The 45,643-nt window shown below is 39.5% G+C and carries 41 protein-coding genes and 1 tRNA gene; 20 read left to right on the top strand and 22 right to left on the bottom strand.

The window, feature by feature from the left end:
* Positions 1-268 (bottom strand): 50S ribosomal protein L21 (rplU, locus tag Q1R07_RS05550; RefSeq protein ID WP_300486954.1); only part of this gene is annotated, 268 nt, incomplete at its 3' end.
* A gap of 201 nt (positions 269-469) precedes the next feature.
* On the opposite strand from rplU, the gene Q1R07_RS05545 reads away from it, so the two are divergent.
* Positions 470-1,795: a pitrilysin family protein gene (locus tag Q1R07_RS05545; protein WP_300486951.1), complete on the top strand. Its 1,326-nt coding sequence runs from the start codon at positions 470-472 to the stop codon at positions 1,793-1,795.
* A 13-nt stretch (positions 1,796-1,808) separates the two neighbouring features.
* Positions 1,809-3,851 carry a pitrilysin family protein gene (locus Q1R07_RS05540; protein WP_300486948.1) on the top strand — a complete coding sequence of 681 codons (2,043 nt, stop codon included), beginning with the start codon at positions 1,809-1,811 and terminating at the stop codon, positions 3,849-3,851.
* A gap of 46 nt (positions 3,852-3,897) precedes the next feature.
* Here Q1R07_RS05540 and Q1R07_RS05535 read toward each other — a convergent pair whose 3' ends face one another.
* Positions 3,898-4,761, bottom strand: a complete 864-nt coding sequence (locus Q1R07_RS05535) for an EamA family transporter (protein WP_300486945.1) — start codon at positions 4,759-4,761, stop codon at positions 3,898-3,900.
* 111 nt (positions 4,762-4,872) lie between these two features.
* On the opposite strand from Q1R07_RS05535, the gene Q1R07_RS05530 reads away from it, so the two are divergent.
* On the top strand, positions 4,873-5,250 hold the full coding sequence (locus Q1R07_RS05530) for a heavy metal-associated domain-containing protein (protein WP_300486942.1): 378 nt from the start codon (positions 4,873-4,875) through the stop codon (positions 5,248-5,250).
* Positions 5,251-5,297: 47 nt separating this feature from the next.
* Here Q1R07_RS05530 and gldD read toward each other — a convergent pair whose 3' ends face one another.
* From gldD to mutY, 4 genes are read right to left on the bottom strand one after another with little or no spacing between them, the layout of a single operon-like run.
* Complete coding sequence (gene gldD, locus Q1R07_RS05525) at positions 5,298-5,867, bottom strand: gliding motility lipoprotein GldD (protein ID WP_300486939.1); 570 nt, start codon at positions 5,865-5,867, stop codon at positions 5,298-5,300.
* Positions 5,860-7,158, bottom strand: a complete 1,299-nt coding sequence (gene gldE, locus Q1R07_RS05520; RefSeq protein WP_300486936.1) for a gliding motility-associated protein GldE — start codon at positions 7,156-7,158, stop codon at positions 5,860-5,862. The genes gldD and gldE overlap by 8 nt, the downstream gene beginning before the upstream one ends.
* Before the next feature lie 23 nt (positions 7,159-7,181).
* Positions 7,182-7,625 carry a single-stranded DNA-binding protein gene (ssb, locus tag Q1R07_RS05515; RefSeq protein WP_136403770.1) on the bottom strand — a complete coding sequence of 148 codons (444 nt, stop codon included), beginning with the start codon at positions 7,623-7,625 and terminating at the stop codon, positions 7,182-7,184.
* A 36-nt stretch (positions 7,626-7,661) separates the two neighbouring features.
* Positions 7,662-8,714 (bottom strand): A/G-specific adenine glycosylase, encoded by a 1,053-nt coding sequence (mutY, locus tag Q1R07_RS05510; protein ID WP_300486932.1) that lies wholly within the window; start codon positions 8,712-8,714, stop codon positions 7,662-7,664.
* A 132-nt stretch (positions 8,715-8,846) separates the two neighbouring features.
* Here mutY and Q1R07_RS05505 point away from each other — a divergent pair, with 132 nt between their 5' ends.
* On the top strand, positions 8,847-9,143 hold the full coding sequence (locus Q1R07_RS05505) for an HU family DNA-binding protein (protein ID WP_136403768.1): 297 nt from the start codon (positions 8,847-8,849) through the stop codon (positions 9,141-9,143).
* 344 nt (positions 9,144-9,487) lie between these two features.
* Positions 9,488-11,041 carry a ribonuclease E/G gene (locus Q1R07_RS05500; protein ID WP_300486929.1) on the top strand — a complete coding sequence of 518 codons (1,554 nt, stop codon included), beginning with the start codon at positions 9,488-9,490 and terminating at the stop codon, positions 11,039-11,041.
* A 47-nt stretch (positions 11,042-11,088) separates the two neighbouring features.
* On the opposite strand, the gene Q1R07_RS05495 is transcribed toward Q1R07_RS05500, so the two are convergent.
* A complete protein-coding gene (locus Q1R07_RS05495; protein WP_300486926.1) occupies positions 11,089-11,529 on the bottom strand; it encodes a nucleoside deaminase in 441 nt (146 codons plus the stop codon).
* Between the two features lie 38 nt (positions 11,530-11,567).
* On the opposite strand from Q1R07_RS05495, the gene Q1R07_RS05490 reads away from it, so the two are divergent.
* Complete coding sequence (locus Q1R07_RS05490; protein ID WP_300486923.1) at positions 11,568-13,337, top strand: 1-deoxy-D-xylulose-5-phosphate synthase; 1,770 nt, start codon at positions 11,568-11,570, stop codon at positions 13,335-13,337.
* A 48-nt stretch (positions 13,338-13,385) separates the two neighbouring features.
* Positions 13,386-14,336: a DUF3078 domain-containing protein gene (locus Q1R07_RS05485; RefSeq protein ID WP_300486920.1), complete on the top strand. Its 951-nt coding sequence runs from the start codon at positions 13,386-13,388 to the stop codon at positions 14,334-14,336.
* A gap of 43 nt (positions 14,337-14,379) precedes the next feature.
* On the opposite strand, the gene Q1R07_RS05480 is transcribed toward Q1R07_RS05485, so the two are convergent.
* The 6 genes from Q1R07_RS05480 to Q1R07_RS05455 form a co-directional block, all read right to left on the bottom strand.
* On the bottom strand, positions 14,380-17,028 hold the full coding sequence (locus Q1R07_RS05480) for a T9SS-dependent M36 family metallopeptidase (RefSeq protein ID WP_300486917.1): 2,649 nt from the start codon (positions 17,026-17,028) through the stop codon (positions 14,380-14,382).
* A 97-nt stretch (positions 17,029-17,125) separates the two neighbouring features.
* Positions 17,126-18,457: a dGTP triphosphohydrolase gene (gene dgt / locus Q1R07_RS05475; RefSeq protein WP_300486960.1), complete on the bottom strand. Its 1,332-nt coding sequence runs from the start codon at positions 18,455-18,457 to the stop codon at positions 17,126-17,128.
* 33 nt (positions 18,458-18,490) lie between these two features.
* Positions 18,491-19,201, bottom strand: coding sequence for an ATP-binding protein (locus Q1R07_RS05470; protein ID WP_300486914.1), 711 nt, complete (start codon positions 19,199-19,201; stop codon positions 18,491-18,493).
* 107 nt (positions 19,202-19,308) lie between these two features.
* Positions 19,309-21,690, bottom strand: a complete 2,382-nt coding sequence (locus tag Q1R07_RS05465; RefSeq protein ID WP_300486911.1) for a ribonucleoside-diphosphate reductase subunit alpha — start codon at positions 21,688-21,690, stop codon at positions 19,309-19,311.
* 94 nt (positions 21,691-21,784) lie between these two features.
* Positions 21,785-22,762: a ribonucleotide-diphosphate reductase subunit beta gene (locus Q1R07_RS05460; protein WP_300486909.1), complete on the bottom strand. Its 978-nt coding sequence runs from the start codon at positions 22,760-22,762 to the stop codon at positions 21,785-21,787.
* A gap of 276 nt (positions 22,763-23,038) precedes the next feature.
* Positions 23,039-23,605, bottom strand: coding sequence for a DUF3109 family protein (locus Q1R07_RS05455; RefSeq protein ID WP_300486906.1), 567 nt, complete (start codon positions 23,603-23,605; stop codon positions 23,039-23,041).
* 205 nt (positions 23,606-23,810) lie between these two features.
* Between Q1R07_RS05455 and Q1R07_RS05450 the strand changes: the two genes are divergently transcribed.
* The 3 genes from Q1R07_RS05450 (at position 23,811) to Q1R07_RS05440 (ending at position 25,260) form a co-directional block, all read left to right on the top strand.
* Positions 23,811-24,386 carry a MarC family protein gene (locus tag Q1R07_RS05450; protein ID WP_256552257.1) on the top strand — a complete coding sequence of 192 codons (576 nt, stop codon included), beginning with the start codon at positions 23,811-23,813 and terminating at the stop codon, positions 24,384-24,386.
* Between the two features lie 61 nt (positions 24,387-24,447).
* Complete coding sequence (locus tag Q1R07_RS05445) at positions 24,448-24,648, top strand: hypothetical protein (RefSeq protein WP_256552256.1); 201 nt, start codon at positions 24,448-24,450, stop codon at positions 24,646-24,648.
* A 3-nt stretch (positions 24,649-24,651) separates the two neighbouring features.
* Positions 24,652-25,260 carry an FAD-dependent oxidoreductase gene (locus tag Q1R07_RS05440; protein ID WP_300486899.1) on the top strand — a complete coding sequence of 203 codons (609 nt, stop codon included), beginning with the start codon at positions 24,652-24,654 and terminating at the stop codon, positions 25,258-25,260.
* A gap of 31 nt (positions 25,261-25,291) precedes the next feature.
* Here Q1R07_RS05440 and Q1R07_RS05435 read toward each other — a convergent pair whose 3' ends face one another.
* From Q1R07_RS05435 to Q1R07_RS05425, 3 genes are all read right to left on the bottom strand, one after another.
* Entirely contained in the window at positions 25,292-26,872 is a 1,581-nt protein-coding gene (locus tag Q1R07_RS05435; RefSeq protein ID WP_300486896.1) for a S41 family peptidase, read from the bottom strand.
* 1 nt (position 26,873) lies between these two features.
* Positions 26,874-27,302 (bottom strand): dCMP deaminase family protein, encoded by a 429-nt coding sequence (locus tag Q1R07_RS05430; RefSeq protein ID WP_300486894.1) that lies wholly within the window; start codon positions 27,300-27,302, stop codon positions 26,874-26,876.
* Positions 27,303-27,472: 170 nt separating this feature from the next.
* Positions 27,473-28,066, bottom strand: a complete 594-nt coding sequence (locus Q1R07_RS05425; RefSeq protein ID WP_136403753.1) for a HupE/UreJ family protein — start codon at positions 28,064-28,066, stop codon at positions 27,473-27,475.
* A 149-nt stretch (positions 28,067-28,215) separates the two neighbouring features.
* On the opposite strand from Q1R07_RS05425, the gene Q1R07_RS05420 reads away from it, so the two are divergent.
* Positions 28,216-28,647, top strand: coding sequence for a TerB family tellurite resistance protein (locus tag Q1R07_RS05420; protein WP_300486889.1), 432 nt, complete (start codon positions 28,216-28,218; stop codon positions 28,645-28,647).
* A gap of 93 nt (positions 28,648-28,740) precedes the next feature.
* Here Q1R07_RS05420 and fbp read toward each other — a convergent pair whose 3' ends face one another.
* A complete protein-coding gene (gene fbp / locus Q1R07_RS05415) occupies positions 28,741-29,751 on the bottom strand; it encodes a class 1 fructose-bisphosphatase (protein ID WP_300486886.1) in 1,011 nt (336 codons plus the stop codon).
* Between the two features lie 105 nt (positions 29,752-29,856).
* Here fbp and Q1R07_RS05410 point away from each other — a divergent pair, with 105 nt between their 5' ends.
* The 4 genes from Q1R07_RS05410 to Q1R07_RS05395 all read left to right on the top strand — a co-directional run bounded on the left by Q1R07_RS05410 (position 29,857) and on the right by Q1R07_RS05395 (position 36,820).
* On the top strand, positions 29,857-30,339 hold the full coding sequence (locus Q1R07_RS05410) for a GNAT family N-acetyltransferase (protein WP_300486883.1): 483 nt from the start codon (positions 29,857-29,859) through the stop codon (positions 30,337-30,339).
* Between the two features lie 43 nt (positions 30,340-30,382).
* On the top strand, positions 30,383-31,636 hold the full coding sequence (locus Q1R07_RS05405; RefSeq protein ID WP_300486880.1) for an aspartate kinase: 1,254 nt from the start codon (positions 30,383-30,385) through the stop codon (positions 31,634-31,636).
* A 132-nt stretch (positions 31,637-31,768) separates the two neighbouring features.
* Positions 31,769-35,191 carry a hypothetical protein gene (locus Q1R07_RS05400; RefSeq protein ID WP_300486957.1) on the top strand — a complete coding sequence of 1,141 codons (3,423 nt, stop codon included), beginning with the start codon at positions 31,769-31,771 and terminating at the stop codon, positions 35,189-35,191.
* 222 nt (positions 35,192-35,413) lie between these two features.
* A complete protein-coding gene (locus Q1R07_RS05395) occupies positions 35,414-36,820 on the top strand; it encodes a hypothetical protein (protein WP_300486877.1) in 1,407 nt (468 codons plus the stop codon).
* 119 nt (positions 36,821-36,939) lie between these two features.
* Here Q1R07_RS05395 and Q1R07_RS05390 read toward each other — a convergent pair.
* Positions 36,940-37,013 (bottom strand) — tRNA-Ala (locus Q1R07_RS05390).
* 91 nt (positions 37,014-37,104) lie between these two features.
* On the opposite strand from Q1R07_RS05390, the gene Q1R07_RS05385 reads away from it, so the two are divergent.
* Together Q1R07_RS05385 and Q1R07_RS05380 are read left to right on the top strand one after the other, a co-directional pair.
* A complete protein-coding gene (locus tag Q1R07_RS05385; RefSeq protein WP_300486874.1) occupies positions 37,105-37,875 on the top strand; it encodes an enoyl-CoA hydratase/isomerase family protein in 771 nt (256 codons plus the stop codon).
* A 1-nt stretch (position 37,876) separates the two neighbouring features.
* Positions 37,877-38,053: a hypothetical protein gene (locus Q1R07_RS05380; RefSeq protein ID WP_300486872.1), complete on the top strand. Its 177-nt coding sequence runs from the start codon at positions 37,877-37,879 to the stop codon at positions 38,051-38,053.
* 57 nt (positions 38,054-38,110) lie between these two features.
* On the opposite strand, the gene Q1R07_RS05375 is transcribed toward Q1R07_RS05380, so the two are convergent.
* A complete protein-coding gene (locus Q1R07_RS05375; protein WP_300486870.1) occupies positions 38,111-38,734 on the bottom strand; it encodes a 2OG-Fe(II) oxygenase in 624 nt (207 codons plus the stop codon).
* Between the two features lie 91 nt (positions 38,735-38,825).
* On the opposite strand from Q1R07_RS05375, the gene Q1R07_RS05370 reads away from it, so the two are divergent.
* A complete protein-coding gene (locus Q1R07_RS05370; RefSeq protein ID WP_300486867.1) occupies positions 38,826-39,278 on the top strand; it encodes a 6-carboxytetrahydropterin synthase in 453 nt (150 codons plus the stop codon).
* Between the two features lie 4 nt (positions 39,279-39,282).
* Complete coding sequence (locus Q1R07_RS05365; RefSeq protein WP_300486865.1) at positions 39,283-40,044, top strand: UDP-2,3-diacylglucosamine diphosphatase; 762 nt, start codon at positions 39,283-39,285, stop codon at positions 40,042-40,044.
* Here the strand turns inward: Q1R07_RS05365 and Q1R07_RS05360 are convergent.
* The 3 genes from Q1R07_RS05360 to Q1R07_RS05350 all read right to left on the bottom strand — a co-directional run bounded on the left by Q1R07_RS05360 (position 40,038) and on the right by Q1R07_RS05350 (position 43,703).
* Positions 40,038-40,493, bottom strand: a complete 456-nt coding sequence (locus Q1R07_RS05360; protein ID WP_300486862.1) for a hypothetical protein — start codon at positions 40,491-40,493, stop codon at positions 40,038-40,040. The genes Q1R07_RS05365 and Q1R07_RS05360 overlap by 7 nt on opposite strands.
* A gap of 127 nt (positions 40,494-40,620) precedes the next feature.
* A complete protein-coding gene (locus Q1R07_RS05355; protein ID WP_300486859.1) occupies positions 40,621-41,565 on the bottom strand; it encodes a bifunctional riboflavin kinase/FAD synthetase in 945 nt (314 codons plus the stop codon).
* Between the two features lie 101 nt (positions 41,566-41,666).
* The gene (locus Q1R07_RS05350; RefSeq protein WP_300486856.1) at positions 41,667-43,703 is read right to left on the bottom strand and encodes a M43 family zinc metalloprotease; all 2,037 of its coding nucleotides are present in this window, start codon (positions 43,701-43,703) and stop codon (positions 41,667-41,669) included.
* A 982-nt stretch (positions 43,704-44,685) separates the two neighbouring features.
* Between Q1R07_RS05350 and Q1R07_RS05345 the strand changes: the two genes are divergently transcribed.
* On the top strand, positions 44,686-45,643 hold a 958-nt coding region (locus Q1R07_RS05345), incomplete at its 3' end, for a reprolysin-like metallopeptidase (RefSeq protein ID WP_300486853.1).

Genomic DNA, 45,643 nt, shown 5'->3' with positions numbered 1-45,643 from the left:
TGTGACCGTTTTTCTTTTTGTAACCTTTTCTTCTTTTCTTTTTGAAAACGATTACTTTATCACCTTTTAAGTGTTTTAACACTTGGGCTTCTACTGAAGCACCTTCTACAGCTGGGGCGCCTAAAGTTACGTTTCCGTTGTCATCTAATAAAAGAACTTTGTCAAAAGTAACTTTAGTTCCTTCTTCAGAAGCCAAACGGTGAACATAAACCTTTTGGTCTTTGCTTACTTTAAATTGTTGCCCTGCTATCTCTACGATTGCGTACATAACAATAATGTTTGATTAATTTTTAAGTCTGCAAATATACAACTAATTCTTTATGAAACAACCATATACCTGTAATTTTGGTGCACACACAAATATTAATCAAAAAAAGGTACATATTTTCCACAAAACAAAACGATTACCTGTAACTTTTTACCGAAATTGCACACCTATATCGTTATCAAAAATAAATTACTAATTTTTATGAAAAAATCTTTAATGGCTTTGAGTTCACTTCTGATGCTTGGCGGCGTAGCTTCAGCGCAGAAAGTAGCGTTTGAAGAATACAATTTAGACAACGGACTTCATGTGATTTTACACAAGGATCCATCGGCACCGGTAGTAGTTACATCGGTAATGTACCATGTGGGTGCCAAAGACGAAAACCCAAGCAGAACGGGATTCGCACACTTTTTCGAACACCTTTTGTTTGAAGGAACCAAAAACATCGCCCGTGGCGAATGGTTTAAAATCGTAACCGCCAACGGTGGAAACAACAATGCCAACACGTCGGACGACAGAACGTATTACTACGAAGTTTTCCCGTCGAACAATTTGGAACTGGCTTTATGGATGGAATCCGAAAGACTAATGCACCCGGTTATCAACCAGATCGGTGTGGACACTCAAAACGAAGTTGTTAAAGAAGAAAAAAGATTACGTGTAGACAATCAGCCTTACGGTAATTTATTTACTGAAGTTAAAAAGAACATCTTTACCAAACACCCGTACCGTTGGGCACCAATCGGCTCAATGGAACACCTGGATGCAGCGACATTACAGGAATTCCAGGCTTTCAACAAAAAATTCTACATTCCTAACAATGCAGTATTAGTTGTTGCCGGAGATTTTGATTCGGCTCAGGCGAAAGAATGGGTACAAAAATATTTCGGACCAATCCAGAAAGGAACTCCGATTACCCGTGAAAAATTCGAAGAGGCTCCAATCACACAAACAATCCACGCGACTTACGAAGATCCGAACATTCAGATTCCAATGGCCGTTACTGCTTACAGAACGCCATCGATGAAAACACGTGACGCAAGAGTATTAGACATGATCTCTTCTATCTTATCTGACGGAAAAAGCTCAAGACTATACAAAAAGATGGTTGACGAGAAAAAAATGGCTTTACAAATCGGAGCTTTCAACTACAGTCAGGAAGACTATGGTGTGTATTTTATCTACGGTTTACCATTAAGCCCAAACACTCCTGCTGACTTAATTAAAGGAATGGACGAGGAGATCGCAAAACTACAAACGGAGTTAATTTCTGAAAAAGATTTCCAAAAATTACAAAACCAGTATGAAAACCAAAACGTAAACAGTAATTCCAATCTGGAAGGTGTTGCCGAAAATCTGGCATCTTACTATTTACTATATGGTGATGTAAACCTAATCAATAATGAAATTGATATTTACCGTTCTATTACGCGTGAAGAAATCAGAGACGTGGCGAAGAAATACTTAAACCCGAACCAACGTTTGATTTTAGATTATACTCCAGCAAAAGACAAAGCACAAAACTAAGCAGCCATTCATCATGAAAAAATTTATATATATAGCAGCGAGCTTGTTTTTATCGATTACTATGCAAGCACAAGACAGACCTCAACCGAAACCGGGACCAGCACCAACTATCAATGTTAAAAAACCGGAAACCTTTACTCTAAAAAACGGTTTAAAAGTAATGGTTGTTGAAAACCATAAATTACCACGCGTTTCTTACACCCTTACTTTAGACAACCCTCCGTATGCGGAAGGTGATAAAAAAGGTGTTGCCGATTTAACGAGCAGCATGATCGGAAAAGGAAGCAAAAAAATATCAAAAGACGCTTTTAACGAAGAAACCGACTTTTTAGGAGCCAACATCAGCTTTTCTTCTAACGGAGCAAATGCGAGTGGTTTATCCAAATATGCCGGTAGAATCCTTGAATTAATGGCCGAAGGTGCTTTACACCCGGTATTCACTCAGGAAGAATTCGACAAAGAAAAAGCCAAATTACTGGAAGGAATCAAATCTCAGGAGAAAAGCGTTACTGCTGTAGCTTCTCGTGTTGAAAACGTTTTAGCTTTTGGAAAAACACACCCTAACGGGGAATATTTAAGTGAAGAAAGCATCAACAAAGTAACCTTAAACGATGTGGTTTTAAACTACAACACCTATTTCGTTCCGGGGAATGCTTACCTTGTTGTAATTGGTGATGTAAACTTAAAAGAAACCAAAAAAACCGTTGAAAAACTTTTCGGTTCCTGGAAAAAAGCCATCGCGCCACAGTTAACCTATTCTGATCCTAAAAACGTTCAGTATTCTCAAATCAACCTTGTAGATATGCCAAACGCAGTACAATCGGAAATTGCCTTGGTAAACACGGTGAACTTAAAAATGACCGACAAAGATTACTTTGCTACTTTATTAGCAAACCAAATCTTAGGTGGTGGTGGTGAAGGACGTTTATTCCTAAACCTACGTGAAAAACACGGATGGACTTACGGTGCGTACTCTTCAATCGGATCCGGAAAATATGTAACTAAATTCCGTTCTTCCGCTTCTGTTAGAAACGCTGTTACCGACAGTGCTGTTGTAGAATTCTTTAACGAATTAAAACGTATCAAAACAGAATTGGTTTCTGCAGAAGATCTTAAAAATGCAAAAGCCAAATACATCGGAAACTTCGTAATGCAAATTGAGAAACCGGCTACTATTGCCCGTTATGCTTTAAACACAGCTACTCAAAACTTACCGGAAGATTTCTACGAAAACTATATTAAAAACATCAGTGCCGTTACACCGGAAGATATCCGTAACGCCGCTAACAAATATTTCCTTTCTGACAACACCCGTATTGTAGTAGTTGGAAAAGCAGCTGATGTATTACCAGGATTGGAGTCGTTAAAAACACCTATTTTCTATTTTGACAAATACGGAAACCCAACTGAAAAACCAGTGGTAAACAAACCAATTCCTGCCGGAGTTACTGCAAAAACAGTATTCGACAATTACATCAAAGCTATTGGTGGTGAAAAAGCTGTAGCCGGAGTAAAATCAATTGCTACCGTTTCAACAGCTTCTATTCAAGGACAGGCATTGGAATTGATCAGCAAACACACTTCCGATAACAAATCGTTAATGGAAATGAAAGTAGCAGGTATGTCAATGTCAAAACAAGTTGTGAGCGACAAAGCGGCTTATGCGGTACAACAAGGACAACGCAAAGACTTTACTGCTGAAGAATTCAAAGAGAAAAAAGAAAACGCTGCGGCTTTCCCGGAATTAGCTTACGCTAAAAGAGCCGACCTTAAAATCAAAGGAATCGAAACGATCAACGGAGCAGATGCTTATGCTATCGAAAATGGCAAATCGACTTTATACTATGATGTAAAAACAGGTTTAAAAGTTGGAGAAGCAAAAACGATGGAAAGAGCCGGTCAGAAAATGACACAAATGGTTTCTTACAGCGACTATAAAGAAGTAAAAGGTATCAAAGTTCCTTACAAAACAATCATGAATGTAGGTATGGATCTTGATTTCACTACATCGGATGTAAAAATAAACGAAGGTGTTACTGCTGCTGACTTTCAGTAATCAATAACCCGATTCAAAATAAAAGGCCGCTTTCGAGCGGCCTTTTTTATTTTCGTGCGGAAAAATAAACGCCAATCAGAATGATCAACGCTCCAACAATCTGAAACACTTCCATTTTTTCATTATCCAATATCCCCCAGACAAAAGCAACCACCGGAATCAAATAAGTCACAGAAGACGCAAAAATCGGCGATGACATCTGGATCAGTCTAAAGAAAATAATATTCGCGATACCGGTTCCCAATATCCCCAGAATGGCAATATATAGTACTGATTCCTGCACTTGCGCCTGACCTGCTACCTGGAAAAAATCGGTACAGGATAATACGATAATCGCCGGAATCATCAACACTACAAAATTTCCGGTCGTAATACTCAATGAATTCACATCCGATAAGTATTTCTTGATCAGGTTTACATTCATCGCATAACAAACCGCCGCAATCACCACCAAAATCGCATAATAATAATTCTGATTGGGATTACTTTTCGCTCCGGAATAAATCAACACCACGCATCCTATAAGCCCTATAATAACCCCGAAAAACTGTCGGCGCTGAAATTCTAATCCAAATAGAAAAGCGCCCAATAACAATGTATTTAAAGGTGTTAACGAATTTAGGATCGCACTGGTTGCACTACTGATTTCCGTTTGCGCAAAAGAAAACAGAAACACCGGCATAAACGTCCCGACAAAAGCCGTTAAGGCGATGTACTTCCATTTATCCGAAGGAATCTTAGTAAGACTTCGAAATCCTACAATCAATAAAAAAGCGGCCGCAAACAACATCCGTAAAGCACCCAGCTGAAAAGGTGTTAATCCCACAAGACCTCTTTTAATCAGGATAAAAGAACTTCCCCAGATTAAAGAAAGTCCAATCAGTAATATCCATTTGATCTGTTTTGTCATTTTAGTATTTTTTTAAGACGTAAAAGTCTAACAATAAAACGGGAAAACGGTCCTTTTTTTATAATTTTGTAACGCGCTCCAAAAGAGCTTTTTAATCTTAAAATAGTCCTTATGAATATCACAAAAAAAATAGCCGTATTTGCATTTGCCGCATTTGCATTGGTTAGCTGTAAAAAAGAAGAGAAAAATACTACCGAAGGAACGGTAGCTACCGAGAACACTAAAGATGTCGCCGCCAAAATGGAAACAGCAAGCTTTAACATAGAAGGAATGACTTGTGCAATGGGTTGTGCCGCTACGATCGAAAACAAATTAGGCCGTTTGGATGGTGTAACTTCTGCAAAAGTTGACTTCGAAACCAAAACAGCTACCGTTGAATTCGACGCCAACAAACAATCGGCTTCGTCACTAACACAAACGGTTGAAGGCGTTGCCGACGGAAAGACCTATAAAGTGTCGAAAATGAAAGAAGAATTGAAAAAAGCCTAATCAAAAGTTTTCCGACATAAAAAAAGCGCCTCTTCCGGGCGCTTTTTTTATTTCCATCGCAGGCTTTCCATGATCCTGCGCATATCGTTTTTAATATAACTTGCCGCCGGCATTATCGAGTCGAAATTGGGTTTGGTATAAAAATACACCGATCCTACTATAAAATGTCGGGTACTGTCGGTCACATAAAACTGAGCATTAGTTGCCGCATTACCACCAACCTGATAAAACATTCCGTATACTTTCTCTCTTCCGTTAATAAAAGGCTGTTCCTGTATATCATCGGCTTTGATCACGTGTTCATAGGTCAGTTTTTGCGCATCCCGTAACAAGACATCAATATTATTATTAACCGGCTTATAATCGATATAAATCGTTCCTTTCATATTCGGATAATTAATATCGAATCCGCACACTCCTTTTTTATTGATCTTAGTCCGGCTATTCACATCAAAAGTAAACGCACATCCATCGTTAAAAGGTGTATATTCCGGTTTTGGATATTCCAGACTAAGATATGCTTTTGGCTTTGGCACGGTGTCGCCTTTACAAGCCGTAAACAACGATCCTGTAGCCACCAACAATGCAAAAGCAGTATTTTTAAGTATTCTATTCATCGAGCAAGGTCACTTTAATTTGTTTGACTCGGCGTTTGTCTACCGATTCGACGGTAAATATACAATCTGCAAAATTTATTTTCTGATGCTTTTTGGGAAAATTTCCCGAAATCTCCAAAATAAATCCGGCCAGTGTTTCCGATTCTCCTTTACTGGTTTCGAAAACCTCTTCGTTTACCGGTACAATCCGATAGAAATCCTTAAGGCTGATTTTACCTTCAAACAAAAAGTTTTTGGTATCGATCTGCGAAAAGACAATATTCTCATCGTCGAATTCATCACTGATATCCCCAACAATTTCTTCCAGAATATCTTCCAATGAAATCACTCCGGAAGTTCCGCCATATTCATCAACAACAATCGCCAGGTGATTTTTCATACCCTGAAATTCCTTTAAAAGGTTATCCAGTTTTTTATTTTCAGGCACAAAAAACGGTTCCCGAAGCAACTTTTGCCATTCAAAATCGGTTTTATCGATATGAGGAAGTAGGTCTTTTACGAACAAAACACCCTCAATATGGTCAATGTCTTCTTTAAAAACCGGAATACGGGAATACCCTTTTTCTACGATCTGCGCTACAATTTCCGAAAAGGAATCTTCCATATCCAGTGCAAATACATCAATTCTCGGACTCATTACCTGTCGGGCTTCGGTATTTCCAAAGTTCACAATTCCTTCCAGTATCTTTTGTTCTTCTTTGGTGGTATCGCCATAATCGGTCATCTCCAACGCCTGTGATAACTGATCCACTGAAAAACTTTCTTTTTCTCTTCCGATTTTTTTATGCAGATAGATAATGATTTTTCGCAACGGAATACTTACCGGCGTAAGCAATTTGTCTAAAAAAACCACTAAACGGCTAACACCCTGAGCAAATTTGACATTATTTCGGGTCGCATACATTTTAGGCAGTACCTCTCCAAAGAAAAGAATCAATACCGCTACCAATGCGATTTCCAGTAGAATTTTAGTCCCGATCGCCATCAATTCGGAAAAAACCCGATCGCCCAGATAGGAAAACAAAACCACGATGGTAATATTGGCAAAGTTATTCGCCACCAAAAAAGTCATCGACAATTTTTTAGGCGCTTCCAGTAAGCGCCCGATTTGTTTTCCCCGGACAGCGTCGATCGCTATCAGGCTTTCGATTTCTTTTTTAGTAAGTGAGAAAAGTGCGGTTTCGGCACCGGATATCAGTGCAGAGCAGAACAACAGGAATAGTATTCCTGTAATTAGAAATATAAGGTTAAAATCTATAGTACTTAATAAACTGACGGGGCCTGGGTCCAAATCAAACAGAATTAGTTAAACAATTAAAACGGCATATCATCATTTTGCATCGGTGTACCCGGTGAATCAAATGATGGTTTTGAAGTATCGCCCGAAGTCGGGAAACCCGGTTTATTGTTTTCGATTTCCTTTTTCGTTGTTAAAAAGGTAAATTCGGTTACTTGGATTTCGGTAGTGTACTTTGTCGTACCGTCTTCGGCTTGCCATTGTCTGGATTTGATACGGCCTTCCACATAAATCTTATCACCTTTTGAAAGATATTTTTCGCATATCTCAGCCGCCTTATTGCGCACCACAAGATTATGCCATTCTGTAGAAGTGATTCTTTCGTTTGTCGTTTTGTTAATATACACCTCATTGGTTGCAAGAGGAAAACGTCCAATACAATTACCTCCTTCGAAATAATGCATTTTTACATCATCTCCCAAATGTCCAATTAACATGACTTTATTTACCGTTCCGTTCATGGCTCGTACCTATTTATTAACTCAAATATACTAAATCTATTTATTTATTACGTACTCTGTGATAAAATTATATATCACAATAGGAAATGGAAGCTTCTCAACATCATCCCATGACAAACTGCCTGATATTGTATCGGTTGTCTTTAACTCCCAAAAATAAATATGCAAATGTTGGTGCGAAAGCTTATGAAGAATTTGTTTTTCGTTTAAAAGACGTAACTCCTGCAAACGACCTCCCTCCGGAATTGTGACACTTTTTATAAGTTGCTCCGGCATAACATCGCGATGTATATCAGCTGTTGTTTCGACCAACGGAAATTCGTACAATCCGAACCAGATACCTTTATCCTGTCGTTTTTGGACAACCGTTTTCCCGGATGGATCGACAAACAGAATATAATTCAGATAGCGATTGGTAACTTTTGTTTTCTTTAATTTTACCGGAAGGCGATCCACTTTCTTCTTTTGCAAGGCCGCACAACTGTCATTAAACACACACGAAGTACAATCCGGATTTTTAGGCACACATTGTAAAGCACCAAATTCCATCATCGCCTGATTAAACAGCGATGCTTTATCTACCGGCAACAATTCGGCAGCCAAGGCTTTAAATTCTTTTTTTGCCGCCGGAGAAGCAATATCCGTTTCCACATCAAAATACCGCGCCAATACACGAAACACATTCCCATCGACCACCGGAACCGGCTCTCCATAAGAAATAGATGCGATTGCCGCTGCGGTATATTCCCCTACTCCTTTTAACTTTAAAAGCCCTTCGTAATTTTCGGGAAACACCCCATTTCGTTCAAAGGCGATATATTGTGCCGTAGCATGTAGATTTCGCGCCCTCGAATAGTAGCCCAAACCCTGCCAGAGTTTTAGCACTTTTTCTTCATCGGCAGTTGCCAGATCAAAAACAGTTGGAAAGGCTTCAACAAACGCTAAAAAATACGGCAAACCTTGCGCAACTCGCGTTTGTTGTAACATGATTTCAGACAGCCATATACGATAGGGATCCGCCGTTTTTCGCCATGGCAAATCGCGCTTAGACCGCAAATACCACTGGATTAACGAGTTAGAAAAATCCATTATAAAAAATTAGGATACAAAAATAAAACTTTATGTAATTAAATTTTAATCGATTAAGGTTGAAATATTGTATTTTTAATTCCTATATTTGCAAACTCAAAAAATTACACATCAATATAAATACGAAAGAAAATGACGAAAGCAGACATCGTAGCGAAAATTTCCGAGAAATTGGGTCTAGAAAAAGGAGATGTACAAGCAACAGTTGAGTCTTTTATGGACGAAGTAAAAAACTCATTAGAAACTGGTGACAACGTATACTTAAGAGGTTTTGGTAGCTTTATCATCAAAACAAGAGCTGAGAAAACCGGTAGAAACATCTCTAAAAATACTACAATTAAGATTCCTGCCCACAACATCCCGGCTTTCAAACCAGCAAAAGTTTTTGTTGATGGCGTGAAAACGAATACTGAAGTAAAAGTTAACTAATTTATTAATCACTCTAAACACTACAATTTATGCCAAGTGGTAAAAAAAGAAAAAGACATAAGGTAGCAACTCACAAACGTAAAAAGAGAGCGAGAGCTAACCGTCATAAGAAGAAAAAGTAGTTTAAAACTACTTTTTTCTTTTTAAAGTTTAAAGTTCATTGAAATTGAAATCATAAAAAACGGAGTAAATCAGTAAGTTTTTAACTACAAACCAATCGTTTCTAGCCATCACACTTATTATTCCAATTATGGTTTCCCGGGTAAAACCTGTAAATTTAATGTTTAATCCATCTGTACGCTGGTAGCACTATTTTGATAGTTGCTATTATTGTATGGATAAAAATGTACCATGTGAACAAGGAATTAATTATCCGATCCAGTTCAGAAGCGGTAGATTTTGCCTTATTAAAAGATGGAAAACTAATTGAATTACACAGAGAAGAGGGCGAAAAAAACGGCTTTCAGGTAGGTGATATTTTTATTGCCAAAATCCGAAAACCCGTAGCAGGATTGAATGCAGCCTTTGTAAATGTAGGTTTCGAAAAAGATGCCTTTTTACATTATCATGATTTGGGTCCGAACCTATCTTCTCTAATGAAATTCATCAAACTTGTAAGCGCAGGTAAAATAAAAGATTTCTCCCTAAAAAACTTTCCTTTTGAACCTGAGATCGACAAGGATGGTGCTATATCCGACGTGTTAAGCGCCAATCAGTCAATTTTAGTTCAAGTAGTTAAAGAACCCATATCTACCAAAGGGCCACGAATAAGTTCTGAACTTTCACTGGCCGGGCGATATGTTGTTTTAGTTCCTTTTTCGGATCGTATCTCGATTTCTCAAAAAATCGAATCGAAAGAAGAAAAAGATCGATTAAAACGTTTGGTTCAATCTATCAAACCAAAAGGATTTGGTGTTATTGTCAGAACAGTAGCAGAAGGCAAAAAAGTAGCTGAACTCGACAAAGACTTACAGAATTTGTTGGACAAATGGACCACAATGTGTAAGCGAATCCCTACAGCTCATCATCCTTCAAAAGTATTAGGCGAACTCAACAGAGCGTCCTCAATACTACGCGATGTCTTTAATGATACCTTTACCGGTATCCATATCGATGATGAGGATCTGTATTATCAAACGAAGGAGTATTTGCAAGAAATAGCTCCTGCTAAAGTATCTATTGTTAAGCATTATCAATCGAAAGAGTTACCTCTTTTTGAGAAATACAATATAGAGCGACAAATTAAGACGTCTTTTGGAAGAACGGTCTCTATGAGCAAAGGAGCTTATTTAATCATAGAACACACCGAAGCTTTACACGTAATTGACGTCAACAGCGGTAACCGCTCCAACAAAGCGCAAAACCAGGAAGACACTGCCTTAGAAGTAAATCTGATTGCTGCGGCCGAAATAGCCCGACAATTGCGATTGCGCGACATGGGTGGTATCATTGTAATCGATTTTATCGATATGTCAAATCCTGATAACCGTAAAGTTCTTTATGATTTCTTACGAGAGGAAATGAGCGATGACAAAGCGAAACATAAAATCTTGCCTCCTAGCAAATTTGGATTAATTCAAATTACTAGACAAAGAGTCAGACCCGAAGTTAATATCAAAACAAGAGAAGAAAACCCGAATAATGAAAACGGGGAAATTGAAGCTCCTATCCTGATTATTGATAAAATATCGGCTGATCTAGAACGAATTTTTAAGGATCACAAAAAAGTGGTTCTAAATGCGCATCCCTTTGTGGCTGCCTATATAACTAAAGGTTTTCCATCATTACGTTCAAAATGGTTTTTTGAACATAAAAAATGGGTGAAAGTTATACCTCGTGACGCTTACACGTACTTAGAATATCACTTCTTCGACAAAGATGGAAGTGAAATTAAATAAATCCAAACCGCTCGTTGTGAAACGGAGCGGTTTTTTTATGTCTATAATTAGCGTCTTTTCTGAAAGAAAGCCTTCATTAAAGCCCCGCACTCCTGTTCCATAACACCGGTTACCACAGTTGTTTTCGGATGCAGTTGCGCTCCCATCTTGCGATAGCCACGGTGCTCGTCGTATGCACCGTAAACCACTTTTGAAATCTGACTCCAATACAATGCTCCGGCGCACATCTGACACGGTTCCAGTGTTACGTAAAGCGTACAGTCTTTCAGGTATTTCCCGCCCAAAAAATTGGCCGCCGCTGTAATCGATTGCATTTCGGCATGTGCCGTAACATCGTTTAACAACTCCGTCAGGTTATGACTTCTGGCAATTACCCGATTGTCGACAACCACAATAGCTCCGACCGGAATTTCTCCTTTTTCGAAAGCAATCTCCGCTTCCTGGAGTGCCTTTTTCATAAAATAATCGTCCGTGAAAATGTTTTCCATAAAAACAAAAATACAATTTCAAATTGTACCTTTGCACCATGGCAGCAAAACTCTTATCAAACATACTATCTCCCACCGATTTACGCAAGCTCCCTATTGCGGAACTTCCGGTTCTGGCACAGGAACTGCGTGAGTTTATCATCGACATTGTATCGACAAAGGAAGGTCATTTGGGTGCGAGTTTAGGAGTTGTAGAACTGACCATAGCCCTACATTATGTTTTTAACACTCCGGACGACCAACTGGTATGGGATGTTGGACATCAGGCCTACGGTCATAAAATCCTGACCGAGCGTGCCGCGGTATTCCACACCAACCGGCAATTGGGCGGTATTTCAGGTTTCCCGAATCGCAGCGAAAGTATTTACGATACTTTTGGCGTTGGACATTCCTCCACGGCTATTTCGGCTGCTTTGGGAATGGCCATTGCTTCCCAACTAAAAGGCAAAACCGAAAAACAACATATCGCTGTTGTGGGCGATGCTTCAATTGCCTCGGGAATGGCCTTTGAAGGCCTCAACCACGCTGGTGTGACCGATGCCAATTTACTCGTAATTCTAAACGATAACGCCATTGGGATCGATCCAAGTGTAGGCGCTTTAAAAGAATATCTGACATCCGTAAAAGATGGAAGCAATCCAAGGGACAACAACATGATCCGTTCGTTAAACTTTGATTATTCCGGACCAATCGACGGTCATGATATTCCATTATTGATTAAAGAACTGATCCGATTAAAAGATAAAAAAGGACCAAAATTCCTGCATATTACCACCACAAAAGGAAAAGGACTCGAACAGGCCGAAAAAGACCAGGTTCGTTATCACGCTCCGGGTAAATTCGACAAAACAACCGGGGAGATTCTCCCTCGTTTGGAGGAAAACCTGCCGCCAAAATTCCAGGATGTATTCGGATTGACGTTAGTCGAACTGGCCCGTCAAAACGAACGTATTATCGGGATTACCCCGGCTATGCCCACTGGTTCGTCGCTTAAATTTATGATGGACGAAATTCCGGATCGCGCCTTCGATGTGGGTATCGCCGAACAACATGCCGTGACATTGGCTGCCGGAATGACCACCCAGGGAATGGTTGTCTTTTGTAATATCTATTCCACTTTCCTGCAACGCGCCTACGATCAGGTCATTCACGATGTGGCCTTACAGAATTTACCCGTTATATTTTGTCTGGACCGAGCCGGCCTGGTTGGTGAAGATGGCGCTACGCATCAGGGCGTATTCGATATTGCTTACCTGAATTGTGTTCCCAATCTGATTTTATTTGCCCCTATAAATGAAATCGAACTCCGAAACGGTATGTATACCGCACAATTAGGACTGGATCATCCGATAGCAATACGTTATCCGAGAGGAAGAGGTTATGTTCAAAACTGGCAACTTCCATTCGAAAAAATTGAAATCGGTAAATCCCGAAGACTTTCGAAAGGTAGCAAAATTGCCATTTTATCCACCGGAACCATAGGAAACAATGTATTACAGGCTTTGGAACAAACAGAAAATCGCGATTTGTTTTCCCATTATCATTTTCCGTTTATAAAACCACTGGACATTGCAACCCTGGAAGCAATCTGTAACAGCCACGAACAACTGATTACGATAGAAGACGGATCCGTATTAGGCGGTTTCGGAAGTACTATTGCGGCATATGTAAGTGCTCATTATACCGGGCTAAGTGTTAAAATACTGGGCATTCCAGACGAGTTTATTGAGCACGGCACAGTTATTGAGCAGCAAAAAAAATGCAAAATTGATGTTAACAGTCTGATAACGCTATTTTCAAGTTATTGATTTTAACCTCATTTGCCAAACTAAAGAAAATTAAAAACTAAATTTACCATGAAGATTACTCCGTATCTAATCGGATTACTTTTTATTTTAGCCATTCAGAAAAGTAATGCACAAGACGTAGTAAGAACTACAATTCCCGACACCACCTCCTATTGGCACAAAAAAAACAGTGTCGGACTTGATTTTAGCCAAATCGCTTTTATCAACTGGAGCGTTGGAGGAAACAACTCCATTTCAGGCCTTTTAAAGGGCGCTTTTTTACGAAACTATGTCAAAGGTAATGTGAAGTGGAAAAATGAACTCATCGTACGCTATGGCGTTAACAAGCAGGAAGAGCGTGAACTTCGGAAGACCGATGACGCGATTCAGTTCAATTCGACCTTTGGTTACCGTCACGATAGTATTTCAAACTGGTACCACAGTGCGAAACTAAATTTCAATACACAGTTCACCAGTGGATATGCCTATCCGAATACCGATCTGGCGATTTCCAAAGCCTTTGCGCCGGCCTATTTATTTCTGGGTGTCGGAGCCGAGTATTCCAATAAGGAACAAAAGCTAAATGCTTATTTTTCACCTTTAACTCAGAAAACTACATTGGTATTGGATCAGCGTTTGGCCGATCAGGGTGCTTTTGGGGTTGACAAAGCGATCTACGACGAAGCCGGAAATCTGATTACCCACGGTAAAAGATCACGAACGGAAGTCGGTATTTTAGTTACCAACCAATGGAAAACCGAAGTCTACAAAAACATATTCCTCGACCATCGTTTAAGCCTTTATACCGATTATATGAATAATTTTGGCAATATTGATGTCGACTGGCAGTTACAACTGGATCTGGTCGTTAACGAATATGTAAAGGCCAATATCGGTACGAATCTTGTTTATGACGATGATATCAAATCGAAAAAAGAGATCGACGGTGTACAGGTTACTCAGGGACCTAAAATCCAGTTTAAACAACTATTAGGAATCGGTTTGAGTTACACATTTTAAGATATAAAAAAAGGTTCCTTTCGGAACCTTTTTTATTTTAGAATTAATTCAATATAACCTTTTGGGTATGATTTAAATTATCACCTTCAACTTTAAGAATATACATTCCTGATTGTAATCCTTTCAGGTTGATTGTTTTTTCAACATTGAAGTCTTCCACTTTCTGACTGTATACATTTCTTCCGTTTATATCAAACACCTGTAATGATACTTTACCGGTATAGTTTCCGATAAACACATTAAACGTTCCGTTAGATGGGTTTGGATATACCTTGATCATATCTTTATTTTCAAAATAATCTACAGCCATCGTACAGTTTGGTCCTTGCGGAGGCGTTGTAAAATCTTCCACCTGGTCGTTGATTGCAGCCACACCGCTATTCATACCTGCTGATGCATGTACTCCTAAACCTCTTCTGGCGAAAACGTCCCAAATCATACAGTAATTCTGCCCACCGGTTGTCGCCTGATCAGCTGCGATAATCGCGTCTCTTCCGGAAACAAACGAAGGATTACACGGTTGTAATTTTAACGCATCGATGATCAAACGTAAAACTTTATTATTACCACCAGTTCCGGTATAGATATTCGGATCATAGCCATATTTGTTGATATAGGCCCATGTTAAATCCCATAACATAGTAGCCCAAACGGTTCCTACCGCGTGCACATCAACTCGTAACGTACCATTCTGATCAGTATAGGATAAACCGTTGGTATCGCCATATGTAAGTGGATTGATTCCAAAATCGGTTGAATATTTATATTGACGGATTCCTACTCCATTCGTAGGCTGATTGGCAAGGAAAGTTGCAATTCCTTTTCCGGTAACCGGAGAATCACCCGCTTTGATTTGTAATAAATACGCGAAGAAATCCGACCAACCTTCACCCATTTGCTCTGTACTGGTCAAACAGTTTGCAGCAGCAGGTCCACCCGTTAAACGGGAAGAAATACCATGACCATATTCGTGTGAAATCACCCCATTATCAAAATCACCATCCGAATTCAAGAAGTTAACCGTTTCATAAGATAAGGTCGTATTAACCGCTCCGGATTGCATACCGGCAATTATCGCATTTCCTACCGACTGACTTACCAAAATAGCCGGGATCGTGATGCCTGCATTTGCACCACCCATAACCATATATTCATCCAGATTATTCACGACGATAACCGCCAATGCACCGGCATTTTGAGCAAACATTACTTTATTTACGAAATCACAAGATCCTCTTCGAACCAAAACGATTTTACCCGCTAACTGCGCTCCGTTGATGGCTGCGGTACAAGCATCGGCATTATCCGGAACACCATCGTCAAAAAGAGCTAAATCGGCTGTAATTCCTGCTGGTGCCGCTGGCACTGCTACGTGACCGCTTGTAAAGTTATTATCTACTGCAAAATAGGCTCCAGCCAAAGACGCTGGTGAATTTATACGGAAAAAGTTAGGTCGTGGCCCTACATTCCACAAATACATTTGCATACGTGGCGACTGACCATCAACCGGAGTGGAGAAGTTTGCGTTGTTTGTACCACTACCATCCTGAGAATCTGCTAAAACAGGATCTCCGTTAAAAGTCACGGTTCCACCGCGACCATAGTTATTTTGCTGGAAGTTACCATTAGCCTCGTTAAACCCGTACTGATACATAATATCGTGCATGATATTATTCATATAGAACAGATTCGTGGTAGCCGCACTGGTATAGGTCGATGCCGCTACACCGGTTCCGCCGTAAGGGAAGTCAAAAGTCAAACTTAAACCACCGTTCGGGCTCACTCCAGTAGTCGCGTTATTTCCAGCAATATCTTCTTTTGCCCAAACATTATTACCTCTTGTAGTGGTAAACTCCGGACCGGCAACACCATTGGTATCATGCCATTCGTAAGGAGAAGCCAAGGCGTTATGCGGTGACGCTAATAATTCGCGGTTTCCGTGGTTCGGACTTTCCACATTATACGGATAAACGCGATACGATCCACCCTGTACCTGAGCCAATGCACTTGCATCTTTAAATGCTTTGCTGCTGAAGTTGATGGTATGGTTGTGCTCTTTATGATTCGCATTACCGAAGTTACAGCTCAATACCAAATCAAAATTTTCCAGCATCGCACCGTTTACCGCATCAATCCGAACACTCCACAAATGTTTATAATCGGACGTATAGAACGTATAATCCCAGGCCAGTCGCAGGGAAGCGTCTTCCATTTGCTGGAAAACAAGCTCTGCACTAACCGGATCATCCGTTAACGTTCCGTTGGTTAATTTATATTCTTTATCACTGATTTTAGTAGCAATCTGCGAACTGAAAGCAGGCACTTTTAAATGGGTTTGCGCCTTTAACAATCCGTCTGTTACCGATAGCACCGGTGTCTGGGTATTGATTTTTGCTGCTACATCTGCTATAAAACGGTTTCCGACATTAACTACTTCTCCGTTTTTAACTGAAAAGTTGGTTACCGCATTAAAAATCTCAATTCCCTTATAGCGCTGTTTTACGTAGTAGTTATTGATATTCGTTGTTGAAGAACTCGCTTCACTTTCCACAAACCAATCCGCGACATCTTGTCGGGATAAGCCTAACTTTTGATGGTTATTGGTTAGATAGCGTTGGATTTGCTCATTTTGAGATTGTGCAAACCCTGCGCTACTAGCCAATAGCAGCATCATTAGGGTAGTTTTTTTCATAATTTTTTTTAGTTAGCTTTTTAATTCAAGTTTCACAAAATTATAATTTTATTCAACTTAACAAAAAAATATTGCTAACTTATCAATAATATCACACTTAACCTTTAATTATGTTAAAAATTTGTAAGGCTTTACCGTCAGTTAACATGGATATAAAATGACAGATGTGCATGAGTCGTTCGTACAGGCTCATTTTTTCGGTTACGAATTTTTCCGGAAGTAATTTTAGCAACAACTGATCGTAATTGGTAGCCGTTCCTTCGAACTTATTGTTATACGCCGTACAAAATTTATCCAGTAACGTATTGATCACCTGATATCCCATGATTTCCTTTTCGATCACTTCGTTACTCTGGTAAATATTTTTTCTACTAATTTCAAGAATATCATCCATCTGCGCTTTATACTGACTTTTATCCATCAGCGCCGCATGAAACTTCCCTTCGAGAATCGCTTCTTCATTTTCGAGAAACACACGAACCGCATCGCCAATCAAACTACTAATCGCTAATGCCCGTAGGTAACTGATCCGATCTTCTTTAGTGATCAAGCTACTATATTTCTTTTTATCAATCTGTCCAACCAGCTTCCCCAAATACTCCAGTGCGAAGTCTTCATTCACTAACCCAAGGTTAATTCCATCTTCGAAATCGATAATGGTATAACAGATATCATCGGCCGCTTCAACCAAAAACGCCAGCGGATGTCTTTCGAAACCGATATCGTTGCCTTTTTTATTTGGAATAAGCCCTAACTCGGTCGCCACATCAGCAAAAAACACTTTATCCGTCTGAAAAAAACCAAACTTTTTATCGGCAATATTGGATGTCGGTTTTTTCGGCAGACTTTCTTTCGGGTATTTCATAAAAGCCCCTAAGGTCGCATACGAAATTCGCAAACCACCTTCGTTACCCGGGCGTGAACCCGTAAGTACCGAAAAACCATTGGCATTCCCTTCGAAATCGGTCAGATCCTGCCATTCTTTAGGCTCCAAATGTTCTTTATATTTGAATCCTTTTCCGGTTTTAAAATACTCACCGATTGCTTTTTCACCCGAATGTCCAAAAGGCGGATTCCCGATATCGTGCGCCAATGCCGCCGCCGCGACGATAGCTCCAAAATCGTTCATATGGAAACCGTGGATTTCTTTTAGATGGGGATATTTTTCGAGGATTTTCTTTCCAACCAAACGTCCCAACGAACGTCCCACAACCGAAACCTCCAAACTATGTGTAAGTCGGGTATGCACAAAATCGGTTTTTGACATGGGTATCACCTGCGTTTTATCCTGCAAACCACGAAATGCCGATGAGAAGATGATTCGGTCGTAGTCTACTTCAAACCCCAAACGGGTATCGTCCTGTTCCTTTCGCAAACGCTTGCTTGTATCGCCCTGTTTTTTTAATGACAGTAATTGTTCCCAATGCATCATAGGAGTGTATTTTAAATTCCCAAACGGGATCTAGTTATTTTGTTGTTTTTCGATTTCAGCCTGAATAATATTATTTTTTACCGCTGTAAATACATGATTTTTCGCTTCGGCAAACGACACCTCGTAAATCCGTTCCAACTTACAAAATTCGGCCGGATATTTTGACAACAGGCTGTTGTAATACGTATCGAGTACGTCGCGCGACGGAAGTGTAAACTCCAGTTTTAATTCGAATCTCCGTACCAAAGCCTCGTCGATCATCTGAATCTGGTTGGTTGCCGCGATGAGTATCGATTTTTTCGGAAAATTATCGATCAGCTGTAAGATGGCATTCACCACGCGTTTCATTTCGCTACTGTCCTTATTATCATAATCGCGTATTTGTCCCAACGAATCGAATTCGTCGAAAAACAATACGGCACTTTCATACAGCACTTCTTTAAACAAGCCTTCGATGTTTTTGGCCGTTTCCCCCAATTTGGACGAAACAATACTCGCCAGATTTACGATAATAATCTTTTTATCCAGCTTTTTGGCAATCGCCTTGGCAGTCATCGTTTTTCCACAACCCGTCTTTCCGTAGAGCAGCATTTTATTCACCACCGGCAATTCATAGCGTTCCAATACTTCGCGGAAATGATATTCTTTTAAAAACTGGTTGATCTGTCCTGAAACGGCTTCATTAAAAACAACATCTTCCAGATTCACATTACTCCTGTCGGTAAAATATAAAGTACTCAAGCGATACGGTTTTAGTTAAGTTGTGAACAAATGTACAAATACAATTTGGCTTAAAAAGGAAACAGCCATCTCAAAAGACAGCTGTTTTATATCATTGTTTTTTCAGATTATGAACCACACATTTCGCAATCGTCCGGTTCTGCATTTCTGGAACGCTCCAACATCGCGCGGAATTCATCTACAGCGATTTCTTCCTCTTTTGCCGGTGTTTCCTGCTTCACCTCGTTGTTTAATGTAAACTTGATCGCATCGACAGCACTCTTCGTTCTCAGGTAGTACATTCCCGTTTTTAATCCGGACTGCCATGCGTAGAAGTGCATTGATGTTAATTTTGCAAAAGTCGCACCTTCCATAAAAAGGTTTAACGATTGCGACTGATCGATAAAGTAACCACGCTGACGGGACATATCGATAATATCTTTCATACTCATTTCCCAAACTGTTTTATACAGTTCTTTGATCTCCTGAGGAATGATATCGATATTCTGAATCGATCCGTTGGCACGCATGATTTCCTGTTTCAGGTTTTCGTTCCACAAGCCCAGATTTACCAAATCCTGTAACAGGTGTTTGTTTACCACGATAAACTCACCGGATAATACACGACGGGTATAAATATTGGATGTATATGGTTCGAAAGCTTCGTTGTTTCCTAAGATTTGTGATGTCGAAGCGGTAGGCATCGGCGCCATCAACAAAGAGTTACGCACTCCGTTTTGCATCACTTCTTTTCGCAGGCTTGCCCAATCCCAACGACCGCTTAAATCACCATCGTTCAATCCCCAAAGATTGTACTGAAATTCTCCTTTTGAAATCGGAGACCCTTCGAAAGTCGAATATGGTCCTTCTTCTTTTGCCATTTCCATAGACGAAGTCAGAGCCGCAAAATACATGGTTTCGAAAATTTCCTGGTTTAATTTTTTAGCGGCATCACCGGTAAACGGCATACGCAATAAGATAAAAGCATCAGCCAGACCTTGTACGCCCAATCCTACCGGACGGTGGCGCATATTGGAATTTTCGGCTTCTTTAACAGGATAGTAATTCCTGTCGATTACTTTATTCAGGTTACGGGTTACGCGTTTGGTAACATCGTAAAGTAGTGTATGATTGAATTCTCCGTTTTCCACAAACATCGGAAGTGATATGGAAGCCAGATTACAAACCGCAATTTCGTCGGCTGAAGTATACTCCAGAATTTCGGTACAAAGATTCGAAGAACGAATCGTTCCCAGGTTTTTCTGGTTTGATTTACGGTTGGCCGCATCCTTATAAAGCATATATGGCGTACCGGTTTCGATTTGTGATTCCAGGATTTTCTCCCAAAGCTCACGGGCTTTTATGGTTTTTCTACCTTTTCCGGCATTTTCATAAGCGATATACATCGCGTCAAATTCGTCGCCATATACATCATATAATCCCGGACATTCGTTCGGACACATTAAGGTCCATTGTGCATCTTCCTGAACGCGTTTCATAAACAAATCGTTCATCCACATCGCATAGAAAAGATCTCGTGCACGCATTTCTTCTTTTCCGTGGTTTTTACGTAAATCCAGGAAATCGAAGATATCGGCATGCCATGGCTCTACATAAATTGCAAAACTACCTTTACGTTTTCCACCACCTTGATCAACATATCGTGCGGTATCGTTAAACACACGCAACATCGGTACAATACCGTTGGATGTTCCGTTTGTTCCTCTGATATACGAACCGGTAGCGCGTACGTTGTGGATTGATAAACCGATTCCTCCGGCCGATTGTGAAATCTTAGCCGTATGTTTTAAGGTATCGTAAATTCCGTCGATACTATCATCCTGCATGGTTAACAGGAAACAAGACGACATTTGTGGTTTTGGTGTTCCGGCATTAAACAACGTTGGCGTTGCATGCGTAAAGAACTTTTTCGACATCAATTCGTAGGTCTCGATAGCCGATTCGATATCATTAAGGTGAATCCCTACAGAAACACGCATTAACATATGTTGCGGACGTTCTACGATTTGTCCGTTGATACGCAACAAATAAGAACGCTCCAGAGTTTTAAATCCGAAATAATCGTAGTTAAAATCCCGGTTATAGATAATTGTGGAATCCAATCGTTCGGCATTGGCCATGATCACTTCATAAACCTCATCCGAAATCAACGGTGATTCCTGGTTAGTTCTCGGATTTACGTACTGATACATATCCGTCATGGTTTCCGAGAATGATTTTTTGGTGTTTTTGTGCAGGTTCGACACGGCAATTCGCGCCGCTAACTGTGCAAAATCCGGGTGAGAAACCGTCATTGACGCTGCTGTTTCGGCAGCCAGGTTATCCAGTTCTGATGTGGTTACACCATCGTATAAACCTTCAATAACTCGCATAGCTACTTTTACAGGATCAACCAAATCGTTTAACCCATAGCATAGAATTCTAACTCTGTCTGTAATCTTATCAAACATTACAGGCTCACGTCGTCCGTCTCTTTTTACTACATACATCGTATTGAAAATTTATGAATTGATACAAATAATTTTATAGAAAACACATTGGTTTTCGCCCCAATCGCCATTTAGCATGGCCGATTACAGTTCTTTAAAAATCAGCGTCGAAGCTAATTTTTTGCGAGTCGGTATCTTTATTTAATACACCCGCTTTCTGGTATTCGGATACCCTTTTTTCGAAGAAATTGGTTTTCCCTTGTAACGAGATCATATCCATAAAGTCAAAAGGATTGCTCGCGTTATATACTTTTTCACAACCCAGTTCCACCAACAATCTGTCGGCTACAAACTCCAGGTATTGTGTCATTAGTGTTGCATTCATTCCGATCAAACTCACCGGCAATGATTCGGTAATAAATTCTCTTTCGATAGTTAAGGCATCGGTGATGATTTCCACAATTCTGTCTTTCGGTACTTTGTTTACCAAATGGTGGTTGTGTAAGTGAACCGCAAAATCGCAATGTACCCCTTCGTCTCTTGAGATTAACTCATTCGAAAAAGTAAGTCCCGGCATCAAACCACGTTTTTTCAACCAGAAAATCGAACAGAAAGCTCCGGAGAAAAAGATTCCTTCTACGGCAGCAAAAGCAATTAATCTTTCGGCAAACGAATCGGATTCAATCCAGCGTAATGCCCAATCTGCTTTTTTGCGAATGGCAGGAAAAACATCTAAAGCATGGAACAATTCATTTTTTTCAGCCTCGTCTTTTACATAGGTATCAATCAAAAGAGAATAGGTCTCACTATGAATGTTTTCCATCATGATCTGGAATCCGTAGAAAAACTTCGCTTCCGGATATTGCACTTCATTTACAAAGTTTTCCGCAAGGTTTTCATTTACGATACCATCGGAAGCCGCGAAGAATGCCAAAATATGTTTGATAAAATATTTCTCGTCGTCGTTTAACTTGGTATTCCAGTCGGTCAAATCCTGATGTAAGTCAATTTCCTCTGCCGTCCAAAAGCTAGCCTCCATTTTTTTATACCAATCCCAGATATCGTGGTGTTTGATTGGAAAAATAACAAAACGGTCTTTATTCTCTTGCAAAATTGGTTCTATCACCGACATAGTACATTGACTTTTAAAAGATTAATTTTATGTTTTTCTAAAGAAAAACACACTACAAAGATTGGTATTTGAAACGGAAAAAGAAAGACAAATCGAGTCAAACTTATTCACAATTAAGACGAGTTTTTAACAAGCGAAGAAAATTCTTTCAAGCCGCGTTTAAAAACCTATAATTTTGAAAAACAACACATTACGAAATAACGTAATGTTAAAAAAAAGAAACGCTTTCCGTGCAAACACACCAGATGAAAGCCTTTCCGGAAGAAAACAGCCGGCCTACTTTTTAAGCTCTTCGGCTACCTTTTCAAGTTCGCTATACCATTCCGGCCCGAACTTACGAACCAATGCTTCTTTTACGAATTTATACACCGGAACTTCCAACTCTTTTCCAAGCGAACACGCATCGTCGCAGATATGCCATTTGTGATAATTCACCGCAGCGAAATCGGAAAAGTCTTTAACCCGTATCGGGTACAAATGACAGGAAACCGGTTTTTTCCAATCGACCAAACCTTGGTTGTACGCCTGCTCAATACCACAAAGCGCCGTTGGTCCATCAAAAATAACATACGCACAATCCGCCCCGTTAATTAACGGTGTTTCCAGTTCGCCATCCGAACCTACGATTGAAGTTCCCTGCGCTTCGATTGCAGCAACACCTTCGGGACGTAAAAACGGTTTTACGATGGGATAAATTTTCTCCAGAATTGCCACTTCATTTTGATCAAGTGGCGCACCGGCATCACCATCCACACAACAAGCCCCTTTACAAGCCGACAGATTACACACAAATTCTTTTTCAAGAATTTCCTCAGACACGATGGTTTTCCCTAACTGAAACATTATACTCGGAATTCATTAATTAGCCGACAAAGGTACAAATTAATACGGACTTTAAAACGGGATAAAACACCCTCTTTCGTTGCGAAATAAGCAATAAACAAAGACATTTCGAGGTCAATTTTATTTTTATGTTAAATATTAACCTTGTTTTTAGATTTTTTGTTATAAATTTATATAATTTTGCAGTCTTAAAAAAATAATAGGTATGGGATTCGATTGGAAAGAAATTTTTACGGTAGGAATGGTTTTATTTGCGGTGATCGATATTTTCGGAAGTATCCCGATTATTGTTGATTTACGTAACAAAGTAGGCCATATACAATCTGAAAAAGCCTCTATAGTAGCGGCTGTTATTATGATTTCCTTTCTTTTTGTAGGAGATGAAATTTTAAAACTGATCGGAATCGATGTCAACTCGTTTGCCGTAGCCGGTTCGTTTGTATTATTTTTCCTGGCACTGGAAATGATCTTAGGGATCACACTTTATAAAGATGACGCACCCAATACGGCATCCATCGTACCCATCGCCTTTCCGTTAATTGCCGGAGCCGGAACGATGACTACTTTATTATCATTGCGTTCGGAATACCAGACAATCAACATCATTTTTGGTATTCTGGCCAACATTCTAATCGTATACCTTGTTTTAAAATCATCCTCCCGAATCGAAAAAACATTGGGTAAAAACGGACTGGGCGTTATCCGTAAGGTGTTTGGCGTTGTTCTTTTAGCCATCGCTGTTAAATTATTCGCAGCGAATGTTAAAGGTCTATTTGTTTAAGTAGATTTTTACTAATTTCACCGCCATAATTTAACTACTCGTAGTTCTTTTTTTATTTACAATGAAAATTTTCTCATACATACTAATCGCTGCCGCGTTGGGGTTAATTGTGTTTAACGTAACGTTATTGGATTTTTCGAATCTTTTTGAAGGCAACAGTTTAGTGGCGTTAATCGGCATTGTGGCCTCATTATGCGCTGTTTGTATTTTATTAATCTTCAAGATGTCGAAAGCCATCGAAGAAAAAACAAAAGGAAACTAAGACATGTTTGATGTGTTGCTAATTGGTGGCGGTGTAGCCGGGGTTTCGTGTGCCCTTATATTAGGGTCGGCTCATAAAAAGAGTTTTGTAACCAACAAAAAAATAGGCATTATCACCCACCAGAAGGCGTCGTCGTTACAAGACGCGCTATTTAATAACGCCTATGGTATTCCGGCAGGAAAACTGGGTTCGGAAATCCTAACCGAAAGTACGGATCATCTGGCGCAAACCTACCCTCATATCGTACAAATTCCAGACGAAAAAGTAATCAAAGTCGAAGGAACATCGGGCGACTTTACTGTAACAACTAACAAAGCATCCTATAAAACCCGTGCGATTGTAGTTGCCATCGGTTCCTCCAACCTTTTTGGAATAGAAGGACTGGAACACTATATTGAACCGCACCGTAAAGCTTTACCGGAGAAGAATCGCATTCAACTTAAAAACAATGATCATCTTGTTGCCGACGGTATTTATGTAGCCGGAACTTTGGCCGGATGGAGAAGTCAGCTTGCGATAGCCGCCGGAAGTGGTGCATCGGTAGCGACAGACCTTCTTACATTGTGGAACAACGGTATTGAAACCCATTCGCACGACAGTATACGAAAATAAAAAAGTGAGCTTAGCTCCCTTTTCTTTTACTTTATTTTTTAGCCGCTTCCAATACCGCTTTAATCATCGGATCTTCTTTTAGAATCAACTGATAATAATGTTGTTCATCAAACAACTGACGCACAAATTCGGCAGCCAGATATTGTTTCACTTTATCTTTATGCTTATCCAGATTAAAAATCAGTCCGCTTTTTGACAAATGCTTACGGAAACCATCATAATAAAAGTCATTCTTGATCACTTTATTTTCCACTTCCGGAATGCTTAACTTCTGAAATTGCATTCTTTCGTGATCCAGTTCTTCAAAAACAAAATAACTCACGATTCCGGATTGCATAATCATATTCAATGCTTCATCGCCATGTTTTCCTTCCATCGGAACAAAAATATCCGGAATGATACCACCGCCACCGTAAACCGTTTTTCCTTTTTTGGTTTTAAACTTCAAACTATCCGCAACTTTGATACTATCGAATGCGTATAATTCGCCGTTCTCGAAACGCTTTTCAAAATCGCCGTAATATTCTTCCAAGCCTTTGTTATACGGTTTTTGAATGGATCGTCCCGAAGGCGTATAATAACGCGCCACCGTTAGACGAACCGCAGATCCGTCACCTAAAGGCATTTCCCGTTGTACCAGGCCTTTTCCAAACGAACGTCTTCCAACTATAAGTCCGCGATCGTTATCCTGAATTGCTCCGGCTAGAATTTCACTTGCCGATGCACTGTTTTCATCGATCAGAATGTATAGTTTCCCGTTTTCAAAACTTCCTTTCGAAGTAGCATTACTCACGTCCTCCACTCCTTTTCGGTTTTTGATTTTAACGATCTGTTCTTTATCTTTCAGGAATTCGTCTGCGATTTCCACCGCGCGTTCCATATAGCCACCACCATTATTCCGAACATCGACAATGAGTTCTTTTACTCCGGCCGCTTTTAACTTTAACAATCCCTGATGGAATTCTTTAAAAGTGGTCTCGGCAAAACGATTGATTTTAATATATCCCGTTTTATTATCAAGCATTAAAGCCACGTCCACACTTTTGATTGGCACCAAATCGCGGGTTACATTGACTTTAAACTTTTTGTTTTCCGTTTTTCTAAAAATGGTCAGCTCCACTTTGGATCCTCTTTCGCCTTTGAGTTTTGAAAAAAGCGTGTCATTGGATATTTTCTTTCCGAACAACTTTGTGTTACCGGCAAACAAAATACGATCGCCCGCACGGATTCCGGCTCTTTCCGAAGGTCCGCCGGCAATGGGTTTGATAACCGCCACCGAATCTTTATAGGTATAAAAATTGACTCCAATTCCCACAAAGTCACCTTTCATACTTTGCGCCACCGATTCAAACTCGTTTTTAGCAATATAAACCGAATGCGGATCGAGTTTTTCGAGAATACCGTTTACAGTAATATCTACAATCGAATCGGTATTGACCTCATCGACATATTCGTTATTGATAAAATCCAGTAGTTTATTGAGCTTGTTTTTACTGGCGTTTGAGGAAAAATTCGCCGTTGGGGCAGAAAAGTTAAGATAGCCCCCAATAAGCACACCCACAGCGAGTGCCGTAGTGATGATTACCGGCAAGTATATTTTTTTAATTTTCATATCAATCCAAATCAGCAATATGCTCTACCTCTACACCTGCTTTTCTTAAAAAATCAAGTCCTTCTTCATCTTTATATCCCTGATAATAAACAACCCGTTTAATACCGGACTGATGAATCAGTTTACTACAATCCTTACAAGGCGATAAGGTAATATATAAGGTTGCGCCTTCACAGGATTGTGTTGATCGTGCCACTTTAGAGATTGCATTCGCCTCGGCGTGCAACACATACCATTTGGTGTATCCTTCGTCGTCTTCGCAGCAGTTCTCAAATCCGGATGGTGTTCCATTATAACCGTCGGAAATAATCATACGGTCTTTTACAATGATTGCACCAACCTGTTTTCTTTGACAATACGATAACAAGCTCCATTCTTTTGCAATTCTCAGATAGGCCTTATCGTACTTATTCCGTTTTTGTTCTTTCATTAAATGTATTAGTTACTTGTAAACCACCACAAAAGGTAATGGCCTATCCCTATAGCCCTGATGGAAGCGACATCCTTGTTACACCAACACGATATAGCGGACAGCAGGAATACGGAATACAAAAATACGCAAACGTTTCGCTACTGATACTGAAAAGATAAGCATTTTTTTTAGCGGTTCCAAATTTCGCTACTAATGATCATTGGCAATACCACACCGATCACAAAAGCCGACATAACCAGTGTCCAGTCGCGTTTGGAAAAGCGGAAAAAAGTCTGGATAATATAGGAAAGGATTAATACTACCAGTACTACAATAATTTGGGCTGTTTCGATACCGAGTGCAAATTCGAGCAACGGCAGTAATTTATCGGATGCGGCGCCCGGCAATATGGTTTTAAAGTAATTGGAAAAGCCCAATCCATGAATAATTCCGAAGAAAAGCGTCACGAAAGCCACAAAACTGACACTTTCGTTTTTGGATGACTTTCCAGCGGTAAATAAATGAAACAATGCCGTAACCAAAATGGTAATCGGAATTAGAAATTCGACCAGATTGGCTTTGATATATACGATTCCATAAACCGAAAGCATGAGTGACAAAGTGTGTCCCAGAGTAAAAAGCGTTACGAGTAACAACACCCGTTTCCAGTCTTTAAACGCATAGGGAACCACCAAAGCGATCAGGAACAAAACATGATCATAAGCATTGATATCGAGCACATGACGCAAACCGATATTAAAGTATATCCAAAATTCTGACATAGTATTTCTTTTAAATTGACTTGGGAATCCAAACTTACAATTATTTTTGATATTTATATACTCCGTCAACAAAAGCTACCATTTTGTTTTAACAGGATGGGAAATAAAGTATATTTGTACCTGCACAACACCATTTAATTGTAAAAGTTATGTCATTTTCAGATTTATTTGATAGCGAATTCAAGTCCCGAAACAAGGGTCATTTTTCGGCTATCGTACGCGTTGCCATTGCAGACGGCGACCTGACTCAGGAGGAAAGAAACTTCTTAGATAAGTTGGCCATTCAGTTGGAGATTTCAAAAGAGGAATATGAAGAAATCCTGGAGAATCCTTTAAAATATCCGGTTAATCCTCCTTATTTATACACACAACGTTTAGAGCGTTTGTATGATTTATCCCGTATGGTTTATGCGGATCATATTCTAGGGCCAAAACAAAAAGAAATCCTAATCCGTTTTGTACTAGCGTTAGGCTTTACACCAAGTAACGCTTCTTATATTGTAGACAAAGCGTTTTCGTTATTGGTTTTAAATGTAGATCTGGATACGTTTATTTACGAAATGCAAAACATGAACAAATAATCCGGTTATACCGAATAAAAAAAGTCCTGAATTCTCAGGACTTTTTTGCTTTATAGACCTGTCAGATTTTGTAAAACCTGACAGGTCTTTCTATTATTGAGCGGCATTAGCCATAAATTCCTCTGCTTTTTGCACCATGTTTCGGCTTCCGCAGAAAAACGGTACGCGTTGGTGCAATTCGGTCGGCTTAATTTCCAGGATACGATCAAAACCATCGGACGCTTTTCCTCCGGCCTGTTCAGCGATAAAAGCCATCGGATTACATTCGTATAACAAACGTAGTTTTCCTTTTGGTGCTTTGGAACTGGTCGGATAAATATAAACTCCGCCTTTGATCATGTTTCTATGGAAATCGGACACCAAACTTCCGATATAACGGGACGTATACGGACGATCGCCTTCTTCCAACTGACAATATTTGATATAATCCTTAACCCCTTGTGGGAAATGAATATAATTTCCTTCGTTAATCGAATAGATTTTTCCGTCCGGTGCATATTTCATATTCGGATGCGACAGATAGAATGTACCGATAGCCGGGTTTAACGTAAAACCGTTTACCCCGTGACCGGTCGTATACACCAACATGGTCGACGTACCATAAATTACATAGCCTGCAGCTACCTGATTTACGCCCGGTTGCAGAAAATCTTCCAGTGTTACCGGTGTTCCCATCGGCGTAATTCTACGATAAACCGAGAAAATCGTTCCCACCGATACGTTTACATCAATATTGGACGAGCCGTCCAACGGATCCATTAACACTACATATTTGTTATTGTGACTGGCATCTTTTCCCTGAACGGTAATAAAATCGTCGTTTTCTTCGGACGCAATTCCGCAAACAATCTCACGATTGATCAACGTTTGAATAAAAACCTCATTGGCATATACATCCAGCTTTTGCTGATCTTCACCCTGAATATTTTGTTCGCCGGCCGCTCCTACGATATCGACCAATCCGGCTTTATTTACTTTGTGGCTCACCACTTTTGCCGCCAGACGGATGGAATTGATAATTCGGGACAATTCCCCGGATGAGTACTTGAATTCTTCCTGTTTTTCAATGATAAACTCACCTAACGTTATATTGCGATCTTTCATTATTTATTAGAGTTGTTGTTGTGTTTTCGAGTACAAATATCGCTATTTTTGTGCAATGCCAATAGATTTTATTCCGGCAATAATAAAACACTTAATTTCCGTAAAATGAACATCCGAAAAGGACAAAAAGAAGATATGCCAGCCGTACTCGGACTGATCCGCGAATTGGCGCTATTTGAAAGAGAACCCGATGCTGTAGTGGTTACCGCTGAGGAACTGGTGCGCGACGGTTTTGGTGAAAACCCGCTTTTTAAAACCTTTATCGCCGAAGTCGACCATGAGATTGTCGGTATGGCTTTATTCTATTATCGTTATTCGACCTGGAAAGGCAAAACGATTCATCTGGAAGATTTGATTGTAAGCGAAAAAATGCGCGGTACCGGATTGGGACATGCTTTATATGCCGAAGTAATCAAACAAGGTGAAAAAGACAATGTTCGTCGTATCGAATGGGCTGTACTGGATTGGAACCAAAATGCGATTGACTTTTACGAAAAATCGGGTGCAAAAGTTTTAAAAGACTGGTATGTCGTACAAATGGACGAAGCCGGTATTAGCAATTTTACAAACAGCTTACAACCGCGTTAAAGCGAGTGTAATCATACTATTATATAGGTCTAATTTTTAAACAATGAGAGTATTCAAATTTGGTGGCGCCTCTGTAAAAGATGCCGATAGTATTAAAAACGTATACGACGTTTTGCAGCAAGTAGGTTTTGACGATGTTCTTCTGGTTGTTTCGGCAATGGGAAAAACCACAAATGCTTTGGAAGTGGTTATAAAGAACTATTTTGATAAATCGGCGGAGCTTAAGGCTTCCATTCAGGAAGTCAAGAAATACCACAATCAGATTTTACTGGATTTGTTTGAAGACGAAAAGCACGAGGTATTTGCAGCCGTAAACCGGCATTTTACCGATATGGAGCATTTTCTGGACATCAACAAATCGCCCAACTACAACTTTGTATACGATCAGATTGTAGGTTATGGCGAAATTGTATCAACTACGATTCTGAGTTATTACTTTAATCATAGCGGTATCCGAAACCAATGGGTGGATGTTCGTAATTTGATCAAAACAGATAATACGTATCGTGATGCGATTGTCGACTGGGAATTAACACAGAAAACCATTTCCAAAAACATCAAAAAGAATGTCCTGAACATCACTCAGGGATTTTTAGGATCGGACGAAAACAACTTTACAACTACTTTAGGACGGGAAGGTTCCGATTATACGGCGGCTATTTTTGCGTATTGTCTGAATGCCGAAAGCGTGACCATCTGGAAAGATGTACCGGGTGTTTTAAATGCCGATCCGCGGTATTTTGAAAACGCAGTCCTGTTAAATCAGATTTCCTATCGCGAGGCGATCGAATTGGCATTTTACGGTGCTTCGGTAATTCACCCGAAAACCTTACAACCGCTACAGAAAAAGGAAATTCCGTTATATGTAAAATCGTTTGTCAACCCATTATTACCGGGAACCAGTGTTTCCAAAGGAGCCGATCTGGAACCACAGACTTCCTGCTTTATCGTTAAGAAAAACCAGATGTTGATTTCCCTATCGTCAATTGATTTTTCGTTTATCATGGAAGAAAACATCAGTGCAATTTTCGGATTATTCCACCAGTACAAAATAAAAGTGAGCCTGATCCAGAATACGGCGATTAGTTTTTCCGTTTGCATTGAAGACAAGTTTAATCATTTCAACGAACTAAAAGCGGCACTCTCTAAAAAATTCAAAGTGACCTATAACGAAAATGTCTCCTTGTATACGATTCGTCATTTCACAGACAAAGCGGTACAAATGGTCGAAAAAGACAAAACGGTACTGGTAAAACAAATGAGCCGTGAGACGATGCAAATCATCACCAAAGAATAAATAAAACCGCAAATCGGTAAAAGGAACAGTCAAAGAAGGGTTCTTTTTACCGGTTTTTTCCGCTTACACTTCCCGCTTTTTAAAATTTCTATTGAAATTACACTACTTTTGGCATTTTGGAGTTATATCTGTATGCTGAAAAAATGGATTTTGATTCTGGTATTGTTTTGTATTTCCGGCCTTTATGCCCAGGAAATTGAAACGCCCTATAAATCCAAAAAAATCCAGGTAACCCAAGACACCATTGCGATTGACAACGTTAGCATCAACAAAGCTTTTTTTAAAGTATTGGATAAGGCCGGAAATGAAATTGACACGACCTATTATGCCGTCGATTTCCAGAAAGGCAAATTGCATTTCAAAAATAATTTCCAAAGTAACGACACACTAACCGTCCGTTATTTAAAATTCCCGGAATACCTTACCAAAAAATATACGATTTACGATCCGTCGCGCGTGGTGAGCAACGGAAACGGTCAACAATTATATACCATCAAAAGGGAACCGGTTAACAACTTTAAACCGTTTGACGGATTAAACACTTCCGGAAGCATCACCCGTGGTATCACGATCGGAAACAATCAGAACACGGTTTTAAATTCCAATCTTGACTTACAAATCACCGGAAAGATTTCCGATAAAGTAAGCCTTCGCGCGTCGATTCAGGATAGCAATATTCCGTTACAGGAAGGCGGTTATTCGCAGAAACTGGACGAATTCGATCAGATTTTTATCGAATTGTTCTCCGACAAATGGAATGTCCGTGCCGGTGACTTATTTTTAGAAAACCGACAATCCCGTTTTCTGAATTTCAACAAAAAAGTACAGGGACTCTCCACCCATTTTACCTTTGGCGACACGGGTGGCAAAACCGATGTTTTTGCCGCCGGAGCGTTGGTTCGCGGACAATATACCCGCAGTACCTTTGTGGGACAGGAAGGCAATCAGGGACCCTATAAATTAAAAGGCCCGAATGGCGAATTATACGTATTGGTGATCTCCGGATCCGAACGCGTTTATGTAAACGGAATCCTATTGAAACGCGGCGAAAGCAACGATTATATCATTGACTATAATGCCGGTGAGATCCGTTTTACGTCGTTATTTCCGATCACTTCCGAAATGCGGATCAACATCGAATACCAATATACCGATCGAAATTACACCCGATATGTAGCTTATGGCGGCGTAACCCACGAACGCGACACCTGGAGCGTAGGTGGATTTTTGTATTCCGAAAGCGATATTAAAAGTCAGCCGTTACAACAAAACCTTTCGGCCGAACAAATTCAGATTTTGAGCGAAGCCGGGAACGATCCCAACCTGATGAACGCGCCTTCGGCCTATCCGGATAGCTATTCCGAAAACAAAATTCTGTATAAAAAAGTCATCGTTGACGGCGTGACCACCTATGTCTATTCCAACAATCCACAGGACGAATTGTACAATGTACGCTTTACCTTGGTTGGCAATAATCAGGGAAATTATATTCTGGCCAACAACCAAGCCGTTGGACGTATTTATGAATATATCACTCCGTTAAACGGTGCTCCACAAGGAAACTACGAACCGATTGTGCGGCTGGTTGCACCAACGAGTATTCAGATTGCAACCTTCCTCGGAAAATTTAATCCCAGTGAAAAAACACTCGTTGACTTTGAAATTGGTTTGAGCAATAACGACAAAAACTTATTTTCGACGATCGATGATCAGGACAACCAGGGATTGGCCGGACGTTTTAACGTTAAACAACGACTATGGTCCAAACGTTGGGAAATAGACGGTTTTGCGAATTATCAGTTTGTACAACAGAAATTCAAAACCATCGAACGTCTTTTTAGTATCGAATTTGACCGCGACTGGAACCTGACGAATCCGCTTGGTGATCAAAGCTTATTGGTTTCGGGATTAAATTTCCGTTTACCACAAACAACCCATTCCCGCAATAACGGTTTTGCGCGCTATCAATTGGAGAAACTCGATTTTTCCGAAAGCTTTTCCGGAACACGACATGTAGTCGAAGGTCAGTTTCAACTGGACAAATGGTCGATTCGCAACAATAACAGCTTCCTAAATAGTAGTAGTACGTATTCCACTTCTAAATTTATCCGAAGCAACACTCAGGCAAAATATCATATTGGCAAAAACTGGGTTGGTGGTAGCGTACGTATGGAAAACAACGAAGAAAAAATAAAAGAAACCAACCAATTCACCGCCTTAAGTCAGCGGTTTAAAGAATTTGGCGCTTTTGTAGGTCGTGGTGACAGTACAAAAGTTTATATGGAATTCGGGTATTTACAACGTACAAACGACAGTTTACAAAACGGTCTGCTGACCAAAGTCAATACGTCCCGTTCTTATTATTTGAAATCGCGTTTGCTACAAACCGAAAAAAGTGATTTATCGCTATTTGTCAATTATCGAAACTTGAAATACGAAGATCCGGCACGTGGTAGCGAACCTTCTTTAAACTCCCGTTTATTGTATAACGATCGTTATTTTAACCAGCTGATTCAGGTTACAACCGCCTACGAAACGACTTCCGGGCGCATTGCCCAGCAGGAATTTACCTACTTACAGGTCGAAGCCGGACAAGGGATTTATATGTGGAACGATTATAACGGAAACGGCATTCAGGAACTCGAAGAATTTGAGATTGCGCAATTCCCGGATCAGGCAAAATATGTCCGCGTGTTTTTACCGAACCAGATTTTTATCAAAACCCATCAGAACAAATTTTCGCAATCGGTAACTTTAAATCCGAACCAATGGCAAAACGAAACCGGGTTTCGAAAATTATTATCTTATTTTTATAACCAGACGTCTTTTATCATCGATCGAAAAATTATCCGCAAAAGCGACAACTTCGACCTGAATCCATTTTTTGGAAAAGACGACGACCTACTCGGACTGAATTCCAGTTTCCGAAACAGTTTGTTTTACAACCGCGGAAAGCAGGATCATTCCGTGACCTATACTTTTTTAACCAACCGTTCGAAAAACTTACTATCGGTAGGATCGCAGGAAAACACCAATTCGTCCCATCAAATCCAGTATGCGCATTTGGTTCAGAAAATCTGGTTGTTTGGATTTAACGGAAAAACCATTCAATCCAATACGTATTCCGAAAACTATGCGAGTCGGAACTTCGAATTAAAAGGCTATCAACTGGCACCCAAAGTATCGTATTTATTTTCCAAAAACGCCAGTTGGGATGTTTTCTACGAATACCAGTTAAAAGAGAACAAAATATCCGATTTTGAAACGCTTAACCAACAACGGATTGGAACGTCGTTTAGCTATGCCTCCGACAAACGTTTTACGATAAACGGAGAGTTGTCGTACTACCAGAATAAATTTACCGGAAACGAACTATCACCGGTGGCCTATCAGATGCTGGAAGGATTACAGGCCGGTGAAAACCTAACCTGGCGACTGCTTTTACAAAAAAACCTGACACAATACCTGGACGTTAATCTGAACTACCAGGGACGTAAAAGCGAAACGAGTCAAACGATTCATACCGGAAATATCCAATTACGGGCTTATTTTTAAAATTCAGACCGAATAAAAACAAAAAACTTCGATTACTCATAGTACTGTTTTTACATCAAACATCAGACTAAATCGATTATCATTTTGACTTTCAAAGCCATAAAACAGACACTAAAAAGAAACATTATAAATTATCCTTTTGTACGTGTTCACTGGGATTGAAAGGCATTTTACATTATAAATTATTCTATTTTTGCCGCCGATTTAAAAAAATAAAAATTTATGCGAAGACTATTTTTTAGCATTGCTTTACTTTCATCTCTTCTTTCATCGGCGCAAACCACTATTATCAATGAAAAAATAGAAAAAGACAACAACCCGATGGACTTTGAAGTCTTATCCAAACAAAACAAGTTGCTCCTCAAAAAAGGAAAATCGTATGGTACTATCCGAGGAATTAACAAAGTAGAACTATATAGCCTTGACAATCCCGAACCAATGGAATTGGTTAAAGATGAGAAATTCTTACGTTTTATACCGTCACCATTTGACGACAACATCTATTCCGGTGATGGATTTAACACTGTAGGTTGGCAGACTGACACTAAAATTTACGACGGAAATAAAGTAATCGCTACAGTAGATGGTGACAAGAGACTCTTTCTTTTTTCAAAAGACTTTTCCTATGGTTTGGGAAGTGAAAAAAACAAAATAGTTGACAATATTGAAAAGCATGATTTATTTTGGCATAAATACGACAACAAGCTAAAGAAAACGCAGGTTATCAAATTAGAGAAACCTTCTTTTTTTAATAACGTAAATAAAAAAGACTACTATGATTTAGATGACCTTGCTTATACAACACGCTTTCATAAAAACTCTTTTGAGATCGCTACTAAATATATCAATAAAGACATTAAGTCTTTTGTCCTTCACAGGGCTATTTTTGATCTTAACGGAAAGAACATTAAAACCATAACGTACAATGTAAATATTGGAAAACCACTCATATTTTCGAATAATGGAGGTGGCAAAATGGATGTGAGTGCTCATGTATCATCAAACGCCTTGAAATTTGTTGATCAATTATCTATTAATAATTATCTCATAGATAAAGACACAAATGAGCTATACATTTATGGATTGTATGGAAAAAAAGACAAAAGGTTATACAATACTGACGTAGGCGGATATTATGTTGTTAAGTTTGATGCCGAAGGAAAACTGCTATGGCAAAAAACGGAGGAATTTTCAGATGACGACCTAACGCATGATACTTCTAAAACACGAATCAATCTTGATTTTTCAATAGTGAACAATCAAGGGCGTCTTACCTTTTACCAACACTTCTCCAGAAAATTCTATTACTATAGCCAGATCGATTTAGCATCGGGAAATATGATAAATTCGTCTAAAATTCCATTCAGTGTTGATAAAATGTGGCAGACAGAACTTCGCAATACTCAGGTTTTAGCTTTTTTCACATTAAAAGAATACAAAAAATTAAAGTTTGATTTTACAACGTTGTATTTTAACGGTAGTAACAAAAAAGTTCAGGATTACCTGATCGAATTAAATAAATCATCAAAAAAAGAAATATCCGTTAATAGTGATGTATCCGAAAAAGGGGTTTGGCTAATCGAATCCGATAACAGCAATTATTATAAGGTTACTTTTTTTGAATTTTAAAAAGATAAAATGTCTCTATTGGAGCAGTCGGAGTCGGAAGAAAAATCTTCCGGCTTTTTTTATGCATTGATTTCAAACAAAAAAACCTGCACTTTTCAGTACAGGTTTTTATTTTCAAGTGGAGAAGATGGGGCTCGAACCCACGACCTTTTGGCTGCCAGCCAAACGCTCTAGCCATCTGAGCTACATCCCCGTTTGAATTCGGGTACAAATATAGCTTTTTCGGGGAACCTACCAATACTTTGTGGCAAAAAGTGTATTTTTAAGGCAAATTATTTTTACGCATGACAACAGACAGACAAAACGGTTCTTTATATACCCGAATTGAAAATAAAATCGCCTTTGTGGAATTCGGTCATCCGGCCAGCAACTCTTTTCCCGGCGAATTATTACAACGCCTTACCGACGAATTGAATGGACTAAGCACCAATTCTGAGGTTTCGGTAATTGTATTAAAAAGTGAAGGCGACGGTGCTTTTTGTGCCGGTGCTTCGTTTGACGAACTACTTGCCGTATCCAATCTAGAAGACGGTGCGAAATTCTTTTCAGGCTTTGCAAATGTGATCAATGCGATGCGCAACTGCTCCAAACTAATCATCGGCCGTATTCACGGAAAAGCCGTTGGTGGCGGTGTTGGATTAGCCGCAGCCTGCGATTATGCACTGGCTACCGAACAAAGCGCTATCAAACTTTCGGAATTAGCGATCGGAATCGGGCCTTTTGTAATCGAACCGGCTGTTTCCCGTAAAATCGGAAAAGCCGCATTGGCTGAAATGACGTTAGCCGCACATGAATGGAAAAATGCCTATTGGGCTCAGGAAAAAGGATTATATGCCAAAGTACTCGAAAACGTTTCCGATCTGGACAAAGAACTGGATCTGTTTGTTTCGAAGTTGGCCAGCTATAATCCGGAGGCCTTATCCGAAATGAAAAAAGTTTTATGGGAAGGAACCGAAAACTGGGATACTTTACTATACGAACGTGCCGGGATTTCCGGAAAACTGGTTTTATCCGATTTTACCGTAAACGCACTAAATCAATTTAAAAAGAAATAAAATGAGACCTTTATTCCTATTGCTACAAGTTAATATTGAAGAGAAAATTCAGAATGCACCCGATAAAAATTATGAAATCGGCGTTTTTATCGGTTCTCTAGTTCCGTTTGTAGTACTCGCCTGTATTGCCTATCTGATGTATTACCGCGCGAAAAAAAGGAATAAAAGCAACTCTTAAAAAAAACACCTGACAGGTTTCGAAAACCTGTCAGGTGTACTATATAGGTGTTTTTAATTATCGGGTTCGCAACCAGCCGGTAATACTTAACCGGGGTTGTTTTACGGGTTTTACCTCGTGTTCCAGCACCTGACTTTCAAAAATAACCATCCGCCCTTTTACCGGGTAAATCGTTTCGGTCACTTCTCCATCCTCTTTATTGATATAAATCGCCAGTTCGCCGCCATATTCCGGTTGCCAGTCCTGTTCGTTCAGATAGCATACGATTGACAATTTTCGTCGGTCGTCATTCTGAAACGTATCCAGATGTCTTTTATAAAAAGTCCCTTCCGGGTAATAGGCATAATGAAACTCCTTGTCGCGGATTCCCATAAAACACGTTCGATTCAGGTATTCTATAAAATCATTGATCTTATCGAAATAGGCTTTTTCGGCCGGATTACTTTCGGCTTCATTCAGCCAGAAAATAAAATCCCCGCGAACGGCTGTCATAACCTGTTCGTTGGTTTGGTTTCCGATAGCGGATTTTTTAAACTGATCTTCTTCGTATTTATAAAGTAAACTTTCGCGTAAGGCAACGACCTCATCGTCCGAAAAGAAATGGTCAGCAATGCTGAATTGTTGGTTTAACAAATCGTCGATGATTTGTTCGTATAGTGGATTCAATTGGAAATCGCTCATACCCTGTTATAAAGTAGCAACAAATATATGACAAAAGTGAAATTCGATCGCTTAAATTTATTTACTAAATTTGCAATCTAATTTCTACAGGATGAGTAACATCAGAATCACCAAACAATTTACTTTTGAAACCGGTCATGCGCTATATGGCTACGACGGCAAATGCAAAAACGTACACGGACACAGTTATAAGTTATCGGTAACGGTAATTGGCACTCCGATAACGGACCATTCGAATGTAAAGTTTGGTATGGTCATCGATTTTGGCGATTTAAAGCATATCGTAAAAGAAGAGATTGTGGATGTTTTTGATCATGCTACGGTTTTCAACCAGAATACGCCACATCTTGAACTGGCGAACGAATTAAAAAACCGTGGTCATCATGTAATTTTGGTCGATTATCAACCAACGAGCGAAAATATGGTTATCGATTTTGCTGCAAAAATCAAAAACCGACTTCCAAAAGGCATTCAATTGCATTCCCTACGATTACAGGAAACGGAAACCTCATTTGCAGAATGGTATCAATCGGATAATCTGTAGGCTTATGAACATTCCGTTAAACAAAAAAATATATTTTGCCTCCGACCAGCATTTTGGTGCGCCAACTGCGGAAAAAAGTTTTCCACGGGAACAGAAATTCGTAGCCTGGCTGGATATGATCAAAAAAGATGCTGAAGTACTTTTCCTACTTGGCGATCTTTTTGATTTCTGGTTTGAGTACAAAACAGTCGTTCCAAAAGGCTTTATCCGGGTTTTGGGTAAACTGGCCGAATTGCGCGATAGCGGTATTCAGATTTATTTTTTTGTGGGCAACCACGACTTGTGGATGTACGATTATTTTGAACGGGAATTAAATATTCCGGTATATCATACGCCACAGGAATTCACTTTTAATAACAAGTTATTCCTGATTGGTCACGGCGATGGCTTAGGTCCTGGCGACAAAGGCTACAAAAGGATGAAAAAAGTCTTTACCAATCCGTTTTCGAAATGGTTATTCCGTTGGTTACATCCGGATTTGGGCGTACGTCTGGCGCAATACCTTTCGGTAAAAAACAAACTGATTTCGGGCGCCGAAGATGTAAAATACCTGGGCGAAGAAAACGAATGGTTGGTACAGTATTCCAAAATGAAACTGCAATCGAAACGATATGACTATTTCGTTTTTGGCCACAGGCATTTACCGCTCGAAATTACGCTTTCCGAGACGGCTAAATATTTCAACCTTGGTGACTGGATTCATTATTTTACCTACGGTATTTTTGACGGAGCCACTTTCGAATTGAAAAAATTCACCGATCAGTGATGATGCGGTCTTGGTTTTAGGACTTTACCATGCCAATATTGCATTAATAAGATACAACCTACTACAGAGGATGCAATTCCTTCAAATAGTAGTCCGATACAATATTCGTTTACTTTTGGTTTTCCACCTACAAACAGGAAGCCATCCGAAAGACGCGCCAGATACGGTTCGCCGCCTCGTATATGCACATAAACAATAAGCGCGACCACACTGACCACGATACCGATTACACAGGTTTTAAAACTTGAAAGCATATTGTTCAGGTATTCGGTATTGCCATCTCTGAAGTTTTCTTTGATGGTTCTGTTGGCACCATAGAGTACAATTACCGCATTAAACAATCGCAAATACAATTTATCGGTTAACCCTAGTAGTTCCATGATCAGGAAATACAGTGCAATTCCGATAAAAATAACCATCCCGTTTTTAAATTCTCTTGACTTAAACATAATCGTAAATTTTAAAGTGAGACATGGATTTTGTCTTCGAAGCTAAAAAACGAATAGTTTCAGCCTCAAGCACTTATCAAATTTACAAAATTTTAAGCCTGATTATTTTAATTTGGCAGATTAATCGTTAAAGTGACTTGTTTTCTCTTTCTAAAAAATAGTTTTTGGCTGTTTGCTTATCCAACGCCAATTGCTTTTTCAGATCGTCGAGGGAAGGGAATTTTTGTTCGTCCCTGATTTTTTCATAAATGGAAACGCTCAGTTTTTGTCCGTATAAATCACCGTCAAAATCCAGGTAATTTACTTCTACGGTTAACGCCACGCCGTCTACGGTTGGTCGCACTCCGATATTCATCATGCCCGGCACAAACTGACCGTTGATTATAGACGACACGATATAGACGCCATTTTGCGGAATCAGCTTGTAGTCTTCTTCAATTTTAAAATTGGCAGTCGGAAAATTAATGGTTCGTCCCAATTGATTTCCTTTTACCACCGTTCCGGTAAAAAAGTAATGGTATCCGAGGTACGAATTGGCTAGCGCCACATTTCCTTCGGCCAATGCATTTCGTATTTTGGTGGAACTGATGGACACGTCGTCGATTTCCTGAGCCGAAATCTGTTCTACTTCAAAACCGTATTCTTTTCCAAAACGAATCAGATCGTCGATTGTCGCTGTTCTGTTTCGTCCGAATCGATGATCATATCCGATAATTATTTTACAGATATTAAACTGATCCACGAGTATGTTTTTTACAAACTCTTCCGCCGTCAATCTTGAGAAAGACTGATCAAATGGATGAATAATCAGATTTTCGATTCCGAATTCGCGTAGTAAAATGATTTTTTCATCGATTGTATTCAGTAATTTGATATCCGAATCCTGTTGCAATACCATCCTCGGATGTGGAAAAAAGGTTAGCAAAAGGCTTTCGGCCTGCATTTTTTTACTACTGGCCATTACTTTTTCCAATATACTTCTGTGTCCCAAATGAACACCATCAAACGTTCCCAGCGTTACTACGGTTCTGGTATTTGTTTTAAATTCCTGAATTGATGAAAATACTTTCAATGGATTGATTTTGATTGGCAAATTTACGTGTTCCCATTTATATAAAAAAAGAGGATTGCAATAAAACAATCCTCTTTGATTCAATAATTAGGCTATTTCTTTTATTTTTTGACAAACTTCATCATTTTTAAGCGCCCTGATTTATTCAGTTCAACAAAATAAATACCGGTACTCAATCCGGAAACATCCATCGTTAAGTCCCTATCCGTTCGAACGACAATCCGCAACAATTCCTGTCCCAAGCTATTAAACAAGCACATGTACTCCGGCAATCCGATTGCAGCAGGAAGTGAAATTGTTATTTTTTCGTTCGATGGATTCGGGTAAAGACTAATTGTTCCTGCTTCATCGGAATCATCGAGCCCAGCATTCAACTTATCGATTTTAAAACTATGTTCGTCTTCCGTTTCAAAAACGCCCCCTTTTACTATAGGGATATGATTTGCCGTTTCTATACTATAATAACCCGCCCCGTCTGTTCTGTTGTTAATTCCGTCATCACCGAGATCATATATCCTAAAGGTATAACAACCACTTTCCTGTAGTTTCCAGTTTTCTACAATTGGAGGATCAAGTGGATTTGGTTTATAGCCAATCCATCTAGGCGTATTCCTGTAAGGTCCACCCGAATACAATACGGTTCCAGCACTATCGGTCAATGCCCAGGTTGTATCCGCTCCAAAATAATCTGTTTGGAGTGTAAATATCAGTTCATCGGCAGTATAACTGGTTGCAAACGTTTTCCCTATATCATTATTTCCGCTATACTCATCTGTTTTGTCATTTACCGTTTTCAGACTCGCATAAAACGTATGTACTCCCGGAGTGCTATTTTGTTCCGGAAGATTTATGGCAACGGAAGCATTACTACCTAATGTTCCGGTCCAGTTATAACGCTGTTCGTCTGTTTCGTCTATTCCAAAGGCTATGCTTGCACTTGTGATTGTTTCACTTCCATTATTTTTCAAAACGACAGAAGGCACAACGGTATTTTCACATTTTAGCATCGCCAACTCCTTCATGCTAATGGCTGCTTCTGTATGAAGATGTAAGGGCACGCAGGCATTTGAAAAGCGCAATGCCGAACGCCGGGGTGCATGGTACAAAACAGCCTGCATTCTATATTTTTGATCCCGGGTAAATACATTCATGCAAATATCTCTTGTATAGTCCATATAATTTTCGACCATATCACGACCAGGCGAATCCGGACAGGAATCTACTCCCTGATCTTTACAATACAATTCGTTAGGTCTTGCTGCCAAGGGCGTATCGGCGCAAAAATCATCGACATCGCAACCGCCATCTCCCCATATATGACGCAATCCCAACCAATGTCCAATTTCATGGGTGGCTGTTCGGCCATGATCGTATAACAATTGGTATGTTCCATCCGGATAAATACTTCTGGAACCAAATGCCTTATATTTTATTACAACACCATCACTATATGTCATTCCATTTGGACCTCTAAGTCCGGTTAATCCCGAAGCTGAAGGAGGTTGGGCATACCCCAACCGTTTCGACCATTCTCCGGTTCCTTCAATATTGATCACCCAAATATTAAGATAGCGTTCCGAGTCCCATACTGTAGCTGGCTTTAACACATTCTCTACTTGTTGTCGCGATGTATAGCCGGACACACCTGTATTTACCCTGTCGATTCCATTAGTCGGATTACCATCTGGTGTTCGTTGCGCCAGACAGAATTCAATTTCGGTATCTACGCCAACCGGATTCTCATTATATCCGGGTGTATTGACTTTCTTTCTAAAATCCTGATTGAGTACTTCAATTTGCGACAACACCTGTTCGTCTGCAATATTGGAACCTACCCCAACCTCTTGTCCGTTATGAATTACATGAACCACTACCGGTATCCTGATTACACTACTCATTCTGCTATTTTGTCCATCTCCACCTCCCGCTTTGACTTGTTCTACCAATGGAGCCAACCAAGTTTCAAATTCGTTGATGGTTGCTCTTCCGGTTTCTTCTTCCTGCAAAAAAAATTCATTTTCCACAGTATAACATCTCGTATATTCTTTTTGGTTCTGCTGTTTTATTTCCTGAGCCTTACCCTCGAAAATCAGAAACAGTAAAATCCAAAAAAATAGTTTTCCGACTATCCTCTTCACATTTTTTTGTTTTAAAACCATATACTTATTGTTTCAAATATAACAAATAACAAACTTATTTTGATATATTGAACTTTCATAATCAACTTCAAACAATCCTATTCCACAAAAAAAGCTGTATGTAAACCCACACAGCTCTTCTATCAAAAACAATCTATTTCCATTTAGCCTTTAATAAATTTGATCATTTTAAAACCACTATTTTACCAAGTATTATAAAAAACACTCCGTTATCTAAATCATCAATATTAATCGCCAGAGCCGCAGTAACTCTCAGTATTTCGTCGTACTACAGCTTGACCAAGATGACTATAAACTACACCGCTATCGGTAAAATCAACTCCTTCCGGCACAACGCCATTTAAAATTTCTTTTGCCGGGTCTGAACTAACCGACAGTGCATGGAGTCGTATAAAATTGTTTGTTCTTTGCTTATCAAATTGTCCACCTTAGGCAGCAATTGTCCCTGCAGGTATTATCATACGATACTATCTATCACCATAGTCGCAACTAAACCATCTTTATAATCATCGAAAAAAGTAAACCGCTACCAATTGTTATCTGGCAGCGTCCGGTTCTGTTTGTTTAAAGCCGGTAAATTTGGATTAACTTCGGAATAAGCATCATCCTAACATTGTAATACTGTAGTTTTTATATAATATTCTGATAAGAATTATTTAACCCAAGAATTTAAGTATTTTTTTTCGCACAAAACACCTCAAATCACACAAAAAGACACACTAAAAACAATTAAATCACATAAAAATCATTTAATAATGTTTTATTTTAACATTACAGATTTTTATTTTACATTTTAAAACATCAAAAAGTCTTTACTTACTATTGATAAATTTGACTATAATATACAGTATCAATGCTTTTAGTGTGCTGTTTTTTGTTAAAAAAAGGAAAAATCTTTTTTTTTTATATAAATGGTGTACTTTTACAAAACTTAACTGTTTAACAACCTAAAATCCCTCAGATGAAAAGAAAAATACTTTTGTCTTTCGCATCAGTATTTGCTATGTCCGTTGGCTATTCCCAAAATGGCCGATTATGGACCCCTGCAAAACAAGAAAGAGTAGTTATTTCAAAAAAAGCACAGAGAGAATCTTTCCCTACTAACTATTCTCTTTATAATTTAGACTTCAGTAGCTTAAAAGCAGAACTTTCCAAAGCTCCAAGTCGTTTTTCCAACAATTCGGATGTTATTATTTCCATCCCTAATGCAGACGGAAAAATAGAGAAATTCAGAATTTACGAAGCTTCTAACTTTGCTCCGGAATTGCAATTACAATTCCCGGATATTCGTTCTTATATCGGAATCGGAATTGATGATCAATATGCACAATTGCGTATAAGTATCGCTCCGGAAGGTATTCAGACTATGGTATTCAGAGCTGGTAAAAAAGCGGAATTCATGGAGCCTTATTCAGCAGATGGCAAAACCTATGCTTTCTATACTTCGGCAAGAGAAAAAGGAAAACTTCCTTTTAACTGTTCTACACCGCACGAAGAAGCATTAAACGATGAATTATTACATAAAATCAACCCATCGCAACAACTTTCCAACACGGGACAGTTAAAAACGATGCGTTTGGCATTATCCTGTACAGGAGAATACACTACTTTCCACGGTGGTACAGTTGCCGGAGCTTTAGCCGCTATGAACGCAACAATGGCGCGTGTAAACGGTGTATTTGAAAAAGACCTTGCCATTCACTTAAACATCATTGCCAACAACTCATTGGTAATTTACACCAATGCCGCAACAGATCCTTATTCTGACGCAGCTGCTGGTGCCAATGGTGCCTGGAATGCCGAATTACAAAACAACTTAACCAGTGTTCTTGGGAATGCCGCATACGATATTGGACACTTATTCGGTGCTTCCGGAGGTGGTGGTAATGCAGGATGTATTGGTTGTGTTTGCGTAGACA

It is taken from the genome of Flavobacterium sp., from assembly GCF_030146175.1.
In the GTDB taxonomy this organism is placed as follows: Bacteria; Bacteroidota; Bacteroidia; order Flavobacteriales; family Flavobacteriaceae; genus Flavobacterium.
This window is presented reverse-complemented; position numbering and strand designations above follow the sequence as displayed.

Bases quoted from the DNA above. Each gene is read 5' to 3' on its own strand.
- Q1R07_RS05545 (WP_300486951.1), top strand. From the start codon at position 470: ATGAAAAAATCTTTAATGGCTTTGAGTTCACTTCTGATGCTTGGCGGC.
- Q1R07_RS05540 (WP_300486948.1), top strand. From the start codon at position 1,809: ATGAAAAAATTTATATATATAGCAGCGAGCTTGTTTTTATCGATTACT.
- Q1R07_RS05535 (WP_300486945.1), bottom strand. From the start codon at position 4,761: ATGACAAAACAGATCAAATGGATATTACTGATTGGACTTTCTTTAATC.
- Q1R07_RS05530 (WP_300486942.1), top strand. From the start codon at position 4,873: ATGAATATCACAAAAAAAATAGCCGTATTTGCATTTGCCGCATTTGCA.
- gldD (WP_300486939.1), bottom strand. From the start codon at position 5,867: ATGAATAGAATACTTAAAAATACTGCTTTTGCATTGTTGGTGGCTACA.
- ssb (WP_136403770.1), bottom strand. From the start codon at position 7,625: ATGAACGGAACGGTAAATAAAGTCATGTTAATTGGACATTTGGGAGAT.
- mutY (WP_300486932.1), bottom strand. From the start codon at position 8,714: ATGGATTTTTCTAACTCGTTAATCCAGTGGTATTTGCGGTCTAAGCGC.
- Q1R07_RS05505 (WP_136403768.1), top strand. From the start codon at position 8,847: ATGACGAAAGCAGACATCGTAGCGAAAATTTCCGAGAAATTGGGTCTA.
- Q1R07_RS05500 (WP_300486929.1), top strand. From the start codon at position 9,488: ATGTACCATGTGAACAAGGAATTAATTATCCGATCCAGTTCAGAAGCG.
- Q1R07_RS05495 (WP_300486926.1), bottom strand. From the start codon at position 11,529: ATGGAAAACATTTTCACGGACGATTATTTTATGAAAAAGGCACTCCAG.
- Q1R07_RS05490 (WP_300486923.1), top strand. From the start codon at position 11,568: ATGGCAGCAAAACTCTTATCAAACATACTATCTCCCACCGATTTACGC.
- Q1R07_RS05485 (WP_300486920.1), top strand. From the start codon at position 13,386: ATGAAGATTACTCCGTATCTAATCGGATTACTTTTTATTTTAGCCATT.
- Q1R07_RS05480 (WP_300486917.1), bottom strand. From the start codon at position 17,028: ATGAAAAAAACTACCCTAATGATGCTGCTATTGGCTAGTAGCGCAGGG.
- dgt (WP_300486960.1), bottom strand. From the start codon at position 18,457: ATGCATTGGGAACAATTACTGTCATTAAAAAAACAGGGCGATACAAGC.
- Q1R07_RS05465 (WP_300486911.1), bottom strand. From the start codon at position 21,690: ATGTATGTAGTAAAAAGAGACGGACGACGTGAGCCTGTAATGTTTGAT.
- Q1R07_RS05460 (WP_300486909.1), bottom strand. From the start codon at position 22,762: ATGTCGGTGATAGAACCAATTTTGCAAGAGAATAAAGACCGTTTTGTT.
- Q1R07_RS05455 (WP_300486906.1), bottom strand. From the start codon at position 23,605: ATGTTTCAGTTAGGGAAAACCATCGTGTCTGAGGAAATTCTTGAAAAA.
- Q1R07_RS05450 (WP_256552257.1), top strand. From the start codon at position 23,811: ATGGGATTCGATTGGAAAGAAATTTTTACGGTAGGAATGGTTTTATTT.
- Q1R07_RS05445 (WP_256552256.1), top strand. From the start codon at position 24,448: ATGAAAATTTTCTCATACATACTAATCGCTGCCGCGTTGGGGTTAATT.
- Q1R07_RS05440 (WP_300486899.1), top strand. From the start codon at position 24,652: ATGTTTGATGTGTTGCTAATTGGTGGCGGTGTAGCCGGGGTTTCGTGT.
- Q1R07_RS05435 (WP_300486896.1), bottom strand. From the start codon at position 26,872: ATGAAAATTAAAAAAATATACTTGCCGGTAATCATCACTACGGCACTC.
- Q1R07_RS05430 (WP_300486894.1), bottom strand. From the start codon at position 27,302: ATGAAAGAACAAAAACGGAATAAGTACGATAAGGCCTATCTGAGAATT.
- Q1R07_RS05425 (WP_136403753.1), bottom strand. From the start codon at position 28,066: ATGTCAGAATTTTGGATATACTTTAATATCGGTTTGCGTCATGTGCTC.
- Q1R07_RS05420 (WP_300486889.1), top strand. From the start codon at position 28,216: ATGTCATTTTCAGATTTATTTGATAGCGAATTCAAGTCCCGAAACAAG.
- fbp (WP_300486886.1), bottom strand. From the start codon at position 29,751: ATGAAAGATCGCAATATAACGTTAGGTGAGTTTATCATTGAAAAACAG.
- Q1R07_RS05410 (WP_300486883.1), top strand. From the start codon at position 29,857: ATGAACATCCGAAAAGGACAAAAAGAAGATATGCCAGCCGTACTCGGA.
- Q1R07_RS05405 (WP_300486880.1), top strand. From the start codon at position 30,383: ATGAGAGTATTCAAATTTGGTGGCGCCTCTGTAAAAGATGCCGATAGT.
- Q1R07_RS05400 (WP_300486957.1), top strand. From the start codon at position 31,769: ATGCTGAAAAAATGGATTTTGATTCTGGTATTGTTTTGTATTTCCGGC.
- Q1R07_RS05395 (WP_300486877.1), top strand. From the start codon at position 35,414: ATGCGAAGACTATTTTTTAGCATTGCTTTACTTTCATCTCTTCTTTCA.
- Q1R07_RS05385 (WP_300486874.1), top strand. From the start codon at position 37,105: ATGACAACAGACAGACAAAACGGTTCTTTATATACCCGAATTGAAAAT.
- Q1R07_RS05380 (WP_300486872.1), top strand. From the start codon at position 37,877: ATGAGACCTTTATTCCTATTGCTACAAGTTAATATTGAAGAGAAAATT.
- Q1R07_RS05375 (WP_300486870.1), bottom strand. From the start codon at position 38,734: ATGAGCGATTTCCAATTGAATCCACTATACGAACAAATCATCGACGAT.
- Q1R07_RS05370 (WP_300486867.1), top strand. From the start codon at position 38,826: ATGAGTAACATCAGAATCACCAAACAATTTACTTTTGAAACCGGTCAT.
- Q1R07_RS05365 (WP_300486865.1), top strand. From the start codon at position 39,283: ATGAACATTCCGTTAAACAAAAAAATATATTTTGCCTCCGACCAGCAT.
- Q1R07_RS05360 (WP_300486862.1), bottom strand. From the start codon at position 40,493: ATGTTTAAGTCAAGAGAATTTAAAAACGGGATGGTTATTTTTATCGGA.